Source organism: Microcoleus sp. MON1_C1 (assembly GCF_036701945.1).
Lineage (GTDB): Bacteria > Cyanobacteriota > Cyanobacteriia > Cyanobacteriales > Microcoleaceae > Microcoleus.
Map to the genome: position 1 here is coordinate 38,878 of NZ_JAUBRO010000012.1, position 57,671 is coordinate 96,548.

The window sequence follows — 57,671 nt, forward strand, 5'->3', positions numbered from 1 at the left end:
TGTTCCCCGGATTGCCTGCTGAGTCAACAGAGACGCGGGTGGTGGTGTTGGTTGACAAGTCGCGCACGAAGATGTCAGCACCGTTATTAGTGTCCCCCGGTACTAGGTTGGCAGCACTAGATGAAAACGCTACTCTCCGCCCGTCGGCTGAGATGGAGGAGGCAAAGGAGCGGTTGTTCCCCGGATTGCCTGCTGAGTCAACAGAGACGCGGGTGGTGGTGTTGGTTGACAAGTCGCGCACGAAGATGTCATCACCGTTATTAGTGTCCCCCGGTACGAGGTTGGCAGCACTAGATGAAAACGCCACAAACCTGCCGTCGGCTGAGATGGAGGGCGAGCTGGAATCGCCGAACCCCTGTTCGCCGCTGGAACTGACGGAGACACGGGTGGTGGTATTGGTTAACAAGTCTCGCACGAAGACATCGTAGTTATTGTTAGTGTCTCCTGGCACGAGGTTGGCTGCATTAGATGAAAACGCCACAAACCGCCCGTCGGCTGAGATCGAGAGATCGCCGGAGCCATTGTTCGCCTGATTGCCTGCTGAGTCAACAGAGACGCGGGTGGTGGTATTGGTTGACAAATCGCGCATGAAGATGTCGAGACTGTTGTTAGTGTCCCCCGGCACGAGGTTGGTGGCAACAGAAGTAAACGCCACAAACCGCCCATTGGCTGAGATGGAGGGGCTTAAGGAGCCACGGTTCCCCTGATTGCCTGCTGAGTCTACAGAAATGCGGGTGGTGGTATTGGTTGACAAATCGCGCACGAAAACATGGATATAGCCGTTAGTATCTCCCGGCACGAGGTTGGAGGCAACAGAAGTAAACGCCACAAACCTTCCGTCGGCTGAGATGGAGGGATTGCCGGAAAAGTTGTTCCCCGGATTGCCTGTTGAGTCAACAGAGACGCCGATGGTGGTGTTGGTTAGTATGTCGCGCACGAAGATGTCCTCGCTATTGTTAGTGTCCCCCGGCACGAGGTTGGACGCATCAGATGCAAAGGCAACAAACCTCCCGTCAGCGGAGATGGAGGGGCTTACGGAGTCACCGATCGCCCGATCGCCTGCTGAGTTAACTGAGACGAGATCAATAGTCATAAGTCCTCACATTAAAAGTGCAAATTTGGTAAATTGACGAGTGTTCGATCGCCCGTATTTTCTCACAAAACAGATTCGCGCGCTTGTATGGCGATCGACTAATGTTTCTGAATAGTTGCTGCCTATTTTTTCTAGGCTATTATCTCATTTGGGTTGGCTGTTGAAGTCAAAATTTGCTCAACCTGAGCCGGAGTTAGATTCGGATTTGCATTCAAAACTAAAGCCGCTACACCCGCCACGTGAGGGGCCGCCATCGATGTGCCTTCGTAGGTTTTGTAAGTGTTATTTGGAGTTGTAGAAAGGATATCTACTCCAGGTGCGACTACGTAATCCAAAGGTTTAGAACCTGCATCGTTAGAGAAGTAAGCCACTCTGCCATTTCGATCAATTCCTCCGACAGCAATTCCGAAGCGATCGGCATTTCTAGCTGGATAATCTGGTTGGCTGGAATAATCATTTCCTGCTGACATGACGACAACAGAGCCTTTGCTATTTGCATACTGAACTGCGTCCTCAATTACCTTGGAAGATAACCCATAATCGCTCACGCTGAGGTTAATTACATTGGCTCCATTATTAGCAGCATAGCGAATTCCTTCTGCAATATTATTGATGTTCCAGTTATACGAGTCCAACACCTTGACAGGCATAATCTTGGCATTGGGGGCAACTCCTGTGATGTGAAAACCATTGCTTTCGGCCGCGATCGCGCCTGCTACGTGAGTCCCGTGACCGTTCCAATCCATTGGGTTGTTGTCGTTCCACGCAAAATCCCAACCCCGGATATCATCTACATATCCATTGCGATCGTCGTCAATTTGGTTATTGGGAATCTCATCGGCATTCTGCCAAATATTGGCATCTAAATCGAGATGGTTGTAGTCAACACCGCTATCCACGACAGCTACAACAATCCCATTTCCGGTAATTCCTCCCTGCCAAACTTCCGGCGCATTTACCATGTCTCTTGCCCAATCATTCCCGCCCACATTGGGAACTTCGGGGAACTTAACTGGACTGTTAAAAGTGCGGGCTACTGCTGCATTTGCATCCACTAAACCGTATCCGTAATTGCTGCTAAAACCAGTAGCAGGCGTTGCAGCAAGATTCAGGTTGTAATTCTTATAGCCAGAGAAACTATAAACTGCGACATAGTAATCTCCAGGAGTCAGGTTGAAGAAATTTATCTCGCCGGATGCACCTGCTGAGGCATAATCGCGGCCAAGAAGTTCATCATAATCAGCCTCACCGTTGCGATTCTTATCTTGAATCAACTCGATACCGGCCCCATTCAAAACATCTATCCGCAAGCTTAAATCGCTATTGTTGTTAATAGTAAAGCGGTAATAATCATCGTTATCGTCAACTCCGACAAAATCATTGAATGTGAGGCGATTGTTATCAGCAACACCAATATTGCGTGCAGTGGCTAAGGAGTTGCCTGGATCTGATAAATCCAACTGAGAAGGCGTTCTCATTCCGGTTAGCGGCTCTGTGCCGGCAGTCATGGCTTCTGAATTCGATTTTTGTTGAACGGGAGATGTACTGCTAGTGGCTCGCTCGCTGCCTGAATAACTGAAAATCTCGCTATTTTGAGATACTATAAAATTTGCTATTTGTTGTTGTTCGTTGCTGCCGATCCCTGTCAAATTATCAGTGTCAAAGCCGTTGGTGGGGAGGCTGGCATTAAATTGATTGGATGCAGTGAAAAAATTAAGCTGACCGCTGTTACCAAAGGTTGTTAATGCTGCTGTGAGCTGCTGTTCGCGATCGCTTGCAAGTATACCCAGCGTACTTTCCATAAATTTGCTCCTGATAATTTGAGATTCACTTGGGTTTTGGGGAAAAAATACTTGATTTAAATGTATTACTTAACATCATGCCAGAGCCGAACTTCCAAGTCAAGTCATAAATTCCTTGCTTGAGTTCATAAAAGTCATAACCCTAAGTTCATAAAAGTCATAACCCTAAGTTCATAAAAGTCATCATGAGTAAGTTAAGTAGGTAATCGAAAAAAAAAAATTGTGGGAATTGTAGGGCGGGATTAGTTGAGGAGCTATACTATGAAATACTTTACTGTTGCACTCACGCGCCCTCCCCACTTTATGTTGATTTGTACCCACTTACTTATGCAGTTTCAAGCTGAAGCTGTTGTTTTTTCGTCAAGACCATTGCGATCCCTTTTTCGTAATAGGCTGCTTCGTTAATGAATACAGGGAAAACAGTAGATTCTCCTTTATAGGGGAGCGATTCTCCCGTAAAGGTGAGAAACATGGGCTCACCAGGATGTAAGGGTTCATAGTCTTTGAACTGAAGTTGGGGATGGATCGCGGCTTGCAGTTCACCTACTGAATTTCTGGGATAGTCTACTGAGCCGATCGCCTGATATACAGTTAAATGTGATTGTGCAGGAAGCCGTTTTCCCCGATTTTGTGCGTCGAGATAATCCAGAATGGCGTGAACCAGCATTTCGGTTTGCTGAAGCTGACGGGCGTTAATGACTCCCTGGGCGATGGGCCCAACTTCTATGGTGCAACCGAAAGCAGACAGCGATCGAAGCATTGGGGCATCCTGACCAGAATGCTCTCCCAAACAAACTCGCAGTGAGGGCTCGATCTCACTCAAATAAGCTAATAATTGCAAATTGAATGGATGTTTGCTAGATGGTAAAATAGTCAGCCCCATGTTGGCCGTTGTGCTGTGAAGGTCGATGATGACATCAGCTCCATGTTGGTCTTTAGGACATAGTTGGGCGGAGATTTCCTTAGCACGTCTGTCCTCGTAATCCCTCAAATCTGGGTTAGACAAATCTTCCTCGGTAAAGCAACGGTTCAAATCGCGATCGACATAACGCCGATTGAACTTTACCGCTTGAGGATTAGCTAATAGAGTAACCACCTCAAAGCTCGATCGTTTCAGTAAGTCTGGGAATTGTTGAAACTTCTTAATCAGATAAACCCCAGTCAACTCGTTTCCGTGGGTTCCTCCCACAACTGCAACTCGTCGAATTACTTGCGAAATCATGAATACTCCTCATTAAGCAATACTTAAATGGGTATTGCGTGCCGACATTTATAACTATTACTTTCAAGATAAAGAAGTTAGTGCTGTATGTCAAATACTATTTTTTATATAACAATATACTTAAAAAATATAGTATTTAATCCCCGTTACAAAAGAGAATGTAACTGTAGGCCCGTGCTCCAAACCAGGATAGTAATCATTCATTCCCAATCGTTCAATTCTCAAATCTAAAATCTAAAATCGTATAACCTATGGAACTTCGCCATCTTCGTTACTTCATTGCAGTGGCAGACGAACTGAGCTTTAGTCGCGCCGCAAAGCGATTGCACATTGCCCAACCCCCCCTAAGTCAACAAATTAAAGATTTAGAGGCTGAACTGGGTGTGAAGCTATTCGATCGCAAAAGTCACCCGATTCAGCTAACCCCAGCAGGACAGGCGTTTTTAGAAGAAGCTCGCGCAACTTTGGTACAGTTAGAACAAGCGGTACATAAAACCCAGCGCATCGATCAGGGTGAATTGGGTTATTTGACGGTGGGTTTTCCCAGTTCGATCGCGAATGGTGTCTTTCCAGAGATTCTGCGAACTTTTCGACAGCAATATCCAGAGGTACAACTGATTTTGCAGGAAGAACACAGTGCTTTCTTAATTCAGAGGTTGCGCGATCGCCAGACTGATATCATTTTTCTCTATCTCTACCACGATATTTCTGAAGCGAATGATTTAGAAACGATGTCTCTCACGCAAGAACCACTTGTCGTCGTTTTACCCAAAAACCATCCGCTTACAGCCCAATCCAAAATTTCGCTTTCCGACCTAAAGGATCAAGAATTTGTAATGCCCCTTCATCAGATTGTGGCTGGCTTATCTGAGGAAATTTACCATGTATGTTCGCAAGCAGGGTTTGTTCCTAAAGTTGCTCAAACAGCCGTGTTTATGGTCACAATTTTGGGATTAGTCGCAGGCGAAACAGGTATCAGCATTCTGCCATCTCACGTACAGAATATTCAACGCGAAGGAGTGGTCTATCGTCAGATTCAGGAACAAACGACAACCACTCAATTAACTGCTGTTTGGCGGCATAATCATTCGTCCACCATTTTGCAGCAATTCCTCAATATTATTAAACCCCTCTCAATTTATAGCAATCCTAAATGATTTGTGAGAAACAGGCATAGGTAAAAAGCTTTGAAAAGTCCAGCAAGTAAGCTGCGTTGCCATCAACAATCTGCAAGTTTTATCCAATATCTCGCAGATCCGCACCCTACAGATTAACACCACACAATATAGCTGCTACTCTAGTTCATGAACCTGGAATATGCGGTATTAACTGTTACTTGCCGCAATTGGCGAAAGTAGAAAACAGATTAATTTTTGTAACTCTCCACGCTTGTCATGTCTGCGCGCCAGCAAAAAGACTGTACCTAGTTATGCTTTTATCGCTGTCAACATAACTTTGCCAACTTCATGCAGCAACTGTTGGATACTAGCCTGGAAACTCCCTTGGTATAGGACTTACTTGCGAGCTCATGTTCCATCCTACTTGCTTGCTAAAATTTTGAATTTGACCTTGGCAAGTTCGACAACTATAACCGCCGACTTTCTGCCAAATTTCTAACTGCGAAGTCAATCCATATTTGCCATTGCTGGATTGCATCCACATCCCATCCGCGCGGAGGTTCGGACAAAACAGATTCGCGCGGTTGTATGGCGATCGACTAATGTTTCTGAATAGTTGCTGCCTATTTTTTCTAGGCTATTATCCCATTTGGGTTGGCTGTTGTGGTCAAGATATACTCAACTTGGGCCGAAGTAAGAGTCGGATTGGCATTCAAAACCAAAGCCGCTATACGCGCTACGTGAGGGGTTGCGATCGATGTGCCGGTGTAGGTTTCGTAGCTGTAATAGCGAGTTGTAGAAAAGATATCTAGTCCAGGTGCAACTACCTAATCCAGAGGTCTGGAACCTGCACGGTTAGAGAATTTATCTCTCCTGCCATTTATATCAATTCCTCCCACAGCAATTCAGCAGCGCTCGGTATTCATAGCTGGATAGTCTGGTGTACAATAGTCTGGACGATTGATCCAAAACGCTCTAATTTAATCACGACTCTCCGGGATTTGTGGTGGAAACAGTAGTGTTAGCGTGTCGCTAACGCAGGTAAGATGCCCCCACCACGGGAAGTTTTATTTTTATTTATTATCAACTCAAACTTAGGAGAGTCTTAATCGCTCGGTAAACTCAATTTTAATACCTGTCCAACTGATACCTCGTGCTTGTGCGTCGCTACTACCACGGCACCTTCTAATCGCGGATCGTAACATCCAACCCAAGCCGCAGGATGACATTCGTGTACTAAATACCCGTACAGCCAAATTGCTCCTCTACCTTCAATGACAATTCCTTGGCTGAATTGAACGTCTTGAGGAAGTTTCAAACCTTGTAAATCATTTGGCGTGATAATACCGTCTTGAGTTGTAATACGCAAGCGCAAATGTTGGTAAGCTAAACCGTCTTGAGTTTGATTGGGGATTATTTTTAATTCAATAGGATTCATTGGATGCACAAATGTTGAAGGCTGCGATAAAATCATATACCTTTTAGGGTAAATTGGGAATCCGATCGCCAACTTTGAGTCCCAATTGGGCCGCCCTTCCGCCTCTTAGTTCGATCACTCCGTCAACGGGAACATCCGGGCCGTAGTTGGGGCAGGTTTCGGTCAAACACGGCGGTACGTTAGGAATTATCGCCTGCACTACGCCTTCCCGCAGAAAAACCATATCGAGTTCAATCAATACGTTTTTCATCCAAAAACGCACGTTTCGCGCTGGTTCGATCGGGAAAAACATTCCTCTGTCCTCCGGTAATTCTGTCCGAAACATTAAACCTGTGGCTTGTTCTTGGGGAGTTTGCGCCACTTCCAGTCCGATCGCGCGATCGGCTATAGTCGTGTTAACCGAAATTGGCAAAAGCTGACCCCTATCTAGTTGGCCAAACAGCGAAATAAAGTTGGATTCAGTCAGATTAGAATTTCCCGAAACAACTCCTAAATATTTGCCCGAATTTTTATCTTTCATAATAGTTTGGTTGTCGGAAACAGAAAGCTCTAAATCGCTAAACTTCATGCCTTCTGTCAAGACAATTTTATCATTGCCGTTGCCAAAATCAGTTATTATATCGGCTTCAGTAATAGTAGATGCGGCGGCGGTTCTTTCAATCACAAATAAATCCTCCCCCGCGCCTCCTGTCAAGATATCCCCGCCTTCGCCGCCTATTAACAAATCGTTACCCCGATCGCCAAACATCCAATCGGAGTCTTGTCCTCCATAGATTGTATCGCTTCCCTGACCGCCAGACAGCGTATCAGCGCCTTCATTTCCTGCTAGCAAATCATTTTCCCGATCGCCAAAAATGCGGTCGTTTCCCCCCAAACCTTGAACAGTATCATTACCCGCAAATCCTCTAATCGTATCGTTGCTGAGAGCTCCCAGGAGAAAATCGAAGCCGAAACTACCGTCGATGTTAACCATTTTGCGTTTAATGATGCGTTTAATAGAATGAAGATTTGGCGATCGGCATCCGCCAACCGGTACCAAAAGCTCGATCGCTAATTTTCAAACCCGGGGCTGCTTGTCGCCGTTTAAACTCCGCTTGTCTGACTAATTTTACTACACGTTTAACCACCGCTTCATCGTGTCCTGCAGCGACAATTTGTTGGGCGGATTCGTGATTTTCTATCAACCGCTGCAAGATGTCATCCAAAACATCGTAATCCGGTAAAGAATCTTGGTCAATTTGTCCCGGTTTCAGTTCAGCACTCGGCGCTTTACTAATAATATTAACCGGAATAATTTCTTTTTCCAACTGGGTCTGATTTTTTACCTTCTCACTCCCAGAATTCAGCCACCGACAAAGCGAATAAACGCGAGTTTTGGGTACATCGGAAATCACCGCCAATCCCCCATTCATATCGCCGTAGAGAGTGCAGTAACCCACCGCCATTTCCGACTTATTCCCAGTCGAAAGCAGCAAATGTCCGAACTTATTAGAAATTGCCATCAACAGATTGCCTCGAATCCGCGATTGAATATTTTCCTCAGCAATCCCGAAAGTTGTGTTGACAAACAAATTGGCGAGAGTGCGATCGTAAGTTTTCATCAAATCGCCGATCGGCAATAGTTCGATCGCCATGCCCAGATTTCGGGCTAATTCTAAAGCATCATTAACCGAATGATCTGAACTATAAGGAGAAGGCATCAGCACCCCTAGAACATTTTCGGGCCCGATCGCGCAACTGGCGATCGCCGCCACCAAAGCCGAATCTATCCCGCCGCTCAAACCGAGTACAACCTTAGAAAAACCGCACTTGCGAACATAATCTCGCACTCCCAAAACCAAAGCCGCCCAAATTTCGGCATCTCCTTGTGCCGGGTGAAAACTTAAATCTGTTGTGGATCGGGCATCTTGCCCGATCCCGCCGCTGCCAACTAAATCTTGTTTAGCTGCGTCATATTCCAGCACCGCAAAATCAGTTTCAAAAGAAGCTAATACCTGAATTAAATCACCCTTTCGATTCACAGCAAAACTGCTGCCGTCAAAAATAATATCGTCATTTCCCCCTACCTGATTAGCGTAAATAATCGGTATCCCGCAGCGGATGACGCTGTGCTGCAACATCGCCGATCGCACTCCCCGCTTCCCCGCAGAATAAGGCGATGCCGACAAATTCAGCACTAAATCTACACCCAATTTTGCCAAATCGGAAACAGGATCGCCTGCGTAACTGCGTTTACCCCAAAATTCCTCATTGTTCCACAAATCTTCACAAATTGTCACGCCGATTTTTAATTCGCCAATATAAAAGTAATTGCTGTTTTCTCCCGGTTCAAAATATCTATCTTCATCAAATACATCATAAGTAGGCAACAAGCGTTTATAAAAAACTTGTTTGACGGCGCCATTCTGCAACAAAACAGCGCTATTAAACAATGATTTTCCGCCGAGTTTAACAGCATTAGCATTAGGTAAGGCAGTACCTGCTATGACTGCCAACTCCGGCGGCAAAGCTTGCGCCAGTTGCAGCAACTGTGCACCTGCATCTGCAATGAAACTCGGATTGATTAACAAATCGCGCGGCGGATAACCGATCAGGGAAAGTTCCGGTGTTAGCAATAAGTTTGCGCCCTCAACCTCAGCTTTTTTCGCAGCCTCCAGAATTAGGTTGGAGTTGCCAAAGATATCACCAATTGTAGGATTGAGTTGTGCGATCGCAATTTTCATATCACCAAATCACTTAATAAATATTGCTAACAATCCGCCCGCGCGGACTCACTTTCCTATAGTCCTAGATTTGAATCTAGCAAAAACTTACTTAGATTTGTAATGTTTCAACTCTTCCTCAATATAATAATTTACCAAATCCCGGTAAATATTTTCAACCACATCAGGATTCAAACCCGACTCTTTAGCCCACTCGCGCCGCTGCTGTAACATATCGTGAAAGCGATCGAACGCTTTAACGCTAGCTTCACTCGTTTTGAACCTTGCTGCAGCGATGACGTATTGAAATCTCTTGCTCAAAGCCTCGATCACTTCTCGATCGATAATATCAATTTCCTCCCGAACTTCGTGAATATTAGCGCATTCATCAGGGTCTTTCATAGCCTGCACTCCTTAATAGCTTCTATTCTAATGTTACTAAATTGCTCCCCGAATGTCATCCAAGGAACAGCTAAATAAACACCAGCGGCTTATTTTTGAAAGGAGCAAAAGCGGCCGCATCAAAGCGGTACAAACTAGCAGGGCGGCCAGCCCCGCGCGAAACCTTAACACCGGTATCGCACAAAAAACCCAATTTTAACAATCGAGATCTAAAATTAGAATAATCCGAAAAACTTTCCCCCAAAATAGTTGTATAAAGCTGATACAAATCGCTCAAAGTAAAAAGCTCCGGCAAAACTTCAAAAGCTACCGGACTGTATTCAAGTTTGTTACGCAGTCGCCGGTATCCGTATTCGAGAATTTGATTGTGATCGAAGGCAAGCTGTGGAACTTGTTGCACGGGATACCAAGCAATGCCGCCGACGCGGTGGCCCACACCCGCCACTACACTCCCAGCAATTAACTCAGCTTCCTCAAAGCGAACCAAAGCAAAATAACTCACCGAAAGATAGCGATCGCCCCTGGTAAGTTCCCGAGGATCGCGCCCCGGTTCTCCGAAAGTATACAATTGCTCCAGATACAAATTTTTTACCCGAATTTTCTCAGACAAAATTCGGTAAGCCGCATTTTCAAGAGACTCTCCGTCCCGCACCAAAGTACCAGGAAGACTCCAAGAATCGATAAACGGTTCGTCTTGCCGCATTACCAACAGCACCAACAAGCGGTTCTGCACGGCATCGACGGAGAAAATCACATTATCTACTCCTACTTTAAAGTCAGCTAATGAGCAACCTTCGCCCTTTTTCGTGCCTCGTGCCATGCGTACAAATGCTCCCTATTGATGTAATCTTCGATGGTCGGAGTCAGAGCTTCCCTGTCTCCTGTTTCCCGATAGGAAGTAGAAGAAACATTGGGAGCACTCAAAGATGCGATCGCCACGTCTGCACCCATCCGCCTCAACTGCCACAAATCTAATTGTTCGGAGGGATAACCGGGTCGCGGTACTATCAGCAAGTCCACTTGTTTTAACAATTGTTCAAATTTGTACCAGCGAGACAGTTGCCCCACCAAGTCCGAACCTATTACCAGCGTCAAATCTGCATTCGGCCACAGCAATCTTGCTTGTTCCACAGTTTCTAGCGTCCTCGGACTGCTGAGTTCTGGATGCAAGCAAAGATTGTGTCTGGGCGAATTAATTTCTTGAATCATTAACAGCAGCATTGCCGATCGGTGTTCTAGAGAAGTTTGGTGCGACTTAAAAGGATTGTCCGACGCCCAAACTGCTACCCAATCAAAATGTTGGGAAAGCCAACTCAGAATTGTTTTGTGTCCTGCTGTGGGTGGATCGGCACTGGTTCCAAAAAGAGCAATCTTCTGCATAGGGAATCGGTAATGAGTAATGGGTAATGGGTAATTGTTGACTGTTGACTGTTGACTGTTGACTGTTGACTACTGACTAATGACTCTTTTGGGTTTTTTGGGTGAGACTCTGCAAATCTGGAGAAATTTCCACCTGCGGCGAAATTGGGTTGTCAAGTTGGCGAGTTTCGGGTCGAAGACTGGCGACAGAAGCAGCCGTTCGTTTGGCGATATCGTCCAAACTTTCCTCGTTCTGGACTCGTTTGCCGTCCTTGACAACCAATTTCATTAATGGTATAGAATCGCAATTTTTAATATTTTCTCCTGACAATGCCAAACAATCTCCGAGAATTTGCCCATTTTCAATATGTCTAAAAATTTGCTTTCTTCCTGGATATGTTACCTTGCCGCTTGCCTCTTTCATCACCGGAATTCCGTCAATTTCCACCAACTTATAAACACCGTTGACAGGGGAACCGCTGACCAACTTGGTTCCCAAACCGTAACCGTCAATGCAAGCGCCGCTACTTTTTAATTTCGCAATTTCTCGATCGTCCAAATCGCCGCTAGCAAAAATTGGAACGCCCGGAAGGATCGATCGAACTTCCCGAGACAGCACCGCCAAATCGCCCGAATCCAGCCGCACGCCTTCCAACTGCATTTCACCGCTGTTTACTCGATCGGCCAACATCCGCGCCGCCGCCACAGTATCATAAGTATCGATCAGCAGCGGCGCCCCCGGAAAATAGCGGTGAAAAGCTGCAAACGCCTGATTCTCGCTGCCTTCGAGGGCAGCGACAGCCATTACCAAAGCATGGGCGATCGTACCGACAGGCTTGCGGCCCAACTTCAAAGCAGCCAAAACATTAGAAGTTCCGTCAAATCCCGCAGCCAGAGCAGCCCTAGCCGCCCAAACAGCAGCTTGAGGCCCAAAAGCCCTGCGCGTCCCGAATTCAAGCAACTTAGCCTCCGGGCCCGCCACATCGCGCAGCCGCGCTGCCCGCGTCGCAATCAAAGTTTGATAATTTATGGCATTCAATAAATAAGTTTCCACTAACTGAGCCTGCCACAGAGGAGCCTCAATTCGCAGCAGAGGCTCGTTGGCAAACACCGCCGTCCCCTCCGGCACCGCCCAAACATCGCCAGTAAAGCGGGCTGTGGCGAGTAAAGTCCAAAATCGCTCCGGGGCGCCGGCAAAAATCCCAGTGGACTGCAAAGCCTGAATTTGCGCCGGCGAAAACCGAAATTTCTCCAAATAATCGAGAACTTGGGCCAAACCCATCGCGATCGCGTAGCCAAAACCCTCTGGCAGCCTGCGCGCGAACAACTCAAAACTCGCGACCCGCCCGTCGAGCCCTTCCCCAACATAACAAGCGGCCATCGTTAGCTGGTAGAGATCGGTCAAAAGGCTGTAATCTGCTGAAGAAACCGTCAGTTCCCGGTCTTCTAAGATTTCTTCAAAACCTGTGAGCTGCAGGCTTTCTGTGGTAGTTTTCATAAGAAAAACCCCGGACAAACTTCTTTTTTTTAATTATAGTGACAAACACCATATCTTTTTGTAAATCTTTGATAAAGATTACATATATTTGTCGGAGAAATTCGCTTATTATGCCCTTTCATAGCGGATTTCGGTTAATTTGTACATTAATATTATGGTAAAACCAATATAAATATTTAATTTAACAAACTCAGGAATTAAGCACAAACACTCAAGCGTTCCCGGTTTTTTGCGAAAATATTTCCTTGCAGCCTTTGAATAGAGTTAGAAAACCCGGTTTCTGAGCGTCGGGAGGGCGATCGCGACAGCTTGAGTTGACCAAGGAAAAATCTACCAGCAAAAGGTCGATCGTCCAACAATGCGTAATTCCTAAAACCTTCAGCTTGCTTCAATGTTGCAGACCAATAAGTAATTCAAATAAATATTGCTAAAGTCATCCATAGCCCAAAAATCAGAGTAATCTAATAAGTATCAGAACCCAGATTAAGAGAGGCAGATTCTATGAATCTTTCTAAATCTTTGGCAAACGCGATGCGTTACGTTTCGGAAGCAGCGGTGCGGATTTTTAGCCCCAGCGATGACAACTATCCAAATAGTGGAGTTCAACCTTTTGAAGGTAAGCTCTCCAAAACTTCTAAATCGAGAGACTGAACAGCCATTCACGCAGTTTCTAGCGAGTTCGGCACAGGCATTCACTTTAACAGTCAACAGTTAACAATTAATTGTTGACTGTTAACTTTTGACTTTTGACTTTTGACTTTGACTGTTAATAGTAATTGTAGGTGGGGTTTCCCTTCCTTCTACCCAACCTACAATTACCAATCACCAATTACACTGAACTTCCCCAATTGACAAAAGGTATATTCAGTGTAGAGTAAGCTTTTGAAATAAAGATTTTGGCGTGGCTGATTTAGGGTATGAAAGGCTAAATATGCAAGTCATAGAAACCAGTATTCACAAAACTTCGGGATTTTCAAGTGATTTTTTTCATACCCTGATTAAGCAACGCCGACGTGAAGATTTCTGAGTTGAAAGCGAATTCTCAGGTTAAACAAGCTCAAGGCGAAGCTGAGTCGATTCGGGTGAAGGGAAATGCTCAAGCTGAAGCTTATCGCGCGGGTGTTGTGGCTTTGGGAGGTTCCGGTTATACGGCTTTGCAGTTAATGCAAATTATAGGCGATCGCAACGTGCGAGTTGTGCCAGATGTTGCGGTAACAGGGAACGGTAGCGGCGGCGGTTTGGTTGATGGTTTGCTGGGAATGATGATGTGGAATCAAACGAGCAAAAATGGAGAAAATGGCGGCGAGTTGCCGGTAGTTAACCTACAGAAATCGGAACCTGCGGCCAAGTTATCAGTAGCCCAGGTGAATTCTGTTAAGCCGCCGGCATCTCGCGCTAATTCCCCTGTTGCGAATTCTGAGGCTGATATTGATTCGCGGTTTGATGAATTGCCGTTTGACGATCGATCTTTTAGTTAGGCTGGGCAGTTTGTATTGAGGACTTCAGTCCTCTCTTATCGAAAGGGGGTATTACCAGTTTGTAGTTGGGCGCGATACCTAGCCCAAAGTTCAGGTAATCTCCTCAATCCAAGGTCAGCATTAGCTGACCTTGGTTAGAGTTAAAAACTCAACTTTTAACCATCTATTTTTGCGAAGACTTTTTATCCACTTAAAACTTAATTGACAGGGCGATTTTCCAATGCTAGCCTACGTAGAATTAAAGTTTAATTATTTAGCAATGAGAGTAATTTATGCAACTTTTAATGATGGATTTAGATACATTTTCTCAGGCGAGTTTTTGGGGGTTCGCTGCCTTAACAGCCTATATTCTCACACTGCTTCCCACCAATTTGATAATTGTTTTCCCTGTTACAAAAACAACGGGATTTCCCCAATGGCTGCTGAAATATCGTCGCCTCATTGGTCTGCTCTCTTTCTTTTTATCTGTACTTCACGGATTCATATTTTTCAAACAAAGAAACTTTGATATCTTTGATATCAAAACTTATTTTGTTTACTTCCAGGGAGTAGCAACATTCATTATTTTTACTCTTTTGGCTATCACCTCTAACGATTGGAGCGTGAAAAGACTTAAGAAAAATTGGAAAAATTTGCAGCGTCTCACTTACCTTGCTATGTTTTTATTAACCTGGCATATCTTGGATAAAATGGCCAATCACTGGACATATTTAACGCCTGTTGGAATTGCAGCTATAACCGCCATACTACTTTTATTCATCGCTCGAATATTGAATCAGCGCCATCTAAAAAAGAAAAAAATAAGTCAACCGAAGGCAAAGTAACAGTGCTAAACAAGAGTGTTGGAGAGGATTTGTAAAAGCTAGAATGCAGCAGAAACTTCCGCCATAAATTTCTTAAAGTGAAATCGGGAAGTTTATTTTATATAAACTGAGTGTGGGAGCTCGTGTTTATGAGATCAAAAGCAGTTAAAGGGAAAATTTTGGCCTTCACATTAACAGCAGTTGTAACTGCGGCGGGCATCGGCTGGTATAGGTCTTTTGCGGAATTGGAAACAACTGTATCGCAGTTTAAATCGGGGCTGTTAACTCAATATTCTACCAGTTTTAAAGATAATTCTGGGTGGATTTACGCGATCGCACTCAGTCCCGACGGCAAAACTTTAGCCAGCGGCAGTTATCGCGGCCTTATCAAAATCTGGAGCTTGCAAACCGGCGAATTGCTTTACACCTTAAAAGCACATACCGATGCAATTGAATCCCTAGCCATTAGTCCTGATGGCAATGTTTTGGCTAGCGGGAGTTGGGATAACCGGATTAAATTGTGGAATCTCAAAACTGGCATACTCATCAATACCTTGAAAGGTCATGCGGATGATGTCAAGGCAATAAGTATCAGTCCTGATGGAAGGTTACTCGCTTCTGGAAGTACCGACAAAACTGTAAGGTTGTGGAATTTTTCCGATGGGAAACTACTCAGCACACTTCCAGATACAGACTGGATTCAATCTGTCGCTTTTAGCCCGGACAGTAAAATTTTAGCAAGCGGCAGCGAGAATGGAACTATTAAGATTTGGTGGCTTGATGATGGCGGCAATTACACCCTCACTGGGCATTCTGGGTCGGCGAACTCAGTTGCATTCAGTCCTGACGGCAAAACTTTAGCGAGTGGCAGTGCGGATAAAACTGTTAAGCTGTGGCAGTTTACAAAGGGCAAAGTTTTGCATACATTAACAGGGCATTCCGGCCCGGTGCTGTCAGTTGCTTTTAGCCAGGATGGACAGGCTTTAGCTAGTGGCAGCTACGACAAAACTATCAAGCTGTGGAAGTTGACAACGGGCGAACTAATGACAACTTTTGCGGCTCATTCTAAGCCTGTTTGGTCTGTCGCTTTTAGCTCTCAAAATCCTGTTTTAGCCAGCGGTAGCGCAGATGAAACTATTAAGCTTTGGCCTGTACCTGTCCCGATTGCGACTCAGGTTAATTCTCCAGCACCAGAGGTAGAGGCAGCACCGTCGGAAATTCTCTCCCCCGGTGAAATTGCACAGTTGAACCGGAAAGTTTACGACCAAATTGACAAGAGTTGGCGCTCGACTCCCACCTTCAAAACTTCATTAGTTTATCGGGTTGCCGTGAATGAAGAAGGGGTAATTATAGATTGTCAGCCGCTGAACCAAGCAGCGGCTGATTTTATTGAAGAAGTTTCTCTTTCTTCCTTTCGCCAGGGTGGTAAACCTCAGCATTTTTATCAATTTAAGGTAGTGTTAAAACCCTCTGGGGTGCTTGAGGTCAGCCCGTGGTAAGGGTGGAATTACTCATACTAATTTTTTCACAAATTATGTGAAATTAAATTTTTTTAAAGTACTGACGCGCTCGATATTATTGTCTTCAGGTTCTTCCTTATTCATCCTTTTCTATCACTCATAACTCTTGATGCAATTCATCGCTCTTGAGAACTTTGTACCGATCGCAGTACAATCGATCGATATTGCATCTGAGGAATCTCCCATGTCAGAACCGTTTTCTACTGAGATTAGCGATCGCATCTGCACTCACATGAACGAAGACCACGCTAGTGCTGTCGTGCTATACGCTCAAGCATTTGGCGACCAACCAGAGGCAACAGAAGCTCAAATGCTGGCTATTGATGCCAACGGCATGGATTTAACCGCTAAAGTCAACGACGAAACAGTGCCTGTCAGAGTTAAGTTCGATCGCACTTTAAAAGACGCCGAAGATGCTCACCACACTCTCATTGAAATGGTGAAACAAGCTCGAAAAGTTGCTAAGTAGTCACTTGCGGACTATCCTGTTATAATTTTAACGTTCGCAGTACAGACTTTAGTCCGCTTAAATAGTTGTTAAGGACTCAAGTCCTTACTACAAACCTTGACTCCGGTTAAATCCTTTTTAAGGGCTAAAGTCCTGACTGCCAACAAAATATTTAATAAAGTTGAATATACATCTAAAATATCAAATAAAATGACCGAAAATTACCCTCAATCCCGAGAATTAGATACCGTCAAGGGCAGTAAAAATAACCACTTCGACGCCCTGGTAAAGCGAATAGATTTGATGATTCGCGCCCGCTATTCGCTGCTGTACATTGTCGGCGTCGAGGAGGAACCGATCGAGGCTGTAATTGCCCAAGTAGCGCTGCAAGTAACTCCCGCGCGCCGAGTATTGTTCTGGGATCTCGTCCGCGGCTGGGAAGATAATGCTTCTGGGAAAGGTTCGGTAATGGCGGCGCTCGATCGCGTCAGCAAAACTGCTGTTGAAGAATATACCATATTTGTTCTGCGGGATTTGCACCCTGTTTTGAAATATCCATACAGCGAAAAAAATGCGGCGGTAGTGCGGGAATTGCGGAATTTAACGCGGGAATTGAAGCGCAGCAAAAAAACTATAGTTCTTACTTCTCACACGCTGGAATTGCCGGAGGAATTGAAAGAAGAAATAACAGTAATTGATTTTCCTTTGCCCAACGTCCAAGAAATCGACAGTTTAATTTCCCACGTTGTGGAAAAGCCGCAACAGTTGCAAGTTAGCGGTTTAGCAAGGGAACAGTTGGTTAAAGCTTGTCAGGGTTTGAGCCGCGCTAGAATCGGGCGGGTTTTGGCTAAAGCTTTGGCCGCCAAACAGCAAATTAACGAGTCAGATATTGACGGAGTTTTGGAGGAAAAACAGCAAGCAATTCGCCAAACGGGCATTTTGGAGTTTTTCAACTCCCGAGAATCCCTAAAAAGTGTGGGCGGATTGGAGAATTTGAAGCAATGGGTAAAGATGCGGCAAGATGCTTTTACTGACGAAGCCCGTCGCTACGGCATACCGAATCCGAAAGGAGTTTTGTTAGTAGGAATTCAAGGAACGGGCAAATCTTTATCTGCGAAAACAATAGCCTCAGAATGGCGTTTGCCGCTGTTGCGGTTGGATACTGGGAGATTGTTTGGCGGCGTGGTCGGGGAAAGCGAAAGCCGCGTCAGGCAAATGATACAATTAGCAGAGGCGATCGCACCTTGCGTTTTGTGGATCGATGAAATAGATAAAGCCTTCGGCAACATTATCAGCGGTAGCGACGGCGATTCGGGAACTTCGCGCCGGGTATTCGGCAGTTTGATTACTTGGATGCAGGAAAAAACCAGTCCGGTGTTTATCGTCGCAACTGCAAATAACGTCAGGATTTTGCCTGCAGAGTTGCTTAGAAAAGGCAGGTTTGATGAAATTTTCTTTTTGAATTTGCCCTCTGAATCGGAACGGCAAGATATTTTTAAAGTGCATTTGCAGCGTTTGCGGCCAACTAGATTGCGCGAGTTTGATTTGGGAGTTTTGGCAAAACGCGCTGAGAATTTTAGCGGTGCAGAAATTGAGCAAGTGGTAATAGATGGGTTGTATCGGGCCTTTGGAACGTTTGTAAACGGACAGCGCCGGGATTTGATGACCGAGGATATTTTGAGGTCGATCGAGGATACTGTACCTTTAGCTGCGATCGCGCGATCGCAAATTGAAGATTTGAAGCGCTGGGCGGCGGAAGCGGGCGCGAGAACAGCATCTAACGATACTCACTTAATTGATGAATTGAAACGCTACAGCCAGCGGCGAAGGGATGCGATCGACAATTAACCCCACTTGTAGGGTGCGTCAGTTAAGGTCTAATTAATTCTCCCAAAAATCCCATCAGACGCACCTTCCTAATCGCATGGTGCGTCAGTTCATGGCAGATTAATTCTCCCAAGTATCTCCCCTTCTGACGCACCCTACTACTGCTAGTAGCCTACAAGAGTTTATGGACAGTTATCTTAAACCTTTTTAGCGAAGACAGCGCCACTACAAACCTAACCTAAAAATATCCGCAAGAATACCATTTTTCTCAACCATTCTCCCGGCATCCGGCGAATCATAAACCACTAACAGCGAATTCTGCTCCCCCAAATATGGAAACAGGCTCAACCCCTCAGCATTGTCCGTACCAACCTTAAAAGGCAAGTCAAACAATACCTCCAAATCTCCCCCATCTTGTCCAGTAATACTGTCGCCCGAGCGCCCTAAAATCCCCTTTAACCGAAAAACCCTCATCGCCCCCGATAAAGTCATCGTCGGCCCGGCTAAAACAATCAAATCTTCCCCCTTCCAGCACAATTCTCGCACCCCCAAACCGTTCAAATCAACAAAATGTTTCTTGTAAAACTTGCCGGATTCACCAATAGCCTTTAGCTTTAAAACCCCCTGTTTAGACTCTTGCACTTCTATTTCTAAAATTATCGCCCAACCCCGCAGTACAGGTCCGCGTAAACCAAGAAAAATCCGATTGCCGCGCACCGCCAATCCTTCAATATCAAAACCATTTTCTTTACTCGGAATCGGCACCGATAAAAATAGACCGAGATGGCTGTCATCTTTCAGCGCATCAGTCAGCAAATTCCCCGTTTTGGTCGGCTGAAGGTATCCCGCTTTCAGTTGGTTTTTGGGATTTTCAGGATGGGAAATTGACTTGCACAAACTCCCGTTTTTTACAGGAATTCGTGCCAGCAAATAACGGTTGACCTCCGTCTCTATTTTTGCTAAATTTTGAATGTCTTTATTCGGGTCTTGGCCTTTAGCTTTCTTGCGTTTGGTGCTGTGAGAAGCCACAAACCAAAGATAATCGCTGTTGAAATCAATTCCTTCAATATCGATTTCACCAGCTTGTTCGGAAAAATCGATAAAATCCGCGATCGCAAATCTTTGATGTTCTCCAAAAACATGAGGCCCGACAGGCGACAAACGCTCGATCGAAGTCGTTTCATCGGAACCCAGCCACAAATGACCATCGGGAGTTAAAGCAACAGCGGATAAGTCTGTAATAATATCAGCCGCTTCGCTGTTGAATTGCAGCAGCAGCCGGCCGAGCAAAAAAGATTCTGGCATAATTATTAGCACCAAAACTATTCTTAGGGTAAGTCATTATAGCTAAAGTTGCTTGAAACTGATATCTTGCCACAGTTGTAATACTCAGCCGGGGGATTAATTCCCCCTCTCAAAGCTTGCATTCGGTTAAAAGTGAGATGTTGCACGATTTTCAATAAGGCTTTTATGGGCGGGCTAGGAGCAACTGCCCACAAGAAAGAAAATTCATCTGTTGTGGAACAGGCATCTTGCCTGTTCATGACAGAGGTGCAAGATGTGAGTTAAAACCCATTGAAAATTAAAACAGAAAACTAAAACAAATATCCTCCTCAAGCCTCATAGCGAGAACTTCCGTTTTGAGATAGGGATTTTTAACCCTTGGCGGGGCCAAACCGCAGTCGGCGGTGATTATTCCGCAAACCGAACCTCCACAGACGGATAACACCCTAATTGAAGCATTAACATCGCCGTTACCTTTCGTTACGATAAGGAGACAGAGAGAAAAACCTCTCATTCGTAAAATTAGAGGTAGCCATTATGAACGGTACATTTCGCGTCGGCAACCTGTTTGGGATTCCCTTCTTTGTCAACGCATCTTGGTTTTTAGTTCTGGGTTTAGTAACCTGGCAGTACGGCGGCGCACTAGCTGCCCTGTTTCCCACATTGGGCCCCGTAGCGCCCTGGATGCTGGGATTATTCACAGCGTTACTGTTATTTGCTTCCGTCTTAGCCCACGAATTAGGACACAGTTGGGTAGCCATTAAACAGGGAATTGGCGTGAAATCGATTTCGCTATTTCTGTTTGGCGGACTGGCTAATTTAGAAAGAGAATCTAAAACCCCAGCCGAAGCATTTTGGGTAGCCATTGCAGGCCCGTTGGTCAGCTTATTGTTATCCGGTTTGTTAACAGCGATCGGCATCGGTGCTGGTCTCACAGGCCCCGCAGGCGCCATCGTCGGACTTTTAGCTTCGATCAACTTAGTTTTAGCCTTATTTAACTTAATTCCCGGTTTGCCCCTCGACGGTGGCAACATCCTCAAAGCGATCGTCTGGAAAATTACTGGCAACCCTTACAAAGGTGTAATTTTTGCTAGCCGCGTCGGTCAAATAATTGGTTGGATTGCCATTGCTACAGGCGTATTCGGCAATATTTGGAATCTAGTAATCGGTTGGTTCTTACTGCAAAATGCCGGTCAATCTGCCCAATATGCCACAGTCCAAAATAAACTGGCAGGGCTGACAGCTGCAGATGCTGTGACCCCCGAAAGTCCGATCGTCTCCCAAGACTTGTCCCTCAGAGAATTTGCCAACAACTACGTGATCGGTAGCACTCAAACCTGGCGCAGGTTCCTGGCAACAGATGATGCCGGACAATTGGTAGGGGCGATCGACCTAGACGACCTCAAAACCATTCCTACCGGAACTTGGCCCCAAATTTTAGTGAAAGAACTCCTGAAGCCGATCGAATTTTCCACAACCGTCAAACCCGAATTATCTCTCCTCGAAGTCGTCACCCTCCTGGAACAACTTAAAGTACAAGAACTCCCCGTCATTCGCGAAAATGGCGTCCTCGTAGGACTTGTAGAAAAAGCTGAAATTGCCCGCCTGCTACAAAGACGAGCCGAAGCGAACCCTGCTTGATATTCTCAGATACTTGACAAATAACAGTTAACCCCCTCGATTTCCGCTTACCAAAAAGGCGATCGGGGGGGTTAACTGTAGCTGGACAAAAGCCAAGTGAAACACTAAATTATTAGCTCCAAATCAAGGATGATAACTATAATAGTGTATTGATCATCTGAGCGAGGACGCTATGCCATCTCAGCACTTTTCCTCTCAATCCGAAACAACAGAGTCAAAAGTTCTGCCTGCTCTGACAAACAATGTATTACCAGAGGATCTCGCCCCTCAGCCAACAGCTCAATTACACAAATCAGCGCTGACGGTTTCCGCAGCTCAAGATATCATTTACAAATTTTTTATATATCACATCAAAAACTCGGCTTCAGAAGTAGTTTTGCAACAATTTCAAAACATATTTATCCAATTGATTCCTCCAGCTAACCCCACATTAATTCAAGCTTTAGACACAATAATTCAATTTGACTCTCAACTAGAATTTAACTACTTATTTAAACGCTGCATTTACATCTTATTAAATAACTGGGTCACTCAGAAACAATACCAACTGGCTCGCGACTTAATTAACATTATTAGAGATAGAACCCTTAGGGAACCCCACCCCGACAATTGTCTCAAAATACTGAGAGTGTGGCTGACCAACTTTCTCAGCAGCAAAGACTATGAAGAGCTAAAGTTATTTGTATTAAAGTACGACGACTACCAGCCACTACAAAATCACTGGACTTCTCGCTATCAGCCTTATTTGCTAGCCGCTCAATATCTAGATGCTAAAAACACCCCCGAAGAACGCCAAGCTGCCAGACTATTGTCGCAGCAGCTCAAAGAAAAATACAAGTTTGACCTAGCAATGTATACCTCTCGCTCTCAGTCTGCTACATCCCAATTAAATAATTATCATAATCCCACACTTTTAGGAGATGAAGCCCTGCGTTTAATCAAAATAATTTTGGTCAGCCGCGGCTCCTTAAACTATCGCAGCTTAGCAAATATTTTTCTTAGAGAAACTCAAAATATTACTTACAAGCAGTTTAAGGACTATCTAATTAAGTATTTATTTAATTACCAATCTAAACTTTTACGTACTGATATTTACCAAGTGAGAATAATTAATATTTTAGAGACTTTTCATCCAGAAAATGACGGAGACACTTTGAGCACTGGCCTGCAGCTCAGAACTTGCAATTATCTAATCAAATGTTTGACTGTGGAAAATTCCGGGAAACCAACATCCTTATTTCTACTGTTCGCCACTCAACTAAATCCTTTAACACTAGCAATTATAATTCTCAAATTTATTTTAATTTCACCCCATTCTAGAACCTACTTAGAACTTTGTTGTGCCAGATTAATTCAATACTATCAAGATGACTCGGCTACTGAATGTGAGTGGCTCATTAATTTTTTAGAATTGAGCCAGATTGCTATAACTATTTATGGAGACAATGTTCAGTATAATTTAGTGAATATGTCAGACAAGCATGAAGAAGAGCAGTTGTTGATTGATATCAATAACTGTAGAATTTTTTCTCAACATAAACAAATCATAAAATATCAAGATTAGTCATCAGTCATCATTCATCAGTCATTAGCTGCGCCTGGCGCGCCCGACAGCAAGTTTATAGGATAAAGTTTTCCGGGAACAGTGTTCGCTAATTTATATAAGTTTGATAAGCTTGTGGTAGCTCTTCGGCGCTAGTATCGGGCATTTCTCCCCTACCCAATATTTGCTCTGGCGCCGAATTGATGAAAATAACTGCGCCGCCCGGAGTTATCGTCGAGACTCCAACAGGCAGATTTTCTACCAGTTGGACAAATTTTTATTCACTTTGTGCCAAAGCTGGAAAAAACTTTTTCAGTTGAGCTGCCCTCTCGTTGAAAGACTGCGCTAATTCGCCGACTTCATCAAGCCTACTGACAGTAACAGCACGCACTTTCAGGCGGCGAGATCTTTAGCTGCTTCCTTGAGCAGCAGCAGCGGCAGCGTTACCCACCTAGCTGCCAGCACTCCACCAATTGTCGATAGCAGTAGCGCCGCCCAACAAAGTAAAATTGTAGTGCGCGTATTTTTGTTAATTTGCCCCATGAAATCGGATTCGGGAACTGCGATCGCAATCAGCCAGTTCAAACCGTAAACATCAGAAAACGGCAGCACTTCCACAAAATCTTCCTGCCCGTCTCCCCTAAATTTCAGTTGCTGCCGCTGCTTAATGTCGCCAAAGCCCTCGAAGTGTTCGTACAAATATTTAGCTGCGGTGCGAATGACAGGAGTTTGGCTGTCTAAAACATTCACCCGCTGCAGTTGCTGCTTTCTTGGCATCTTTCTAAAGGGTGATTCTTGACTCGAACTGGCAACCAGCAAGCCCGATCGTTCGATCGCGAAAATTTGTCCCGTTTTGCTAAGCTTGATGCGATGGAGATATTGCTAAAGCCCCGAGAGCGAAAAGTCTACGGCACTACCTCCCAGCAATTTACCGATTTCGCTCGCGAATCGGTTGGCTGGCAGCAATAAACACAGTCCCGCGAGTAAAACCAGGATAAATACTCGTCCAAATCGCTTTGTTTGTTCGCTGCGACAGCTTCTTTGTACCAGAGGCGCAGGCGGGCATCGTAGGTTGCCGGTTCTGCCTTTAATTTAGCGGTGCGCGTGCCTAGGCTGTCTGTAGCTTAGTATATGTTGTGAGAGTTGGTAGACTTGTTAGCTGCGACAATTTGCAAGCTGTTATCCGTGGGTTGCGCCAAATGCCGAGATATTCTCCTGATTTTTCAGCACCGAAGGATATCCATTGAATGCTTTTAAAACATCGCATTTGCTGCCAGAGGAACTTCTCTCCCCGAGGCTGGGACTTTTATAAGTGTAAGTTTAATTCAGCGCGGTCGATCGCTTCAGCGTTAAGTTTATTTACCCACTGGGTAGGTTCGAGAAAAGAAATCAGCTTTTCTTCAACTCTCTTCCCCGTCTCCGCAATCAATTTCTCGGCGAGCTCTTCGACTGCTTTGTCTCCGTTGCCAAAGGGCGAAAGGACAGATGCCCGACAATCCCGACTGCGGCGACGATTTGCAGCACAAAAGAGGCCACTAGAAGGCGACGCAGGGAGATTTTTGTTTGGTGTTGAGAAGTTTTACTCGCGAATCGGGGCAACGGCATAGGCTGGTGACTAATTGCTCCCTAACACTTTAACTGTTCCAGCCTGTAATTTCACTTAGGGGCGATCGAGGTGTTTCCTTTCCCTCAAAACCCCTCCCACACAGACACAAATCATGAGCAAGCACGAGACTTATACAATTTTAGATTTTAGATTTTAGATTTTAGGTTAAATAATTGGGAATGAATCATGAAGCTCGTGCTTTCGAGCTTCGCTACAGTTGCATTCTTTTTTTCAACTGGTATGACGCACTGTTAGCTGAGAATACCTCTGCCATTTTCTTGCTTTGGTGGGTTTCCTAGCTCAACCAAACCTAATTCTTCCTTCAAACCTCTTCGGTTCCTCAATTACATCCGTTAAATCCCGTACACAATTGGCTGCAGAACTTCTCTTTAACAGCTACGCGGAAAATCCCCCGCTTGTCCACACGGATATAGCGAGGGGCGAGAATAGGTATTCTCGGAAAATATAAAGTGGTGGCACTGGCTTTTGTCGAGCCATTGCCATCTATAGAAGCCATACTTTTTTAGGCTCACAGAAAGATTTCAGAGCCAACTCTCTGCTTGCAGTCAATGCTTGAAGTCAAACCCACCAGTTCAAGCAAGAAGTCAAAGCAAGTCGTAAAAGCCTAGGATTCTTCTTCTTCTTCTCGATCGATTTGGCGCAAGTGAATGTGCTTACGTCCCAGAGAGATTTCAAATTCATCTCCCGGCTGGAGTTCCATTTGTTTGGTGTAGGCGGCTCCAATCAGTAAGTTGCCGTTAGATTGAACGCTAATCCGATAGCTGGCCGAGCGTCCGCCGCGTCCGTTGCCGTTTTGCTTCCCGTCTAGCTGAATGCCTTCTGCATCAATCAGCGCATTCAGGAATTTCATCATGTTGACCCGTTCTACGCCGTTTTTGGTAACGGTGTAGTAGCCACAGGCTCTAGCTTTTTCTTCCTTGGTAAGGTTCTCTAGGTCTTTGACCTTTTTGATCAGACCTTCACCTTCAAGGGGTTCGATATTTTTCCTTTTAGCCATTTACTGAGTCCTGAAATATTCAACTGGTGTACGGATTTTTTCTCGGTTGGTTTTTTGTTTGGCCAAGAAACTTTAGCTTTATAGCTGGTCGTAAAACCATATTACACCGATCGGCTCAATTGTTAACCACTATTATCTAAATATTTTTAACAACCTGCAGTCTTTCTTGAGGAGTAGCTGCAGCCGGTGCGAGCAATCTCTAAAGTCGGTAGCATAAGCTATCAGCTATCAGCTAGCTGAATATTTGCCCCGCTCTTAAAATCCCATGAAGTTAACCACACGCGGACACTACAGTGTCAAAGCATTACTGGATCTAAGTTTGCAACCTCGCTTTGGCCCGACATCGGTGAAATCGATAGCGAAGCGACAGGAGTTACCTGCTCCGTATCTAGAAAAATTGCTGATTGAAATGCGACGAGCAGGTTTAGTCCAATCTGTTCGGGGTGCCCAAGGAGGATATCAATTAGCCCGCCAGCCAGCTCAAATCTCTTTAGGACAAATCTTAGAGGCTGTAGGTGAAACTATTGAACCTTTACCTCGACATTTTCCCGATGCGACGCAAGCAGAGGACTGGGTAACATTCAGTTTGTGGAACCGATTGCACAAAAAACTTGCCGAAGCGCTGTACAGTATTTCCCTCGAAGACTTATACTATGATGTCCGCAGTTGGCAAGCGGCTCTTGGGGAAGAAACTAGCTTTATCATTTAAATGGTAAGTTCATTCATTCGATCGCCAGCAATCACACATGGACGCAACACTTGTTACCTACTTTGGCGGCTGTCACTGCGGAGCTGTCCGCTTCCGTGTCGCCGTTGACAAACACGAAGCATCTGATTGCAACTGCTCTATCTGTAAAAAGAAGGGATTTTTGCACCTCATTGTGCCGCCGGAACGTTTTACCTTGCTCAGCGGCGAAGATGTTTTGACCACCTATACATTTAATACAGGAACTGCTCAACATACTTTCTGCCGAATTTGCGGCATTCACTCGTTCTATCGCCCCCGATCGCATCCCGATCATTTCGATGTCAACGTCCGCTGTCTTGACTCAGATGCCATCAAACACTTTCAGATCCTACCCTTTGACGGTGTTAATTGGGAGGAGAACGTACACTTGCTCCGCGACGAAAGTAATCTCAGCAGTTAAAATTGCAGCTCAAGAATCAAAGTCCGCAAGGGTAGGAGTAGTTAAAACCTGCGCTACCATTGCGAGCGCTCTTGCTCGGACGGACTATCAAGTTTGACACAATATATAATGATGCCGGATGAATTTCCTGTTTTGATTTTAGCTGCGGTGTTGGATTATTCGATCGGCGATCCTTGGGGTTGGCCGCATCCCGTGCAGGCGATGGGTTGGGCGATCGACCGCTATACTCGACTTGTCTTTAATATATGGAATAATCCCGCAGGCAAAATGCCTGAAGCAGCGGATCGTCCCCCTGGCGAGCAGCACAAACTGCTGCTACGATGTGCTGGTACAATACTAGCGATCGGGCTGATTGTAGGCAGTTATACTGTCAGTTGGTCGATCGTCCAAGCTGGTAGTTGGGTGCATCCTCTTTTAGGTATTGCCCTAGACACCATTTTGCTGGCAAGCTGTTTTGCAGGTCGCAGTTTGAGGGCGGCTGCAGAGGATGTGCTAGCACCTTTAAATGTTGGAGATTTAGTCAAGGCGCGAGAAAGGTTGAGCCTTTACGTGGGCCGGGATACCGAAAACTTATCCGAGCCAGAAATTCTGCGAGCATTGTTAGAAACTGTAACAGAGAATGCAGTCGATGGTGTGACAGCACCGCTATTTTATGCCTTACTTGGGTTCGCTCTGCCGCATCTATTATTAAGTGTTACCGCTGGGCCGATCGATCCTAACTCGATGTGGGCGAGTGCTATAGTCCCCTTGGCGATCGCTTACAAAGCAGCCAGCACATTAGATTCTACGATCGGCTACAAAGAAGCACCATACACAGATTTAGGATGGTTTAGCGCCAAACTAGAAGACGTGCTGACGTGGATTCCTTGCCGGCTAACAGTGATTACTTTAGCCCTTATATCTGGCAAACCGATTTACATTTGGCAAATTTGTCAGAGAGATGCTGTTAAAGATGCCAGCCCCAATTCCGGTTGGAGCGAGTGCGTTTACGCCGCCATCTTGGGAGTACAACTAGGAGGTACCAATTCCTATCGCGGAGTTCTCAAACACAAACCGCTGTTAGGCGAGCCGATTCACCCGATCGCAGCGCCGCTAATTTGCCAAGCATTGCAATTAACTCGGTATTGCTTTCTGATTTGGTTGGGACTATCATTGCTTTTTTATACCTTATTATGTTTGAGCTGCTAACTGATGACCTCACCCGAACAGTCCAGGAGGCATAAATAAGGTATTTCTGTCATTGTTCGCGCTCAGCCAAGCAATCGCAGCATCTCCTTTTCATCCGTTCGGGGTAAGTCCTGCAGAAGACACAGATCGACCACCGACAGAAGCAAAAAAAAGTTTTGACCTTTGTTCAAACCCCCAAATTCATCTGTAAAGTCAATCTAAAATCTAAAATCTAAAATCTAAAATTGTTCGATCCGTCAACAGCCAACAATTAGGTCGCAGCAACCAATGACTAAAATTATCGAAATTTTATCCCCTGATGAAGTGAGGCGTACTCTCACCCGCGTCGCTTCCCAGATTGTCGAAAAATCAGGGAACCCCTCGGAGTTAGTGCTGTTGGGCATTCATAGTAGAGGAGTGCCTTTAGCTCAAATTTTGGCAGATCAAATTGAAGTCCTCGAACAAGTCAAAGTACCCGTGGGCGCTTTAGATATTACCTTTTACCGAGATGACTTGGATCGAGTTGCGATGCGGACACCGGCTAAAACAGAAATTCCTTTCGATTTGACGGGCAAAACCGTGGTGTTGGTAGATGACGTTATATATAAAGGCAGAACGAGTCGAGCGGCTTTGAATGCGGTCAACGATTACGGCCGGCCGGAGAAAATTTGGTTGGCGGTATTAGTCGATCGCGGCCACCGAGAAGTACCGATTCAGCCGGATTTTACGGGTAAAAAGTTGCCGACTGCAAAGGAAGAACAAGTTAAGGTTTACGTTCAAGAACTCGACGGGCGCGACGGAGTGGAGTTAATTAAGGGTTGATATCGTTGACCTTGGCATCGGAATAATAATTTTTGGAGTGCTGTACGATCGTCGCCGCGCAGCGCCCGCCATCTCAGAAGCGAGCCGATATAATGTGGAATTGATTAAGGCTTGATCTCGTTGACCTTTGCATCAGAATAATAATTTTCCGAGTGCAGTGCGAAATCTTGAGATCGCCATCGATCTCACGAGCGAGTCTATCGACCAAATTTCTAGTTGGCGATCGCACTTGCGACCTCAGAAATGAGGTTTCTTGGTATATTTTTCGTTACTGATCGCAAAATTTTCGTAGAAACCCGGTGTCTAGCCGCCCATCCGTCCAGGACTGGTATCTGGGAAGAAACCTGGTTTTTAGCCAGAGCGCGAAGCGTCGTGATGGATTTTAAATCGGCAGTGCAGGAGTTGAACCTGCCTGGGGCGAATTATGAGTTCGCTGCCTAAACCGCTCGGCCAACTGCCGTTAAATCGATTTCTTTGATCTAACTCAAAATGAATTATAACATAATTTCTCAGTCCGTGCTAGAACTAGAGAACAAAAATCAAAATCTTTAGATCTGCTGAGTCCCGATCGCCTGTTAGCCAATGTGCTGGAGCCGATCGACCGGACAAAGCAGTTTCTAGGACTCGGCATAAACTTATAGGCAATGGCAGTGAATTCGACGGTAGTGCTGACTCTAATTCTGCTGGCTCTGATGTTTGGAGCAGGCGTGACGAGTTCTGTTTGGGGATTTACTATAGGTCGCGAAGCCTTGCAAGGAACGACTCAACCCGATGTTCGTCCCAGCAACAATGCTGGCAGCGGCAAGCCTGGAAAGACGGCTAGTAAAGACCAAGTGAGCATTTTGAAAGAAAAAGACATTCTCACAACCGTCCAAGCACGGGTAGAAGGTCGCGATCCAGAAAAAACAACGGCTCAAGCAAATACTAAAACAGACAAGGCAAGCTCTAAACCAGCCGCGGCAAAAAAACCGGCTGCACAAAATGCCAGCGCCAAGTTTCCCCTGAACAGTCGCGACGGGGGAATAACCCTGGAAGTGAGCGCGGCCAGTCAGCGCAACAATTCCATGCTGCTAGACGTGAGCATGAAAAATGAAGGCTCCCAACCTGTGAGGTTTCTCTACAGTTTCTTGAACGTTACTGACGATCGCGGTCGGGCTCTGAGCGCGACTGCCGAGGATTTGCCCTCGGAACTGCCCCCCAACGGGCAGGTGTTTTACGGTACGGTGAGTATTCCCACAGCTTTGCTGGAAAATGCTAAAGAAGTTTCGCTGACGCTGACAGATTATCCAGGTCAAAAACTTCAGTTGCAAATATCTGGCATTCCAGTGGCGAAGTAAAATAAAAGAAGACCAAACCTGCAGACAGATTCTCAGGTTTGATCGAGAAAGTTTTTTTAGGGAGCATTGTGTCACTTTTAGGGGCGAGAGTGCAGGAGATATCTGATTTACCCGCGATGAGTTCGACAGAGGTGCTGTCGCGGTTGCTGTCAGTGCTGTTGCTGATTGCGATTAATGCTTTTTTTGTGGCGGCTGAGTTTTCGATGGTGACGGTACGCCGATCGCGCATCAATCAGTTAGTGGAAGCTGGCGACGTGGCAGCTTTAACTGTGCAATCTTTGCAGCAAAGTATTGAGCGATTGCTTTCGACAATGCAGTTGGGAATCACTCTTTCTAGTTTAGCTCTGGGCTGGATTGGGGAAAGTACGATCGCCGTGCTAGTCCGAATGTCGATCGGCTATTTGCCACTGCCAATTTACATCAAGTCTGCGATCGCCCATTCTTTTAGCATACCAATAGTAACTTTTTTGTTGCTAGCTTACCTGCAAATCGTACTGGGCGAACTCTTTCCCAAATCTGTAGCGTTGCTGTATTCCGAACAGCTAGCCAGAACTTTAGGGCCTCCGAGTTTATTGATTGCCCGTTTGTTCAAGCCCTTTGTGTCGTTTCTCAATCAATCTACTCGATCGCTTTTGCGGTTTGCGGGCATCGAATACGATCTAAGGCATCGCCCGGTTACTCCCGAAGAACTGCAATTAATTATAGCTACTTCCAGCGAATCCAGCGGCTTGGAAGCAGAAAAGCGAGAATTGCTCAACAACGTGTTTGAATTTGGCGAAGTTTGGGTAGAAGAAGTAATGGTGCCGAGGCCTAGCATTGTCGCACTTCCCAAGACGGCCACCTTTCAAACTTTGCTCGACGAAATGGCGATTTCTAACCATTCCCGCTATCCCGTGACGGGAGATTCTTTAGACGACATTATCGGCATTATTGGCTTCAAACAACTTGCAAAACCCCTAGCTGAAGGTTTGCTATCTCCCGACACGCCAATTGTAACTTGGATGGGTTCGGTGAGGTTTGTGCCGGAGATGATGCTGCTGGGGGAACTGCTGCCTTTGATGCAGAGTTCGTCGGAAGAAATTGCGATCGTAGTCGATGAATTTGGTGGCATTTCCGGGTTAGTGACATTGCGGGATTTGATAGCCGAAATTATCGGTCGCAGCTCCGAGTCACCCGACAGCAAAGAAATTGCTTTGCAAGTATTGGACGATCGCACTTATTTAGTGCAAGCGCAGTTAAATTTAGATGATGTGAATCAAATATTGAATTTGGAGTTGCCAGTAACTGACGAATATCAGACAATCGGAGGTTTTCTGAGCTATCAGTTGCAAAGAATGCCGGCTGTGGGGGAAGTTTGGCGCTGCGAAAATGTGGAACTTACGGTTGTTTCTGTGTCCGGGCCGCGGTTAGAGCAACTTCAAATTCACTTGTTGGAAAGCGCTGCGGGCGATCAAGCTTTAGATGAAATTGCAGCAGCCGATGGGGAAATTATGGGAAAAGGGGGAAAGAATAGCGGGTTGAGTAGTGTGGCAAAATTGTCTCATTAAGATTTTGATGAAAAGGGCGAGCAAAATAGCGCAACTTTTTATACCAAATCTGAGTTAGCAACCCCGTTTATTCTCTAGTCTCTTAGAGAGGGACGAGAGTTTATGGAGGAGCGCTTTCAACCGCCGAGTCGGACTACTGTTTAAGCATAAGGCACCGGATCTTTCAGCCCCAATTCCTCAAAAGCCACCAGTCGCAACCGACAAGAATCGCAAACGCCGCAGGCATTTTCCCCGCCTGCGTAGCAAGACCAAGTTTGCTCCCAAGGTACTCCTAATTGGTTGCCTAATTGAATAATTTCTGTTTTTTTAAGTTCGATCAAAGGTGTTACAATTTTAATAAAATTTCCTTCTCTACCCTGCTTTGTTCCTAACCGAAATACTTCCTGCATGGCTTGGATGTAATCGAGGCGGCAGTCGGGATATCCAGAATAATCTAAAGCGTTGACACCGATGTAAATGCGATCGGCTTCTAGAGTTTCTGCGTAGGCGAGGGCAAAGCTGAGAAAGATCGTATTTCTAGCAGGAACGTAGGTAATTGGGATGTTTTGGGACATTTCTGCAAGATTGCGATCGATCGGTAATTCCATCTCATTATCCGTCAAAGCTGAACCGCCCCACAGTGTTAAGTCAAAGTTTACTATCTGATGTGCCTTAACCGCTGCCGAAAGTGCGATCGCCCTTGCTGATTCCAACTCCCGCCGATGTCTTTGCTTGTAGTCAAAGGAAATAGCGTAACACTCGCAGCCGTCGGCTTTGGCTTGATACAAAACTGTTGAGGAATCCAGCCCTCCCGACAATAAAATAACTGCTTTCACTTACAACATCCTCACTAAAATTAACTTTTATATTTATATCAAATTAGTGGCAAATTGACAAGATAGCAATGCGAAATGCTTGGTGAAAGATATTTTTTTAAACGAACCGCGAAGACGCGAAGGACGCGAAGGAAGAAAAGAGAAGGGACGTTTGTTGATAATTTATAGTGCCTGTTTAACTGGTTCCCAGGCAGAGCCTAGGAACCGAGATTTAGAGGGTCGGCCTCGCATTATGGCCAGGAAAACAGGAGGCAGAGCCTCCAGATATACGTTACCAGGCAGAGCCTAGTAACGAGTACAAAGAAAATTCATCTTTTGTGGAACAGGCATCTTGCCTGTTCTTGATATTGGTGCAAAATGTCAGATTTAAATTCGTAACAAGTCATCGAGTTCGCGGTAATCGGGCAAAGTTGTATCAATTTTAATGCCCTCCCGTAAAACTGTGCGATCGCCCTGCGCTCTAGATAACAATTCGCTGAAATTCCGCGCCTTAAACAAAATCAAATCAGCAGGTAAACCCACTGCAATTCGCCCTAAATTCGGCAATCCGATTAAATCGGCTGGAGTCTTTGTAACTGCACAGGGCCAGTCTCCATAAGGCCTATCTAAATGAGCGATGCGGACTGTCATATTAAAAACTTCCAAAACATCATGGTCGCCAAATCCGTAAAACGGATCGCGACAATTATCGCTAGCAACTGCAACGGGAATTCCGGCTGCTTTGAGTTCGTGCAGCAGTGTCACTCCCCGCCAGCGCGGTGTATGCTGAGAGTCTCGGTCTTGCAGGTAAAGGTTGCACATCGGCAAGCTGACAATGCCAATATTTGCTTCCTTGACTAATTCCAGAGTTTCTGTTACTAAATCTGACGGTTGTACGGCTAAACTACAGCAGTGTCCGCAGATTATTTGACCCTCAAATTCATGGCGGATGGCGGTTTTTGCGACTTCCCGCAATGTTACTGAATCTGGATCGTCGTTTTCGTCGGTGTGGAAGTCGAGGTTTAAATTTCGTTCTTTCGCTAAGGCAAAAACTCGATCGAGTTGTTTGTCTAAGTCGGGGTTCATATAGGCGACGCCGCCGAGAATGCCGCCAATTTGGGCCATGCGATCGGCTAATTTTTCGCCGGCGGGTGTCAGGAAATAGTCGAGGGAAACCAGGGAAACTGCTTGCAATATCAGCCGATCGCCCCATTCGGCTTGCAGCGCTTCAAATACTTCTAAACTAACGGTTCCCTGTTCCCCCGCGCTGTCGATGTGAGTGCGGATTGCCTTGGTTCCGTGGGCGTAGCTGCACTTGAGGCCGAACTGCATCCGCCGGTAAACATCCTCTGCATTCCAGTTTTTTTGGGCATCAGCGCCTACCGCTTCGATCGCGCTGGCAAAAGTTCCATCGGGATTGGGCGATCGTTCCCAAATGTGGCCTTTGTCTAAATGGGTGTGCATATCCACAAAACAAGGCCAAACTAAGCCGCCCTGCAAATCTATAACTGAGATATCTCCACAGGAGGATACAGGTTTTGTACCTGCTGGGATAATTTGGGCGATCGCCCCTGCTGCAATTTCCAAATCCACCAAACAAAAATTGTTCTCACTCCCCGCTGTCGCCACAGTAGAAGCTGACGGGGCGATCGATTTCATCTCTAGAAGAGACGCGGGCACGCGAGCATTTTTGAGCAAATAATTAGATGTACTTGGCAACATTAATTTTGTGAGTTAGTATTTTCCTAAGAATTTAGCGCTACCGCAAAAACGCTACCGAAAATCATTGTCGGTTGAGCGTCGGTTGTATTGTTGGTAACAAATGCTACCTTCTCAGTCTAACCATTTAGACATAAAATTGTACAGCGCCGATCGATCGGGGGTCGAGCGCCAACAAACCGAGCATCTACAAATACTGATTTGCAAATAAACCTAGTTTTCGATCTGTTTGCAGTGGTGCACTCTACCAGCCCAGCTAATGGTAATAAATTGTGGTCGTTCCACTGCCATTAGCAACTGTACAAATCGTGAAACTGAACCATGCAAAAATTTACAAATTGCCCAGTTTGCAGCTCCCAAAAAATCAGCTTCCTGTACACAGCGGGGACAGCCCGCCAACCAAAAGAGCCTCCTAAATGGTCAGTTTACGGATGCGAAGATTGTGGCTTAGTATTCGTAAATCCCCGCCCGACATGGGATGAACTGAGCGATTATTACCCAGAGGGCTGGCAGTGCTACAACACATACGTACCAGACGAAGAAGATGTAGTAAAACAAGCCAAAAAACTTAATGAATTCCGACACATTCCTATCCCTGTAGGCAAGCGGTTGTTAGACGTAGGATGCGGCGGAGGTTCCTTTCTTCAAGTCTTCAAAAAACTCGGAGTTGAGGTAGCGGGAGTTGAACCTAGCTCCTCAGCAGCAGCAGCGGCCCGCGAATGCGGTGTCGATGTTTTCACCGGCACTGTAGAAGAATACGTTGCAGAAAAAGGTACTGACGAAAAGTTTGATGTCATACTCTGTTCCCACGTTTTGGGAGCAACGCCTTTGCCTGCAGAAACACTCGATTGCATGAGGCAATTGCTGGCTCCAAACGGTTACATTTGGGTGGCTGTACCGAACGCAGACAGCCCATACGCGCGGCAACTGGGCTGGCGCTGGCACAGCACCGATTATCCTTACAATCTGATCGGTTACACTCCAAAAACATTAGCTCTAGCCGGCGAAAAGGCAGGTTTGGCAATTCAGCGCAATTACACTTACTCTTTGCCGGATGCCCTTCGTTACTCTATCTGTTTGTGGCAGCGCTATCGATGGTTTGTACCGCACAAAGTTAGCCGCTTATTCCTTTCGGACGAACGTGTTGAGCGCATGGCGAAGGAATTGGACTCGCGCGGCGAAGGCGAGGCAATTTTAATGGAATTCTGTCACCCTCAAAGCCGGGATTAAGAGGTTTGGAGCAAAAATATTCGATTGGATAATATTCGATTTGAGATGAGCTCAAACTTCAAAACTCCGGTTTTGTTGATATCAGTGCGTAATTTTTATCAGGACGGAAACCTTGACCACCAGGTTTTTGAGCAGAAAATTTGGTGACTTTTCACGCAATTTTTCGGAGAAACCGGGTTTCTGAGCCTAAGTCCTGCTTGTATGTGTCTGTCTGCATCTACTTCATGAGAGTGCCCAACAACTAGAAAGAGTTACCATGCAAGAACTGACAAATTGCCCTGTTTGCAATTCACAAAATATCCGTTTCCGCAACAAAGCTGGCACTTCCGATGCCCCTAAAGAACCACTGAAATGGTCGCTTTTTGGCTGTGACGATTGCGGGCTAGGATTTCTCAACCCCCAACCTACATGGGAGGAATTGATTCCATATTATCCCCCAGATTATCTGTGCTACAACACTCGCGTTGAGGATGAGGAACAAGTAGTTGAAGAAGCAAAGCTACGGGGCGAGTACCGGCACATTCCTATCCCTGTAGGCAAGCGGTTGTTGGACGTGGGATGCGGTGGCGGTTCTTTTCTTCAAGTCTTAAAAAAGCTGGGAGTTGAAGTTAAAGGCGTCGATCCTGGGGTATCGGCTACGGCGGCCGCCCGTGATAGCGGACTCGATGTTTTTACAGGCACTTTGGAAGAATATATCGCACAAAAGGGTACGGACGAAAAGTTTGATGTCATCACCTGTTCTCATGTTTTGATGGCAACACCTTCGCCCACGCAAACACTCAACTGCATGAGGCAGTTGCTGGCACCAAACGGTTATATTTGGGTGGCTGTACCGAATGCTGATTGCGAATCAGCGCGCCTGCTGGGCTGGCGATGGCACAGCGCTTATTTCCCTCGCAACATCATACAATTCACTCCCAAAACTCTGAGTAAAGCTGGAGAAGTTGCTGGTTTGGAAATTCGGCGGCAGTCCACTTATTCTTTCCCAGGAGCCGTGGGTTTTTCGCTGTGTTTGCGGTGGCGCCATCGCTGGTTTATACCGCACAAAATTTCCAGCCGCTTGCTGTCAGAAAACTATCTCAAGCGGGCAGCGCAGGAATTGGACTCGCGCGGCGAAGGCGAAGCAATTTTAATGGAATTCTGTCACCCACAAAGCCTAGATTAAGGCGTTGCGAGCAAAAATATTCGATTTGAGATTTGAGATTTGAGATTTGAGATTGACTGCACCTCGGCTGCTGAGAATCTCAAATCTTTTTTTTTCGCATCTGTTAAAACTTCAACATTGGCGTTTGACCGTTGTGCTGTCTTTGGTGTTGGCTATACTGGAAAAGATTAAACTTTGGACTTATATCAAATCCGAGTAAAACCTCCTGTTATCCTGAAACCCAAGCCGAGAAAGGGTTGTGTGTGGATAGCGCGATTGTTTCAACCAGGGAGGTGTGTACTGTCGGTATGATCGCTCACTGTTTCAGATGGCGATTCGGCTTACAACCAACAGCAGCATCTATAGCAAGAGAAAAAAAACTGTGTCAAAACCCAAGCATATAGTTTTAACATCCCATCCCGACAGATCCGGCACCAAACCTCATCCCATTTACTGGGGAGAAATCGATCCCTTGAAACGGGGGCCTGTGATTGGTAGCCTCACCAAATCGTCTCACCGGAATGCGATCGGCACTCATTCGGGTTCCTACTCTGTTTATCGCGCGCTAGCAGTGGCTTCCGGGGCACTCCAAGCAGATCACCGCCCCGATTTTACCAACACCTCTCCGGCCGCACACATCGGGCCGCACCCGAGTTGGGGCGATCGCAATTTAATTGTTTCTCTCGATCCCTTTGGGGGTTTGGTCAGCGAAGTTTATACTTCATTTCTCCAGCAGGGATACGATATTCGACCGACAATTGCGGTCACTAAAGCTCACATTAATATGCCGGAATTGCAAGATGCTATCGCTAAGGGGCGAGTGCAAATTGATGGCAAAATAGTCAAAGCAGGTGGCAATTTAGCAGTAACTAAAATTGCGATCGACCCGGTTTGGTATTTGCCGGGAATTGCTCGGCGGATTGGGGCTCAAGAAAGCGTTCTCCGCCGTGTCCTGTTCGAGCAAACAGGCGGAATGTTCTCGGATTTAGTGACGCGGCCGGACTTACACGTTTTCTTGCCACCAATTGGCGGAACTACGGTTTATATTATTGGCGATGTCGCGAATATTTCTGACCCGGATAAGGAGTTGGCGGTACGGGTACATGATGAATGCAACGGTTCTGATGTCTTCAGCTCCGATATCTGCACTTGTCGCCCTTATTTGGTACACGGGATGGAAATTTGCATCCAAACGGCACAATCAGGCGGTTCTGGGGTAATAGTTTACTTCCGCAAGGAAGGGAGAGCTTTGGGGGAAGTGACTAAGTTTTTGGTGTACAATGCCAGAAAACGGCAGGAAGGCGGCGATCGCGCTGATGCCTATTTTACGCGCACTGAATGTGTTGCGGGAGTTCAAGATATGCGGTTTCAAGAACTAATGCCAGACGTGCTGCACTGGTTGGGTATCTCTCGAATTGACAGTTTAGTTTCTATGAGCGATATGAAATACAATGCGATTATCAATTCTGGCATTCAGGTGGTCGATCGCATCCCCATTCCTGAAGATTGGATTCCCGCAGATGCACAAGTCGAAATTGTCGCCAAAAAAGCCGCGGGCTACTACACGCCAGACCCGGTGCCAGATGCTACAATTCTTGCAGAAGCGATCGGACGCGATTTAGGAGATTAAGAGGGCAAAGACGCGACCGATGGGACGCGAACAATCGCGTCTTTGCTAAATAAAATTTATTGCTGGTTTTTCATCAGTCAGGGTAGGTTATGGCTAATTTGCGTTCTAGTGTGATCGTAAAAACAGATATTTGCGGATATACCGCCAGAGTCAAAAAATTATCTCAGTCGGACTTGAGTAGTTTGTTAAACGAGCATAAAAATTTTGTTTCTGATATTAGCGCCAGAAATGAAGGCAGCGTGATTAAAGGGGAAGGTGATTCATTTTGGATAATTTTTCCCAGCGTCACAGCAGCGGCAGTAGCAGCCATAGAAATGCAGCAAGAATTGAGAGCGCAACAATCTAGCAAGGCGAACGACGAACGATTGGCTATTCGCGTGTCGATTACATTAGGAGATGTCTTGCATCAAGATAAAGATATCTTTGGCGATACTGTGAATTTAACAGCGCGCATAGAATCAGTAACTCCGCCGGATGAAATATATTTGTCCCAAGCAGCATGGCTGGCGCTCAACAAAGCAGAAGTGCAAACGTCTTTTGTCAACGAGTTTTCTTTGAAAGGGATGAGCGAACCTGAAAAAGTATACAAAGTTGACCAAAGTTATAAAACGCGAATCATCAAGAATCAAGCAATAATTAAAGCAGATTTGAGAGGTTTTATTGCTTATCAAGAATCTAATTCTATCAAAGACGTTGAATATTTGCTCACCAACTTTGATACTTTTGAAAAAACAATTTGCGAAGAATACGGTGGCACAATTCGCAGTATTGTTGGGGATTCGCATTTGTTGACTTTCCCGGAAGCTCACTCAGCCTTAGCGGCAATGGAAAGTTTGTGCGAGAATTGGAAACTTTTTATTGACGCCAATCAAATACCTTGTGGCTTGTCCGTGGGAGTTGCTAAGGGAAATTTATATATATTTAGGTCTTGCACTTACGGAAAAGATATTAACATAGCCGACCGACTGGAAGATTTAAGTAAAATAGTATCTCCGAGGACAGAAAAAAACTCGGTGATAGTTTCCGATCAAATAAAACGCGAAGTCAGCGGCTCGAAGTGGGAATATAAGCTGATCAAACTAGATAAAAATGTGATTTTAGATAATCTTTTAGATTACAGTCAGTTTGACTTTTTTCAAGAAAACGATGTTTACCGTTGTTTGGTGGTATGAAGTTGAAAAATATTGAACTTGAGACTGTAGAATATCTGAGAACACCGGTTGCTATTCGCCAAAAGTGCGATCGGCTTTTTGATTTAGCCCGCCTAGACAAACTCCGCTACTTCCGCGTCGATTTATCCCAACTCGACAAAGCAGCAAATTATGTAATTGACACAACGCGCCAACAGTATCCCGATTTTAACATTCCCTTTCACAGTCGCTGGCGACATTTTGAGGCCGGCAACTTGTCGCGACTCGCCGAATTGGATGCAGCTTTAGCGGAATTTGCACTCATAGAGCAAGCTAAGATCAAATTTGATTTAGCAATTATCAGCGTTTTGCTCGATGCCGGTGCTGGTGCAGATTGGCAGTATTGCGAACCTGAAACCGGACAGGTTTACCGCCGTTCTGAAGGGTTAGCAATAGCCAGCTTGCGGATGTTTTGTCAAGGTGTTTTTTCCAGCAATCCCGATTTTCCTTGGCAAGCGGATTATTGCGGACTTTCTCAATTAAAACTCGAAACCTTAGCTGCGGGATTTCAGGTAAGTCGAGACAATCCGCTAGTTGGTTTAACAGGCAGATTAGAATTATTGCAGCGTTTGGGAAATGCGATTTGTCAGCATCCATTATTATTTGGTAGCGCCAACCCCCGTCCCGGCAATTTGGCAAAATACTTGCTCTACAGTCGGGTTTCTGGAGTCAAAACTGTGAATGCTCCTGAAGTATTGAACGCTGTTTTGACAGGTTTTGGGGAAATTTGGCCGGGAAGATATGCAATTGGTGGCGTTAATTTAGGCGATGTTTGGAGGCATCAGGCATTAACAGGAGAAAATCTGGGAGATGAATTCGTGCCGTTTCACAAACTCTCGCAGTGGTTGACTTATTCGCTGTTGGAACCGCTGCAAGAACTTGGTTTAGAAGTCGCCGGATTGGATGAGTTAACGGGATTGCCTGAGTACCGCAACGGCGGTTTATGTTTGGATATCGGGCTGCTGCGGGCAAAAGATTCTGCTATTTTTGAGCAGAGTTACTTGCCTGGTTCGGAAGTTATAGTAGAATGGCGATCGCTGACTGTGAATCTTTTAGATAAAATTGCCGCAGCTATTCGAGAAAAGCTGCATTTGAGTGCGACAGAATTGCCGCTGGTGAAGATTTTGCAAGGAGGAACTTGGGCGGCGGGGCGGAAAATTGCGGGCGAATTGAGGGCTGGTGGAGTGCCACCAATTCAGATTGAAAGTGACGGTACTGTGTTTTAGAAGGAAGAAGGAAGAAGGAAGAAGGAAGAAGGAAGAGGGAAGAGGGAAGTTCGGCAACGGATTCTATAACGGATGTAACGGATGTCACGGATGCCAGGAAGAAGGAAAAGGGAAGAGGGAAGAGGGAAGAGGGAAGAAGGAAGAAGGAAGAGGGAAAATTCTCCCCTCTTCCAACTTAAAATTCAAAATTCAAACCTGAAAACTATACCTCACACTACACTCCCAACAAGCTGCTTAGCGACAAGTGCGATATTTGACGTGATAAACTAAACCGCGATGAGCCAAATCGAAGGAGTCAACGGTGGCCATGCCGGCACCGCGGGCTGTCATTGCAGCATTTACTCTCATATTTACACTGTCGCCGCAGCGAGACCAAACATTAGCTACAGTGGCTAAGCTATCTCGAACATTGTAGTTAGTTTCGCCGCTGAGATTCCGATTAAAAACTGGGCCGCGGGCTCCAGCGAAAAAGTATTCTGCTCGCAGGTTGGCTGTGGTTTTGGGAGCCACGTAGCCGCGATAATCAGCATCGTAGATAGAAATTTGGTAGCCTTGGGGTACTTTGATGGGAATGCTCAGATTGCAGCTTTTCCGGCTTTCTGTTGAAACATTTCCCTGGGCTGCAAACTTATCAAATAGGATGGTGAGTTCTTGACCGTCGGGGCTGACGCTGACGCTGGCGGAGCGATCGGGGCAACCGCTACCGCCATAGCTTGCACCTAAAATTTGAACGGCAGGATTAGCCAACGCGGGGCTGATAGAAGCAGTCATTAATGCCGTAGCTAGCAATAGTTTTACAAACTTCATGGATGTTCTCCTTAATAAGTTCAGTTGTGTGTTAGGAGCACCCTAAAAAAATGGAACTGAATTTCGGTAATGCGTTTTAAAGTTGGATATAACCGCCTTCATGTTGAAAGATGAAAAGCCAGTCACGCCAAGCTTATGACTTCATGTGCAGTTCCTATTCAGGTTTTTTCGATTAGTGAATTAATCGAAAAACTAGGTTTTCTGTTGATACTTCTTAAGATTCATATCTGTTGGTAAAAGTTCCGGAAGATTTCGGTGCGAAACTCCGGATCAGTGTTAATGGGCTTGGATGGAGCGCGAAACAGCGAAACCAGTGGGGAGGCTTTTGGGCCCGGATCTGCGTTCTTAGGAAGAGTGCGGGAAGGAGAGAAACGAGATAATGACATATTTGTCTATTTTCCCACCTCGCATACTTAGTGTCGCGCTGGGCGGATGAAAGGCAAGTGTAGAAGTAATTTTATTCGCGCGGTATTTGTGTTTTCAATAGGGGTTTGATATAAGTAGTTCAGGACGCCGGGGCGGCAGAAACCGGGTTTTTTTGCGTCAAGAATGCCTTGATGGCTGATAAGTTAGAATAAAGCAAATTAATTATTCAAAAAAATGAGTCCTAAAGTTACTGTCATTGACCATCCTTTGATACAGCACAAGTTAACTCTCATGCGGCAAACTCAAACGAGCACGGCGAAATTTCGCCAACTGCTGAAAGAGATTGGAATGCTGCTAGCCTATGAAGTGACGCGAGATTTGCCGCTAAAATACGAACTAATAGAAACGCCGATCGCCCAAATGAATGCACCTGTGCTGGCTGCAGAAAAGAAAATTGTTATTATTTCGATTATGCGCGCTGGTCAGGGACTGTTAGATAGTATTTTAGAGCTGATTCCGTCTGCGAGGGTAGGACATATTGGTTTGTACCGCGATCCGACAACTCGGATGGCGATCGAATATTATTTCAAAGTTCCCCAGGATATCGAACAGCGAGATGTTTTAATTGTCGATCCGATGCTGGCTACTGGTAATTCAGCAGTCGCGGCAGTGGATAGGCTTAAAGAAGTTAATCCGAAGTCTATTAAATTTTTGTGCTTGCTGGCGGCACCGGAGGGACTTAAGCACTTTCACGAACAACACCCTGACGTGCAGATTTATACGGCGGCAGTTGACGAGTGTTTGGACGAGCACGGCTATATTGTACCCGGACTCGGAGATGCGGGCGATCGGCTTTACGGCACTCTCTGAATTCAATAAAATGATTTTGGGCTGTATATGCCAATACATTCATTAAAAAATAATTTTACTAACATAAGTAGTGGTTTGATAGTGCCATACAATGTAAATTGTAAGATTTTAATGTCAGGAAAAGCCTATATAGAGCAAGGGTTGTAGGATTTTCTTACATTAAATTCGTAAATTGCATTATCTAGATGTATTTACTGCATCTTATGGGTAAAATCTCTGCCTTTAGTGTAATTAATCGGAGGAATTACTTCATAAGATAGATGTATGATGCTAACCGTTTGCGATCGACTACTAACATTTTTTGGACGAGGAAAAAAACAATGGAGACTACAGCACAGAAAGAAGCCCCAACTCAGCCTGTTGAGGAAGTGAAAATCAACAATATCAACAGTTTGGAGTTTGAGCTTTGGGCTAAAGCGGTGAAACGGCAGATGATTGCAGCACTCTCTAAAAAGGGCGCGATTTGACATCTCTGGGTTTTTTGTGTGCAACTTGTGTTAATTTAATTAACAAAATTTTTGTCTGCATGGTTGTCCAAGAGCGATAAGTGGCTAGGGGAAGAGTTTTGAGATTGCGCCTCTTTCGGAGTTGCGGGAGGGGGAGAAGAGAGCATTTTCCTTTTTCCTAGTTTTGGACGCATGGGTCGCAGGAAACCGGGTTTTTTTACGAAAATACTTCTGTTGCAATCGGCAGAAATGGTAAAAAAACCCGGTTTCTTTGTGTCAAGAGTGCCTCCGGGACTGTTCTATCTGCCGAATGCTTTCGGCCAGATTACGATCGCTTGTCAACCGCCGCCAGCAAGCGCAGACTTCCGTCTTGAACCTGCACTGCTTTCACCGTTCCCACAGCAACTCTTTGTTGACCGTTAGCCATCGCTACCTCAATCTTAATCTTGGGGTCAGCCAGTAATCCCAGCCGCCCCCAGAGCCACTTAACTTGAGTAGCAGGAAAAGAGCGCACTTCTACATCTGAAAAGGGTGAATTAACCCAGCGGCTACCGTCGTAAAAACTCGCTACTTGCACCTGATACCAAACTTGTTCTCCCGCCAATTTTAACTCGTTGTTCGGTTCGGGTTCCAGCCACTCAGCGGGATTGACACTGCTAATTAAAGTAGCAGAACCCATAATTTGACTTTTGTGGGCTTCTAAACTTTCAGCCTGAGAAACTGCTTCCTGAAGTTTGTTGACTAAATTCCGAATTCGACTTCTTGTTTCGCTGTCAGTATCTGATTGCTGGTCGAGCCAATTCATCGCCTCGCGAGCTCCGTCTTGAGAAGCTACAATCAGAGCACCCCAAGCCTTGACATCGGCGTCAGCGGCATTCACTCTCAAGGCGGCGTCTATGCGGTTCCAGATCCGCCCGCTGTCATTTTTGAGGGTTGTGGCTATTTCGTTACTGTTGCTCGGATCGGCTTCAAATACTTGCAAAGCTTCGGCCCAGCGGCCGTCGATCAATTCTGCGAGAACTTGTTGACCGGGACTGGCCCAAGATGCGATCGCCTGAGCCCGAGTAATTTTAGCGTGAAATTCGATCGTTTCTAGCTGAGCTTGCGCGACAGCAGGCCAATTTTTGCCAGCTTTCCCCTTCGCCACACGCATGACATTTAATGCTGGAGACCACAGCCCGCTTTTCGCCAGCCGCAGCCCATTTTTGTAAGTCTCGTCATTGAAAGCAATTTCTTCTAAAGAAATCGCCGTTAACTGAACGGGGTTCGGCAAAAATTTGCGCGGGCCAATTTGATACAGGGTAAATTGCGGCTCTAAACCAACTGTTTGGTCGATCGCCAACTGCGGGTTTTCGCCCTTAACAATTTGCTGCCAATTCGGCGGTTGTCCGGCCGCACTGGCCCACTCCAACAGTGGCATTAAATGATTTTGGCTGGGGTTGTAGCGAACGACTTGTCCGTAGGGAATTTTCTTGTCGCCCCGCTTTAGTTGACCGCTGACATTAAACCAAATGCCCGAGGCGGGGGGCTTTCCGTCAAAGCGGCGCAGTTGTGTTAGGGGTAGCGACTGATTCGAGGCTTGATTGTCAGATGTAGAGTCAGGTAAAGAAGCAATGACAAAAGATTCCGCCGGGCCTTCTACGTTCACAGAACTTGCTAACTGAAAATACTGCTCTTTATCGGAACTGCGATCGGGCAACTGTACTCGCTTGTACACCCGAAGTTCGAGAATTTGGCGGCAAGGATTTGTGCAAACCGTAGAAGCCTTAACCGTTCTTTCTACCATCACTGGCAATAGCAAATCGGAAATAGAATTATCGCGGGATTGATCGACGGGAAGCGGCAGGGGTTCTCCGGTTACAAATCCCAATTTGCGGACGCTGGCTTTGATTTGATCGAGAGTTTGGATCGAATTTCTGCTACCTGTAGGCAGGCGCGACCATTCCGGCACAAACTGAGAGATCAACTTGTTGCCATTGGGATCGACAATTAGCTGATAACTCAGCCAAGCGCCGCCTCCCATCAAAGCTGCACAGCCAGCCAAGACGCTGAGGGCTGTCAAATTAGCTACCAGTCTTTTCCAGGGATATCTCGCCCGAGTTCGGGGAGTAGGTATTAGAAGCTGGGACTCTTGAAGATTTTTGGGGCGTCGGGTTTGGCGCCGGCGTCTTGTCGGAGGAGGAGCAACTTTTCGATTTTCTGGGGGTAAGGCTCGATTTTTTGAGGGGTTAATTTTGTGTTCCATCATCCCATTTTAGAATTTAGATTTTAGAATTTAGGGTTTAAAATTGCAATAGCCGATCGTACTGCCGACCTATGATATCCCAAGTGTATTGGCTTTCCACGAGCGATCGCGCGCTGACAGAGAGATCCTGTCTTAGCTGCTGATTTTCAAACAAACTGGTAATCGCCTCAACATACTCGTGAACTTTGTTCGCCCGCAAGGCCATTCTCGGTTGTGGGCCGCCATCGACGGCTAAACCCTCCAAACCTCGATCGCTGGCAACGACGGGGGTTCCCGCAGCCATCGCCTCCAAAGTTTTATTTTTAATCCCAAACCCAATCCGCATCGGCACCACACAAACAGCAGCTTGATGCAAATATTCTGCCACCCTTTGCACCCGGCCTACTACTTGAATTCCCGGGAGTTTCCCCAAGGCGAGCACTTCCGGGACTGGGGAAGCCCCGACTAGGGTGAGGGTGACATCAGGATACCGCTGCTGCAAAGGCGGCAGTATTTGCAAACTGAGAAACCGCGCCGCGTCAATATTGGGCAAATTGTTCATTGCGCCTGCAAAAATTAAGGTGTGTCCTCCCGGATCGATCGACCGGTACGGAAATTGGGTTAAATCCACGCCGTTAGGAATTACATCTATGGAAGGTACAAAAAAATCTTGTTTTCCTCGCACCTGAACCGGAGGCAACAGTAATTCTAGGAGTTGCTCTCTGTCTGTGGATGTTGTCGCAACAATGCGAGAGAATTTGGAACAGTAGCGTTTTTCGTAGCGGGCGAGTAGCGGTAAATTTAGTCGATCGCGCAGGGGTTTTTCCGACGTGCCGGTTGCTAACATTTCCCTGCAAGTTCCCCAAACGGAACTGTGAATGTTTGCCACTGTCAGCAGTTTTTGCCGCCATTCTGGACGCACGTAAATCTCATTAACGCTGTGCTCGCAGGTAACAGCATCGCATTTGCCTGCTGTTACCAATTCGTCTGCCCAATTCTGCATTGCTTGGGAGTAGCTTGAGAGTACGTTGGGAGGTGTACCCGACTGCAAAAATCGACCAAATCTGTGGAATTTTCCTATTATTTTAGAGAACTCCCCCTCAGTTCCCCCCTTGTTAAGGGGGGGAGGAAAGAAGCCCTCCTCAAGCCCCTGGTGCAGAGTTAGCCCCCCCTTGGCAAGGGGGGGTTGGGGGGGTACTTGCGGGTTGGGAAAAACTGCTAATTCTGTGACTTGCTGGCGCAATGCGTCGATTTGTGCGTCGGTGACATCGGGCGATCGCACAGTGCCGAGAATTACCTCATGCCGCTGGCTCAAGTATTGTAATAAATTAAACGTCCTCACCTGAGTTCCTCCGCGGCTTGGCGGATAGGGAAAAGTCGAGGAAAGCATCAAAATCTTCATGGGATGTGGAATAAATAAAGTTGCCGCTTGCGCGATAAAATTGATTGATTAAATCTTTTTAACAATCTTCGCACCTATGGACGAATTATCTGTTAAGGCGCTGCTCGAAGACTTGAAAAAGTCCGACGAAAGCGTGCGCGATCGGGCAACTACAGAACTCTGGCGCACTTGGTTTAACCAGAAGGGTGAGTATGGGATGCAAATTCTCAGGCGATCGCAAGTTTCGCTGGATGCAGGCGATGTTCACCACGCTTTGGATTTGCTGACGAAACTGATTGCGGAAGCGCCGGATTTTGCTGAAGCTTGGAACCGGCGCGCCGTACTTCACTATACCCAAGGAAATTATAAAAAGTCGATCGACGACTGCGAAATCGTCCTCAAACTGAACCCGGTGCATTTTGGGGCGTTGCACGGTCTGGGTTTGTGCTACGCTGCGTTGGGAGAATACATAAATGCTATTCAAGCTTTTCGTCGCGCTTTGGAAATTCAACCGTTTGCTTTGGTGAATCAAAAGTTAATTCTCGAATGTACGGCTCGTTTGAGTTAAAATCAACTGTGGAGTGAAGAAATAAGGAAGAAGGAAGAAGGAAGAAGGAAGAAGGAAGAAAATCAATGGTTTCAGAATTTTTTCGCAATCTTAAATCTCAAATCTCAAATTGTCTAAGTTAGTGCCGAAAATTAGCGTTTGCATTCCTACTTGCAATCGAGTGCATCTACTGGCTTGTGCGATCGCCAGCGTGCTAGATCAAACTTATACAGATTTTGAATTAATTATCTGTGATGACGGTTCCACTGACAGCACTCCACTGTTGATGTCGGAATTTGTCGATCGCGGGATTCGCTACATTCGCCACCCGCAGAATATCGGCAAGAGTAATAATATGCGATCGGGCTTTGCGGCAGCAAGGGGTGAGTATTTTATCAAGTTTGACGATGACGATCGCCTGAGCGCGCAATTTCTAGAGCGGACATCTGCTATTTTAGATAAAGACCCCAGCATCGATTTTGTCAGTACAGATCACTGGGTGATCGACATTAACAATTATATTGACGAAAAGCAGACGAAACTCAATTCGCAGCGGTGGGGCCGCACCGAGTTGTCGGCTGGAATTATTGAAGATTTGCTTTCCACAGTTTTTCTGAGACAAAGTTTGCAAATAGGGGCAACTTTGTTTCGCCGCCGCGCCCTGGAAGAAGTGGGATTTCTGCGGCCGAATTTGCAAAATTGCGAAGATAACGATTTGTTTGTGAGACTTGCGATTGCGGGCAAAAAATGCTATTACTTGCCTGAGCTGTTGATGGAGTATCGAGTTCATACAGGACAGCAAGGAGTCGATCGGGCAATTCCGTATTTAAGCGATAAATTGCGCTATTTGATCGGCTACGAGTTTGATTCCGACAAGCTGGAAACAGTCAGGCTCCAAAGGATTGCAGAAACTCAATTAGCGCTAGGTTTGCGACTGATTGAGGTGGGTGAAACTGCAAAAGGGCGCCTGATGGTGCGGGCTGGAAAGTCTGTTTCTGAGGCGAAAATGTGGGTTGGTTTGGGATTGTCGCTGCTGCCCGTCGAGTGGCGGAGGAGGGCTTTTGCTGCGGTGCGGGAGTTGGTAAAAGGGGAGTTGTGAAGGCGTAGGATTTCTACAGAATACGCGGCGGTGGAAACCGCGTCTATACACACAAAACTCACAAGGCAAGGGTTGAAAAGTCGGGGGTTAAAATCACGTTTATACAGACAAAACCCATCGAAACAAGTTTAAATTCTTGATTTTCTTGAGTCCCCCTCTACTGGGACGAGAGGCAAGTGTAGACGAGGTTTTAACCGCCGAGTTTTCTGCCGTGTCGGTTTACAACCAGAAATTATCCGATTGATATAGCGGGTAGCCACGGAATATCTGTAACGCCTGGGTCGTAGCCAAGTTGTTTGAGTAGTGTGGTAATTTGCCCTCTATGGTGAGTTTGATGATTGAACATATGTGTCACCAGAACCCAAGTCGGTAGCACGCGGCATTTACCATCTACATTGCTTGTGTACTCAAACGGTTGACTCAACCAGTCAGAATTAAGGTGTCTAGACCATTCTATAATTTGCCGATCCGTTGTCTCCCGTTCTGCTCTCAAAACCTCAAAGTCAGCATACAGTTCTTGACCGATAACGGTACCAGAAAATGGGTGAAGAGTGAAACGACCCATCCATGCTTTGTCACCATACAGTAAGTGATTCAAAGTGCCATGAATCGACTTAAAAAAGGCACCCATATCCTGTTTGCGCTGTTCATCAGGAATTGCCGAGCAGACCGAATATAGATTTTGGTTCATCCAGCAATTGTACTCAGCCATTAGCTGGTAGTAGCTACCGTCGTACATACTCAAAACATAATCACATAGTTTGAACAACTTACATTATACAAATAGGTCTTTCACAATACTCCTGACTCTAATTGGTCTAGATAAATAAATTCAGGAGCTTTAACTCCGGCTTCTTCTCGAATTTTAACCAGTCTAGGCGACTCAAAAAACGCCCTAGCATCTGCGATTGATGTCCAGGCGGAGAAATGAACAATTTTGTTTGGTTCATTGTCATACTTCAAGACTTGATAGGAGCGCTCGCCCGCTTCTTTTCGGATGCTTTCAGCACGATCGAATACCTGTTTCCAAGCTTCATAATTTTCTACTTCATGAATAATTAAGACATACTGCATAGTAATCAGATTCTCTGAGCCTCTCAAAACTTCAAACGACTAATTTTATTAGACTAACTCACCTTGTCTCCAAAACCGACCACAGGAGAGCGAGTAAATTATACCGTAGCGACGGTTGAAAATCCTCCCAACACCGAACAGAGCGATCGCGCTTTCCACTAAAGTAGTAAAGAGTGCCTGATGTAAATAAGTTTTTCCTAAATATCGTGTCTATATTTTCTGAAATTCCGACTGTGTGGTTGCAAATTTCCCTCGTGGGAGTCTGGTTGGGTTTGATTTTACTGGTAGCTGAAGGGTTAAATCGCTTTACTTCTGTCGATCCTGAAGTATCGCGGAAGGTGGTGCACATCGGTACTGGAAATGTGATTTTGCTGGCGTGGTGGCTGGAAATACCCGGTTGGGTGGGGATTTCGGCGGGGGTTTTAGCAGGTGCGATCGCCCTAATTTCTTACCAAGTTCCGATTTTGCCCAGTCTTAACAGTATCAACCGGAAGAGTTTGGGGACTTTTTTCTATGCTGTTAGTATTAGCGTTCTCGTGGCTTGGTTTTGGCCGCTACAGCATCAGGAGTACGCTGCTTTGGGCATTTTAGTCATGACTTGGGGCGACGGATTGGCTGCTGTCATCGGCCAGAAATACGGCAAACATATTTATCGAGTTTGGGGAATACAGAAGAGTTGGGAAGGTTCTGCAACTATGTATTTGGTGAGTTTTGCTGTTAGCAGTTTGATTTTGCTGACGGTTCAAGGCAATATTTGGCAAACTTGGGCTGTGTCTGCTGTTGTAGCTTTGGCGGCTGCTACTTTGGAGTCGGTTTCCAAGCTGGGAATTGACAATCTGACTGTGCCCATCGCCAGTGGGGCGATCGCCTTTTTCCTAAATCAATTTTTGATAATTGGTAATGTGTAATCTGAACTTCCCCCCACGGGGGCGTTGCTGGATACAGGTATGAATTCAAGATTTCGCTGCTATAAACTGCCTTGCGGAATAGAGGTATGAATTAAAGATTTCCTAATTGCTATAAGCCCGCTTGAGGGTGAGTTTTGTAACTTCAAGCGAAAAGGTAATTCATACCGTGAATCAGCAAGGCCAATTATCAATGGTCTAAGTCTCGTTAAAGCAGCCGACGTGCTTGTAAAATTTGTTGTTGCCATTGCTCGAAAGCGGGGATTTTTGAGCGATCGTCTGTTGGAAACATCGCCCTGATTTGCTCCATAAGCTCGATCGCCAGCGGTACGCCAAGCTGCAATTGTTCCAAGACATCCCGCTGAGCAAAAACGGTTTCCGGTGTTCCTTCTAAAATCAGTTTTCCTCGATCCATTACAAACACCCAATCCGCCCAGCGGTAGATGAAATCGAGGTCGTGACTTGCTAAAAGGATGGTGGTTCCAGCGCTGTGAATTTGTTGAAGTAAACCGATCAGTTGTCGGGTGTGACGCGGATCGAGATAGGCGGTAGGTTCATCTAGCAGCAGCAGTTTGGGCTTGAGAACCATGATATCGGCGATGGAAACCCGCTTTTTCTGGCCCAAACTGAGATTGTGAATTGGTTCGCGGGCGAGTTCGCTTAGATCGAATTGCTCGATCGCCTGCTGCACCTGTTGAGCAATTTCGGATTCTCTTAAGCCTAAATTGTACAATCCGTAGGAGATATCTTCTTCTACCGTCGAAGCTACTAATTGATGTTCGGGATTTTGAAAGACGAGTCCGATTTGTTGGCGCAGTTGCATCAAAGATTTGCGATCGTAGCGAAAGGGTTCACCTCGCCAGCTAATGATTCCCTGTTGGGGTTGATATAAGCCATTTGCTAACAGAAAAAAGGTAGTTTTGCCACAGCCATTTTGACCGATGAGCCCGCAGCGTTTCCCGGCGGGGACTTTGAGGTTTAAATCATGAATTGCCGATCGCGAACCGCAGGGATAGGAGTAGGAAGTGCCAGCGAATTCGAGAATCCATTCAGACATATTCGTTATTTTTTATTTTTTATAGCCTTGTTCCCAGGCTCTGCCGGGGAATAAATACCCGGAGGCATAGCCTCCAATTACCCATTACCGATGAATGATTACCAATTACCGATTACCGATTTCCATTGTATAGCAATCCTTGCAGGAGTCGTAAACTTTTTACCCCACCCCAACCCTCCCCTTATCAAGGGGAGGGAGTAAGAAATTCACAAATGATTTAGGATTGCTATATTTGTGTCAGCCTTCATCTGATTTTGACAACTGCCAAAGTTGCATTTCATAACAGAGATGTTGCTCAAAAAGTTTGCCCGCTTCCAATCCTTCAACCACCAACTTCTTGAACCAGCGGCGAAATATCCAGCGCAGGAATTTGTGTACGGGGGGAACTGTGATCGCAATCAAATCGGCAACATAGATCATTGTATTTAGTCCATATCGGCGGAAAGTATCGACATACAAATCGATAGTCGGCAAAATATGGGCGGAAATATCCTCACTTTTTACTAAAGTGAATCCAGCCAGCTTTAATGCTGCATGAAGTTCCGTAACAACATGACAATTAGAGAACATTCCCTCTTTATAATTAGCATCAGAGCGCAGCATATCAGCCAGCAAAACGTAGCCGCCCTGATTGAGGATTTTGGCGGCACCGTTAGCAATATCAACAGCCGACATATACTGGCTACTTTCGCTAAAGAGAATAAGATCGTAGAAATGGGTTGCTTTGAAGTCTTCAAACCTCGTGAGGTGGAAGATTGCCCGATCGCCAGTACACTGGAGAAAGCGCTGCTGTTGAAACGGATCCGGTGCGAGCCCTTCGACTGCAAAACCTCGATCGAGCAAATAAGCCGCATTTCCGCCAATCCCACAGCCCACATCGAGTATCGTATGAGTGCCTTTGGGGATAGCATCCAACAGTTTTACAGTATAAGCTTGCTGAGCGAGGCGCAATCGTGCGATCGTTAGTTCGTCAGCGGGCACAGGTAGGGTTTCCCAATAGCCGTAGTGAAGGTAGGGCGAATCTGTCAGGCCCAAATAGTAATTAAGCGCTGCATTTTGGTAGCGAGTTACCTTGGAGATTTCGATGGATTTTGGCTGCGACATTCGGAAAATTTAGTAAGTTTTAGGATTTCGGGCAGAGTTGAAATTCTTCCCAGCGCTTGCATACTTGTTCATAGCACTCAACAGGAGAAATTGCCAATTTTTGCAACAAATTGATATCAATCTGACCGTTGGCGATGGACAAAAATATAATTGCTTCCTTGGGTTGGTAGCCAGCAATGATTTGGAGCAGATTTGAAACAGTGTTCTCCTCTATTTCTAGTTGTTGCAAATAAACGGTTGCCTCCAAGTCGGAAATAAATTGCAGATCGTACTTTATAGTATCTACGCTCCAATTCACAGAGCCGTTAATGGGAGTATTGATTTTGCAAGCAACCAAGCCCCGTCCTCGATGCAAAAAGCCATTCCAAGCAGTATGTCCGATCGGCAAAATATTCTGGTGAATAAACAAGTTTTGCCAGTAGCCAAAACTACCCTGCCAAACACTATCTTCAATTCGCATTTCTTTTCCCTTAAAATAATATACGCTTCCGAACACAGCTCGAATTACATCAGCGTTCATCTGTGTTTATCTGCTGATATCTGCGGTTAAAAAACCCCAATCCAATAATTAAAAAAATAATAAACTCACCATCATCCATACCTCGCAGATGAAAAACAACAGGTAAACAAATCGGCGGGCATCCTGACTCAGAGATCCAATGATCTCATTACAGTTGCGGGACAGCGCCGGATTCGCACCGAACTTTCCCCCTTGCGTCTGATGGCTGTTCTCCATCAGAGCCGATCGATATACGGGGATATTACCACTATTTGGGATATTTGACAAAAAAGCGATCGGACATCTGCAACAATTCTTGTGGGGAGTAGGGGTTAGGCATCCTGCCGGCCCAAGACTTCCTTTTCAAGTCTATATTGTGATTCGGTGTGTCGCCAGTCATCGGAACAATTTTTACCTGGATAAATTCATGCCGATCCTGAGAATTTACTTCAGCTTATAGATATTTTTCAGCCGTGTAGGTTGGGGTTTCAACGGGCGCGATTATATACAACGCTCTCCTTTAAATTTCCCCCTTTTATTTTCTCTTAACAATCATGTTAATTAAACATAAAATTCGAGTTTAATCATGCTAAAAAAAAGGCAATATACCTGTTCCACAAAGAGTTAATTTGATTGGGAAGTGGGCATCCTGCCCGATCGCACTTAACAAACTTACCGCAGCGGGACAAAGTTATAGCCAGTGCTTCCTCCTTGTTTAACTTCCACTAAAATCGGCTTACCAGCCCGATCGCCCGTGGGCAAAAACTTCACATCCTCGCTCGATCCTGCTGCCGAGAAATTCGGATTTCTGAGTGCTTGTTGCAACCCTTCCCGCGTATTGCTTTGCCCCAAGCCAGCGATGACAGCTTGAGTCGCGTCAAAACTCGTTGCGGTTCGCCAATTTACTACTCCTCCCCAACGCTGGCGGGCATTTTTAGGAAATGGATTGTTGGGATTAGTTCCAGGATGCCACGGAACAGGCAAAACAAGCCCGTCAACGTCTTTTTGCCCGTCTTTTAGCGTTTGAAAGGTGTAAAGAGTGGAATTGCTGTAAAGCGCTAATTTGCCTTGATTTGCACGCGCTAGATCGATCGCGCGATCGATGCGATCGACGTGGGATGCTACCATCAATCCTTGTGCACCTTGGCTAACAGCATCCGCGATCGCAGTGTTAGGATTAAATGTCGGCGCTGACAAGTCGCAGACAATAGGAACTAATCTGCCACCTGATGCTGAAAGAGAGGCAATAAATTCATCCTTAAACGAAGCTTTGCCAGCAGCTTGAGAGTCGTAGCAGAAGGCAATATTGCTTTTGCCGACTTGTTTGACGATATACTCTGCTAAAGGAGCAGTCATCGATCGACTATTGGGGACTGTCCGAAAAATATAGCTGCCCAAACCTGACAAATTATTCGTACTGCTGGTAGGTGTGATCATCACCAGTTTCTTTTCCTGATAAATTGGAGCGGCAGCTAAAGACGCAGTGCTGTCATTGTGTCCGATTACCGCTAGAATTTTCGGGTCATTTGCTAATGCTGCTGCAACTTCTCGTGCAACTTCTGGACGGTTGTTGTCATTGACAATTTCAACTTGCAAACCGGCACCGTTAATTCCTCCCCTAGTGTTGATTTCATCTTGAGCTTGGGCGACACCTCGGAGGATTTCTTGGGCGATGTTGGGGTTGCTGCCGCTCGGCACGCTGACGGCAATTTTCAGAGAAGTGCGATCGCTTACTCTCGCATTATTCAAATAGATTACCGTTTCCGGATCGTTGCGATTTTGTTGCAGCGAAGCCTGAAATTTTTGAACAGCTTCTTTGTAATCTCCTTTGGCAAAAGCTGTAACGCCTGCTTGCTTTTCGGCTGTTGTTTGCGATGTCAGCAATATCTGATTTCCTAAACTCATGCGAGTTGCGATCGCACCCGATGGACTCGTTCCCGATGGACTCGTTCCCGATGTAGGTGTATCTGAACTTTTGGATGCGAATAAACCGGGAAGGAACTTGTATGCGCCAAACCCAATTAAGCCGAAAATGATTATAAAAACAATGGGTGGCGGACTTTTTCTTTTGTTAGTATCTTGATACATGATTTGTTCTCCTTATTTTGATATTGTTTGGAGGCTCTTCCTCCGGGTACGCATTCCCTGGCAGAGGCTGGGAACAAGAATAATTAGTTTGATCGCACGAAAGCAAACTTACCGCAGCGGGACAAAGTTATAGCCAGTGCTTCCTCCTTGTTTAACTTGTACTAAAATCGGCTTACCAGCCCGATCGCCCGTGGGCAAAAACTTCACCTCCTCGCTCGATCCTGGTGTCGAAAAACTCGCATTTCTGAGTGCTTGTTGCAATCCTTCCCGCGTATTGCTTTGCCGCAAGCCAGCGATCACAGCTTGAGTCGCATCAAAACTCGTTGCTGTTCGCCAATTCACAATTCCTCCCCACCGCCGACGGGCATTTTCGGGGAAAGGGCTGCCGGGATTAGTTTCTGGATGCCAGGGAACGGGCAATACTAAGCCGTTAACGTCTTGTTGTCCGTCTTTTAAAGTTTGAAAGGTGTAGAGCGTAGTGCTGCCGTAGAGTGGCAATTTGCCTCGATTGCTGCGAGCCAGAGAGATGGCACGGTCAATGCGATCGATGTGGGGTGCTAGCATCAATCCTTGTGCACCTTTGCTGACAGCATCGGCGAGGGCATTGTCGGGATTAAAAGAGGGTAACGAAAAGTCGCAAACAGTGGGAACTAATCTGCCTCCAGCAGCAGTAAGAGAGGCAACAAATTCATCTTTAAATGATATGTTATCGGGTGCTTGGGAGTCATAACAAACCGCAATATTAGTTTGGCGTTCTGTTTTAACTACATATTCTGCTAAGGGAGCTGCCATTACGCTAATATTGGGGACTGTCCGAAAGATGTAGCTGCCAAATCCTGAGAGATTATTGGCAAAGCTCGTCGGTGTCACCATTACCAGTTTTTCTTGCTGATATATCGGAGCCGCTTCGAGAGACGCATTGCTAGCATTGTGTCCAATTACTGCTAGTATATTCTGATCTTTTGTCAATGTCTTTGCAACTTCTCTGACCACTTCTGGACTATTGTCATCGTTGACAATTTCTACTTGCAGTTTGGCGCCGTTGATGCCACCGCTAGTATTGATTTCATCCTGAGCTTGGGCGACACCTCGGAGGATTTCTTGGGCGACATTGGGGTTACTACCAATGGGGACGCTGACAGCAATTTTTAAGGAAGAACCATTGCTGGCTGTAGCCTTATTCAAATAAATAATGGCATTATTCAAATAAATAATGGTTTCGGGATCGTTGCGATTTTGTTGCAGCGAATCCTGAAAATTTTTGACGGCTGCTTGGTAATCTCCCTTGACAAAAGCTTCAACGCCGGCTTTTTTTTCTGCTGTTGTTTGGGATGCCAGCAATATCTGATTTCCTAAACTGATGCGATTTGCGATCGCCCCCGATGTCTCTGAACTTTTGCCCGGAAATAAACCGGGAATAAACTTGTATCCGCCAAACGCAATTAAGCCGAGGATAATAAAAACAATGGGCGGCGGACTTTTTCTTTGGTTAGTATCTGGATACATGATTTGTTCTCGTTATTTTGATATTGTTTGGAGGAGCTTCCTCCGGGTACGCATTTTCAGCTCTGCCTGGAATGAGAAAATCTAAACAGTTCAATGAATTTCCAATATATTCGGATATTGGGAAAACAAAGGGATGCGGGTACCAACAGTTTTTATCCGCACTTTTTTACCAGATTGTTTTGCTTGAATGAGCTTGCTTTGAACGTCGGAACTGTTGAATTTGAACCACCAAAACGTGTCTGAATTCATAAACACGCCGGAGTTGGTGTGAATTAGCCGGAGTTCGCTGGACTCGCCGGATCGCCGACTTTCCAAATCAATCACTTGAACCTCTTGTTCTTGCACGTTGGTGTAGTTTAACACTGCCACAGGAAGGTTGCAGACAACAACCCACATTAAAAATGAGTTTTGAAAAAACCAATTAGACAGAAAATTGGCTCTAGGGTTACTGCGTTGAAAAGAAGTGTTTCGGTTCATAAAATGCCCTCATAAATTCAAAATATGATTTGATTGCATGACAAGCTTTAATTTGTGCTGTGAGTCGATAATATTCTCCAGAACGCCCCTTCAAAATTTGGCAATTAGTGTTCTAATTTCAACAAGTTTTTAATTCGCGCCTGTGTGGAAGGGTGAGTAGAAAATAGACTTGTATACCAATCTCCACCCGAAAAATTGACAATTAACAGCGGTGCAAAAGCGGGATTGCTTTGAATTGGTATTTGTCGTGCGCTGGTTTCTAAGCGTTGCAAAGCATTAGCTAAAGCCCGCGGGTTTCCAGTTAATTTTGCTGCACTTGTATCGGCAGAAAATTCCCGCGTGCGCGAAATTGCTAACTGAATTGCTGTAGCAGCAATGGGAGCCAAGATGACAGTTAAAATCAACCCGAAAGGATTGCGATCGCTGCGATCGCCTCCTCCCACTCCAAACCACATAGCATTGCTA

Annotated in this window: 55 protein-coding genes, 1 tRNA gene, 1 pseudogene and 1 riboswitch (1 of these 58 running past the window's edge); of the genes and pseudogenes, 27 read left to right on the forward strand and 30 right to left on the reverse strand. The window is 45.8% G+C overall.

The genetic code is table 11. From position 1 onward, the window contains the following. The 3 genes from QUA62_RS09010 to QUA62_RS09020 all read right to left on the reverse strand — a co-directional run. A partial coding sequence (locus tag QUA62_RS09010) for a TolB family protein (protein WP_445301647.1) occupies positions 1–1,093 on the reverse strand: 1,093 nt, incomplete at its 3' end. A gap of 131 nt (positions 1,094–1,224) precedes the next feature. Next, positions 1,225–2,895 carry a S8 family peptidase gene (locus tag QUA62_RS09015; RefSeq protein ID WP_333403501.1) on the reverse strand — a complete coding sequence of 557 codons (1,671 nt, stop codon included), beginning with the start codon at positions 2,893–2,895 and terminating at the stop codon, positions 1,225–1,227. Positions 2,896–3,220: 325 nt separating this feature from the next. After that, the gene (locus QUA62_RS09020) at positions 3,221–4,117 is read right to left on the reverse strand and encodes an aspartoacylase (RefSeq protein ID WP_333403502.1); all 897 of its coding nucleotides are present in this window, start codon (positions 4,115–4,117) and stop codon (positions 3,221–3,223) included. A gap of 251 nt (positions 4,118–4,368) precedes the next feature. Between QUA62_RS09020 and QUA62_RS09025 the strand changes: the two genes are divergently transcribed. Then, positions 4,369–5,274, forward strand: coding sequence for a LysR substrate-binding domain-containing protein (locus QUA62_RS09025; RefSeq protein ID WP_190658967.1), 906 nt, complete (start codon positions 4,369–4,371; stop codon positions 5,272–5,274). Between the two features lie 328 nt (positions 5,275–5,602). Here the strand turns inward: QUA62_RS09025 and QUA62_RS09030 are convergent, their stop codons facing one another. The 9 genes and pseudogenes from QUA62_RS09030 to QUA62_RS09070 all read right to left on the reverse strand — a co-directional run bounded on the left by QUA62_RS09030 (position 5,603) and on the right by QUA62_RS09070 (position 12,634). Continuing rightward, on the reverse strand, positions 5,603–5,779 hold the full coding sequence (locus QUA62_RS09030; RefSeq protein ID WP_333403503.1) for a GUN4 domain-containing protein: 177 nt from the start codon (positions 5,777–5,779) through the stop codon (positions 5,603–5,605). A gap of 88 nt (positions 5,780–5,867) precedes the next feature. Beyond that, positions 5,868–6,050, reverse strand: a pseudogene (locus QUA62_RS09035) (S8 family serine peptidase); the annotation flags it as partial. Positions 6,051–6,340: 290 nt separating this feature from the next. Continuing rightward, positions 6,341–6,673 (reverse strand): CRISPR-associated ring nuclease Crn3/Csx3, encoded by a 333-nt coding sequence (gene crn3, locus QUA62_RS09040; protein ID WP_006635328.1) that lies wholly within the window; start codon positions 6,671–6,673, stop codon positions 6,341–6,343. A 43-nt stretch (positions 6,674–6,716) separates the two neighbouring features. Then, positions 6,717–7,646, reverse strand: coding sequence for a DUF192 domain-containing protein (locus QUA62_RS09045; RefSeq protein ID WP_333403504.1), 930 nt, complete (start codon positions 7,644–7,646; stop codon positions 6,717–6,719). Between the two features lie 19 nt (positions 7,647–7,665). Further along, positions 7,666–9,396 (reverse strand): NAD+ synthase, encoded by a 1,731-nt coding sequence (locus QUA62_RS09050; RefSeq protein ID WP_333403505.1) that lies wholly within the window; start codon positions 9,394–9,396, stop codon positions 7,666–7,668. 87 nt (positions 9,397–9,483) lie between these two features. Next, positions 9,484–9,777 carry an isochorismate lyase gene (locus tag QUA62_RS09055; RefSeq protein WP_190658973.1) on the reverse strand — a complete coding sequence of 98 codons (294 nt, stop codon included), beginning with the start codon at positions 9,775–9,777 and terminating at the stop codon, positions 9,484–9,486. A gap of 70 nt (positions 9,778–9,847) precedes the next feature. Next, entirely contained in the window at positions 9,848–10,597 is a 750-nt protein-coding gene (locus tag QUA62_RS09060; RefSeq protein ID WP_333283248.1) for an NrtR DNA-binding winged helix domain-containing protein, read from the reverse strand. Next, complete coding sequence (locus tag QUA62_RS09065; protein WP_333217882.1) at positions 10,558–11,157, reverse strand: nicotinate-nucleotide adenylyltransferase; 600 nt, start codon at positions 11,155–11,157, stop codon at positions 10,558–10,560. The genes QUA62_RS09060 and QUA62_RS09065 overlap by 40 nt, the downstream gene beginning before the upstream one ends. Before the next feature lie 76 nt (positions 11,158–11,233). Then, positions 11,234–12,634 carry a nicotinate phosphoribosyltransferase gene (locus QUA62_RS09070; protein WP_333403506.1) on the reverse strand — a complete coding sequence of 467 codons (1,401 nt, stop codon included), beginning with the start codon at positions 12,632–12,634 and terminating at the stop codon, positions 11,234–11,236. A gap of 501 nt (positions 12,635–13,135) precedes the next feature. Here QUA62_RS09070 and QUA62_RS09075 point away from each other — a divergent pair. The 6 genes from QUA62_RS09075 to QUA62_RS09100 all read left to right on the forward strand — a co-directional run bounded on the left by QUA62_RS09075 (position 13,136) and on the right by QUA62_RS09100 (position 18,731). Beyond that, a complete protein-coding gene (locus QUA62_RS09075; RefSeq protein ID WP_006635335.1) occupies positions 13,136–13,285 on the forward strand; it encodes a hypothetical protein in 150 nt (49 codons plus the stop codon). A 362-nt stretch (positions 13,286–13,647) separates the two neighbouring features. Then, the gene (locus QUA62_RS09080) at positions 13,648–14,112 is read left to right on the forward strand and encodes a hypothetical protein (protein WP_039887846.1); all 465 of its coding nucleotides are present in this window, start codon (positions 13,648–13,650) and stop codon (positions 14,110–14,112) included. Between the two features lie 284 nt (positions 14,113–14,396). Then, positions 14,397–14,936 carry a ferric reductase-like transmembrane domain-containing protein gene (locus QUA62_RS09085; protein WP_333403507.1) on the forward strand — a complete coding sequence of 180 codons (540 nt, stop codon included), beginning with the start codon at positions 14,397–14,399 and terminating at the stop codon, positions 14,934–14,936. 128 nt (positions 14,937–15,064) lie between these two features. Further along, positions 15,065–16,414, forward strand: coding sequence for a WD40 repeat domain-containing protein (locus QUA62_RS09090; RefSeq protein WP_333403508.1), 1,350 nt, complete (start codon positions 15,065–15,067; stop codon positions 16,412–16,414). A gap of 130 nt (positions 16,415–16,544) precedes the next feature. Beyond that, entirely contained in the window at positions 16,545–16,904 is a 360-nt protein-coding gene (locus QUA62_RS09095) for a DUF2470 domain-containing protein (protein WP_333218195.1), read from the forward strand. Positions 16,905–17,093: 189 nt separating this feature from the next. Continuing rightward, positions 17,094–18,731 (forward strand): AAA family ATPase, encoded by a 1,638-nt coding sequence (locus QUA62_RS09100; protein ID WP_333403509.1) that lies wholly within the window; start codon positions 17,094–17,096, stop codon positions 18,729–18,731. Positions 18,732–18,935: 204 nt separating this feature from the next. Here QUA62_RS09100 and QUA62_RS09105 read toward each other — a convergent pair whose 3' ends face one another. Further along, positions 18,936–20,015: a DUF3616 domain-containing protein gene (locus QUA62_RS09105; RefSeq protein ID WP_333403510.1), complete on the reverse strand. Its 1,080-nt coding sequence runs from the start codon at positions 20,013–20,015 to the stop codon at positions 18,936–18,938. A 516-nt stretch (positions 20,016–20,531) separates the two neighbouring features. Here QUA62_RS09105 and QUA62_RS09110 point away from each other — a divergent pair. Then, on the forward strand, positions 20,532–21,635 hold the full coding sequence (locus tag QUA62_RS09110) for a site-2 protease family protein (RefSeq protein ID WP_333403511.1): 1,104 nt from the start codon (positions 20,532–20,534) through the stop codon (positions 21,633–21,635). Between the two features lie 172 nt (positions 21,636–21,807). Then, positions 21,808–23,199: a hypothetical protein gene (locus QUA62_RS09115; RefSeq protein WP_333403512.1), complete on the forward strand. Its 1,392-nt coding sequence runs from the start codon at positions 21,808–21,810 to the stop codon at positions 23,197–23,199. 372 nt (positions 23,200–23,571) lie between these two features. On the opposite strand, the gene QUA62_RS09120 is transcribed toward QUA62_RS09115, so the two are convergent. Next, a complete protein-coding gene (locus tag QUA62_RS09120; protein WP_333403513.1) occupies positions 23,572–23,955 on the reverse strand; it encodes a hypothetical protein in 384 nt (127 codons plus the stop codon). A gap of 18 nt (positions 23,956–23,973) precedes the next feature. Here QUA62_RS09120 and QUA62_RS09125 point away from each other — a divergent pair, with 18 nt between their 5' ends. Continuing rightward, positions 23,974–24,147: a hypothetical protein gene (locus QUA62_RS09125; protein WP_333403514.1), complete on the forward strand. Its 174-nt coding sequence runs from the start codon at positions 23,974–23,976 to the stop codon at positions 24,145–24,147. Between the two features lie 1,262 nt (positions 24,148–25,409). On the opposite strand, the gene QUA62_RS09130 is transcribed toward QUA62_RS09125, so the two are convergent. After that, a complete protein-coding gene (locus tag QUA62_RS09130; RefSeq protein WP_333283270.1) occupies positions 25,410–25,802 on the reverse strand; it encodes an AbrB family transcriptional regulator in 393 nt (130 codons plus the stop codon). Positions 25,803–26,067: 265 nt separating this feature from the next. Here QUA62_RS09130 and QUA62_RS09135 point away from each other — a divergent pair, with 265 nt between their 5' ends. The 4 genes from QUA62_RS09135 to pyrR all read left to right on the forward strand — a co-directional run bounded on the left by QUA62_RS09135 (position 26,068) and on the right by pyrR (position 28,939). After that, positions 26,068–26,511 carry an Rrf2 family transcriptional regulator gene (locus tag QUA62_RS09135; RefSeq protein ID WP_190656033.1) on the forward strand — a complete coding sequence of 148 codons (444 nt, stop codon included), beginning with the start codon at positions 26,068–26,070 and terminating at the stop codon, positions 26,509–26,511. Positions 26,512–26,548: 37 nt separating this feature from the next. Continuing rightward, positions 26,549–26,950 (forward strand): GFA family protein, encoded by a 402-nt coding sequence (locus tag QUA62_RS09140; protein ID WP_190656036.1) that lies wholly within the window; start codon positions 26,549–26,551, stop codon positions 26,948–26,950. 108 nt (positions 26,951–27,058) lie between these two features. Further along, the gene (gene cbiB / locus QUA62_RS09145; protein ID WP_333403572.1) at positions 27,059–28,138 is read left to right on the forward strand and encodes an adenosylcobinamide-phosphate synthase CbiB; all 1,080 of its coding nucleotides are present in this window, start codon (positions 27,059–27,061) and stop codon (positions 28,136–28,138) included. 267 nt (positions 28,139–28,405) lie between these two features. Next, positions 28,406–28,939 (forward strand): bifunctional pyr operon transcriptional regulator/uracil phosphoribosyltransferase PyrR, encoded by a 534-nt coding sequence (gene pyrR, locus QUA62_RS09150; RefSeq protein ID WP_190738316.1) that lies wholly within the window; start codon positions 28,406–28,408, stop codon positions 28,937–28,939. 387 nt (positions 28,940–29,326) lie between these two features. On the opposite strand, the gene QUA62_RS09155 is transcribed toward pyrR, so the two are convergent. After that, positions 29,327–29,399, reverse strand: a tRNA-Ile gene (locus QUA62_RS09155). A 184-nt stretch (positions 29,400–29,583) separates the two neighbouring features. On the opposite strand from QUA62_RS09155, the gene QUA62_RS09160 reads away from it, so the two are divergent. Together QUA62_RS09160 and QUA62_RS09165 are read left to right on the forward strand one after the other, a co-directional pair. Beyond that, a complete protein-coding gene (locus QUA62_RS09160; protein ID WP_333403515.1) occupies positions 29,584–30,276 on the forward strand; it encodes a hypothetical protein in 693 nt (230 codons plus the stop codon). Between the two features lie 68 nt (positions 30,277–30,344). After that, positions 30,345–31,823, forward strand: coding sequence for a hemolysin family protein (locus QUA62_RS09165; protein ID WP_333403516.1), 1,479 nt, complete (start codon positions 30,345–30,347; stop codon positions 31,821–31,823). A 140-nt stretch (positions 31,824–31,963) separates the two neighbouring features. On the opposite strand, the gene queC is transcribed toward QUA62_RS09165, so the two are convergent. Continuing rightward, positions 31,964–32,638, reverse strand: a complete 675-nt coding sequence (gene queC / locus QUA62_RS09170) for a 7-cyano-7-deazaguanine synthase QueC (RefSeq protein ID WP_333403517.1) — start codon at positions 32,636–32,638, stop codon at positions 31,964–31,966. A gap of 366 nt (positions 32,639–33,004) precedes the next feature. After that, complete coding sequence (locus tag QUA62_RS09175; RefSeq protein WP_333403518.1) at positions 33,005–34,339, reverse strand: cytosine deaminase; 1,335 nt, start codon at positions 34,337–34,339, stop codon at positions 33,005–33,007. A gap of 318 nt (positions 34,340–34,657) precedes the next feature. Here QUA62_RS09175 and QUA62_RS09180 point away from each other — a divergent pair, with 318 nt between their 5' ends. From QUA62_RS09180 to QUA62_RS09205, 6 genes are all read left to right on the forward strand, one after another. After that, complete coding sequence (locus tag QUA62_RS09180; protein WP_333403519.1) at positions 34,658–35,566, forward strand: class I SAM-dependent methyltransferase; 909 nt, start codon at positions 34,658–34,660, stop codon at positions 35,564–35,566. A 256-nt stretch (positions 35,567–35,822) separates the two neighbouring features. Then, a complete protein-coding gene (locus tag QUA62_RS09185) occupies positions 35,823–36,731 on the forward strand; it encodes a class I SAM-dependent methyltransferase (protein ID WP_333403520.1) in 909 nt (302 codons plus the stop codon). A gap of 361 nt (positions 36,732–37,092) precedes the next feature. After that, the gene (locus tag QUA62_RS09190) at positions 37,093–38,340 is read left to right on the forward strand and encodes a GTP cyclohydrolase II (protein WP_333403521.1); all 1,248 of its coding nucleotides are present in this window, start codon (positions 37,093–37,095) and stop codon (positions 38,338–38,340) included. Between the two features lie 89 nt (positions 38,341–38,429). Next, the gene (locus QUA62_RS09195) at positions 38,430–39,512 is read left to right on the forward strand and encodes an adenylate/guanylate cyclase domain-containing protein (protein ID WP_333048585.1); all 1,083 of its coding nucleotides are present in this window, start codon (positions 38,430–38,432) and stop codon (positions 39,510–39,512) included. Next, positions 39,509–40,756, forward strand: a complete 1,248-nt coding sequence (locus tag QUA62_RS09200) for a URC4/urg3 family protein (RefSeq protein ID WP_333403522.1) — start codon at positions 39,509–39,511, stop codon at positions 40,754–40,756. Before QUA62_RS09195 ends, QUA62_RS09200 begins: the two co-directional genes overlap by 4 nt. After that, a complete protein-coding gene (locus QUA62_RS09205; RefSeq protein WP_333403523.1) occupies positions 40,737–40,955 on the forward strand; it encodes a hypothetical protein in 219 nt (72 codons plus the stop codon). Before QUA62_RS09200 ends, QUA62_RS09205 begins: the two co-directional genes overlap by 20 nt. A 35-nt stretch (positions 40,956–40,990) precedes the next feature. Here QUA62_RS09205 and QUA62_RS09210 read toward each other — a convergent pair whose 3' ends face one another. After that, the gene (locus tag QUA62_RS09210) at positions 40,991–41,563 is read right to left on the reverse strand and encodes a DUF4360 domain-containing protein (RefSeq protein ID WP_333403524.1); all 573 of its coding nucleotides are present in this window, start codon (positions 41,561–41,563) and stop codon (positions 40,991–40,993) included. Between the two features lie 600 nt (positions 41,564–42,163). On the opposite strand from QUA62_RS09210, the gene upp reads away from it, so the two are divergent. Both upp and QUA62_RS09220 read left to right on the forward strand, forming a co-directional pair. Then, entirely contained in the window at positions 42,164–42,799 is a 636-nt protein-coding gene (gene upp, locus QUA62_RS09215) for a uracil phosphoribosyltransferase (protein WP_333403525.1), read from the forward strand. Between the two features lie 320 nt (positions 42,800–43,119). Beyond that, positions 43,120–43,266, forward strand: a complete 147-nt coding sequence (locus QUA62_RS09220) for a hypothetical protein (RefSeq protein ID WP_006635359.1) — start codon at positions 43,120–43,122, stop codon at positions 43,264–43,266. Between the two features lie 304 nt (positions 43,267–43,570). Here the strand turns inward: QUA62_RS09220 and QUA62_RS09225 are convergent, their stop codons facing one another. Further along, positions 43,571–45,493: a hypothetical protein gene (locus QUA62_RS09225; protein ID WP_333403526.1), complete on the reverse strand. Its 1,923-nt coding sequence runs from the start codon at positions 45,491–45,493 to the stop codon at positions 43,571–43,573. Positions 45,494–45,527: 34 nt separating this feature from the next. Beyond that, positions 45,528–46,871 carry a glycosyltransferase family 4 protein gene (locus QUA62_RS09230; RefSeq protein WP_333403527.1) on the reverse strand — a complete coding sequence of 448 codons (1,344 nt, stop codon included), beginning with the start codon at positions 46,869–46,871 and terminating at the stop codon, positions 45,528–45,530. Between the two features lie 76 nt (positions 46,872–46,947). On the opposite strand from QUA62_RS09230, the gene QUA62_RS09235 reads away from it, so the two are divergent. Beyond that, positions 46,948–47,418: a tetratricopeptide repeat protein gene (locus tag QUA62_RS09235; protein WP_190656060.1), complete on the forward strand. Its 471-nt coding sequence runs from the start codon at positions 46,948–46,950 to the stop codon at positions 47,416–47,418. A 121-nt stretch (positions 47,419–47,539) separates the two neighbouring features. After that, positions 47,540–48,496, forward strand: coding sequence for a glycosyltransferase (locus tag QUA62_RS09240; RefSeq protein WP_333403573.1), 957 nt, complete (start codon positions 47,540–47,542; stop codon positions 48,494–48,496). Between the two features lie 232 nt (positions 48,497–48,728). Here QUA62_RS09240 and QUA62_RS09245 read toward each other — a convergent pair whose 3' ends face one another. Next, entirely contained in the window at positions 48,729–49,235 is a 507-nt protein-coding gene (locus QUA62_RS09245) for a DinB family protein (protein WP_190656062.1), read from the reverse strand. A gap of 53 nt (positions 49,236–49,288) precedes the next feature. Then, positions 49,289–49,570, reverse strand: a complete 282-nt coding sequence (locus QUA62_RS09250; protein ID WP_190733824.1) for an antibiotic biosynthesis monooxygenase — start codon at positions 49,568–49,570, stop codon at positions 49,289–49,291. Positions 49,571–49,776: 206 nt separating this feature from the next. Here QUA62_RS09250 and QUA62_RS09255 point away from each other — a divergent pair, with 206 nt between their 5' ends. Next, a complete protein-coding gene (locus QUA62_RS09255; protein ID WP_445301648.1) occupies positions 49,777–50,478 on the forward strand; it encodes a diacylglycerol/polyprenol kinase family protein in 702 nt (233 codons plus the stop codon). 205 nt (positions 50,479–50,683) lie between these two features. On the opposite strand, the gene QUA62_RS09260 is transcribed toward QUA62_RS09255, so the two are convergent. The 7 genes from QUA62_RS09260 to QUA62_RS09290 form a co-directional block, all read right to left on the reverse strand. Next, on the reverse strand, positions 50,684–51,532 hold the full coding sequence (locus tag QUA62_RS09260; protein WP_333403528.1) for an ABC transporter ATP-binding protein: 849 nt from the start codon (positions 51,530–51,532) through the stop codon (positions 50,684–50,686). 237 nt (positions 51,533–51,769) lie between these two features. Beyond that, positions 51,770–52,636, reverse strand: a complete 867-nt coding sequence (locus QUA62_RS09265; RefSeq protein ID WP_333403529.1) for a methyltransferase domain-containing protein — start codon at positions 52,634–52,636, stop codon at positions 51,770–51,772. Positions 52,637–52,655: 19 nt separating this feature from the next. Then, the gene (locus QUA62_RS09270) at positions 52,656–53,156 is read right to left on the reverse strand and encodes a hypothetical protein (protein ID WP_333403530.1); all 501 of its coding nucleotides are present in this window, start codon (positions 53,154–53,156) and stop codon (positions 52,656–52,658) included. Positions 53,157–53,252: 96 nt separating this feature from the next. Next, a riboswitch (cobalamin riboswitch) is annotated at positions 53,253–53,397 on the reverse strand. Between the two features lie 410 nt (positions 53,398–53,807). Continuing rightward, positions 53,808–55,223: an ABC transporter substrate-binding protein gene (locus QUA62_RS09275; protein ID WP_333403531.1), complete on the reverse strand. Its 1,416-nt coding sequence runs from the start codon at positions 55,221–55,223 to the stop codon at positions 53,808–53,810. 108 nt (positions 55,224–55,331) lie between these two features. Beyond that, entirely contained in the window at positions 55,332–56,729 is a 1,398-nt protein-coding gene (locus tag QUA62_RS09280) for an ABC transporter substrate-binding protein (RefSeq protein WP_333403532.1), read from the reverse strand. Between the two features lie 90 nt (positions 56,730–56,819). Next, positions 56,820–57,125: a DUF1523 family protein gene (locus QUA62_RS09285; protein WP_333403533.1), complete on the reverse strand. Its 306-nt coding sequence runs from the start codon at positions 57,123–57,125 to the stop codon at positions 56,820–56,822. Between the two features lie 185 nt (positions 57,126–57,310). Then, positions 57,311–57,671, reverse strand: partial view of a M48 family metalloprotease gene (locus tag QUA62_RS09290; RefSeq protein WP_333403534.1) — the end only. 485 nt of this gene lie beyond the right edge of the window; only the last 361 of its 846 coding nucleotides appear in the window; its start codon lies off the right edge, out of view; the stop codon is at positions 57,311–57,313.

Bases quoted from the DNA above. Each gene is read 5' to 3' on its own strand.
- QUA62_RS09015 (WP_333403501.1), bottom strand. From the start codon at position 2,895: ATGGAAAGTACGCTGGGTATACTTGCAAGCGATCGCGAACAGCAGCTC.
- QUA62_RS09020 (WP_333403502.1), bottom strand. From the start codon at position 4,117: ATGATTTCGCAAGTAATTCGACGAGTTGCAGTTGTGGGAGGAACCCAC.
- QUA62_RS09025 (WP_190658967.1), top strand. From the start codon at position 4,369: ATGGAACTTCGCCATCTTCGTTACTTCATTGCAGTGGCAGACGAACTG.
- QUA62_RS09030 (WP_333403503.1), bottom strand. From the start codon at position 5,779: ATGTGGATGCAATCCAGCAATGGCAAATATGGATTGACTTCGCAGTTA.
- crn3 (WP_006635328.1), bottom strand. From the start codon at position 6,673: ATGAATCCTATTGAATTAAAAATAATCCCCAATCAAACTCAAGACGGT.
- QUA62_RS09045 (WP_333403504.1), bottom strand. From the start codon at position 7,646: ATGGTTAACATCGACGGTAGTTTCGGCTTCGATTTTCTCCTGGGAGCT.
- QUA62_RS09050 (WP_333403505.1), bottom strand. From the start codon at position 9,396: ATGAAAATTGCGATCGCACAACTCAATCCTACAATTGGTGATATCTTT.
- QUA62_RS09055 (WP_190658973.1), bottom strand. From the start codon at position 9,777: ATGAAAGACCCTGATGAATGCGCTAATATTCACGAAGTTCGGGAGGAA.
- QUA62_RS09060 (WP_333283248.1), bottom strand. From the start codon at position 10,597: ATGGCACGAGGCACGAAAAAGGGCGAAGGTTGCTCATTAGCTGACTTT.
- QUA62_RS09065 (WP_333217882.1), bottom strand. From the start codon at position 11,157: ATGCAGAAGATTGCTCTTTTTGGAACCAGTGCCGATCCACCCACAGCA.
- QUA62_RS09070 (WP_333403506.1), bottom strand. From the start codon at position 12,634: ATGAAAACTACCACAGAAAGCCTGCAGCTCACAGGTTTTGAAGAAATC.
- QUA62_RS09075 (WP_006635335.1), top strand. From the start codon at position 13,136: ATGAATCTTTCTAAATCTTTGGCAAACGCGATGCGTTACGTTTCGGAA.
- QUA62_RS09085 (WP_333403507.1), top strand. From the start codon at position 14,397: ATGATGGATTTAGATACATTTTCTCAGGCGAGTTTTTGGGGGTTCGCT.
- QUA62_RS09090 (WP_333403508.1), top strand. From the start codon at position 15,065: ATGAGATCAAAAGCAGTTAAAGGGAAAATTTTGGCCTTCACATTAACA.
- QUA62_RS09095 (WP_333218195.1), top strand. From the start codon at position 16,545: ATGCAATTCATCGCTCTTGAGAACTTTGTACCGATCGCAGTACAATCG.
- QUA62_RS09100 (WP_333403509.1), top strand. From the start codon at position 17,094: ATGACCGAAAATTACCCTCAATCCCGAGAATTAGATACCGTCAAGGGC.
- QUA62_RS09105 (WP_333403510.1), bottom strand. From the start codon at position 20,015: ATGCCAGAATCTTTTTTGCTCGGCCGGCTGCTGCTGCAATTCAACAGC.
- QUA62_RS09110 (WP_333403511.1), top strand. From the start codon at position 20,532: ATGAACGGTACATTTCGCGTCGGCAACCTGTTTGGGATTCCCTTCTTT.
- QUA62_RS09115 (WP_333403512.1), top strand. From the start codon at position 21,808: ATGCCATCTCAGCACTTTTCCTCTCAATCCGAAACAACAGAGTCAAAA.
- QUA62_RS09120 (WP_333403513.1), bottom strand. From the start codon at position 23,955: ATGCCAAGAAAGCAGCAACTGCAGCGGGTGAATGTTTTAGACAGCCAA.
- QUA62_RS09130 (WP_333283270.1), bottom strand. From the start codon at position 25,802: ATGGCTAAAAGGAAAAATATCGAACCCCTTGAAGGTGAAGGTCTGATC.
- QUA62_RS09135 (WP_190656033.1), top strand. From the start codon at position 26,068: ATGAAGTTAACCACACGCGGACACTACAGTGTCAAAGCATTACTGGAT.
- QUA62_RS09140 (WP_190656036.1), top strand. From the start codon at position 26,549: ATGGACGCAACACTTGTTACCTACTTTGGCGGCTGTCACTGCGGAGCT.
- cbiB (WP_333403572.1), top strand. From the start codon at position 27,059: ATGATGCCGGATGAATTTCCTGTTTTGATTTTAGCTGCGGTGTTGGAT.
- pyrR (WP_190738316.1), top strand. From the start codon at position 28,406: ATGACTAAAATTATCGAAATTTTATCCCCTGATGAAGTGAGGCGTACT.
- QUA62_RS09160 (WP_333403515.1), top strand. From the start codon at position 29,584: ATGGCAGTGAATTCGACGGTAGTGCTGACTCTAATTCTGCTGGCTCTG.
- QUA62_RS09175 (WP_333403518.1), bottom strand. From the start codon at position 34,339: ATGTTGCCAAGTACATCTAATTATTTGCTCAAAAATGCTCGCGTGCCC.
- QUA62_RS09180 (WP_333403519.1), top strand. From the start codon at position 34,658: ATGCAAAAATTTACAAATTGCCCAGTTTGCAGCTCCCAAAAAATCAGC.
- QUA62_RS09185 (WP_333403520.1), top strand. From the start codon at position 35,823: ATGCAAGAACTGACAAATTGCCCTGTTTGCAATTCACAAAATATCCGT.
- QUA62_RS09195 (WP_333048585.1), top strand. From the start codon at position 38,430: ATGGCTAATTTGCGTTCTAGTGTGATCGTAAAAACAGATATTTGCGGA.
- QUA62_RS09200 (WP_333403522.1), top strand. From the start codon at position 39,509: ATGAAGTTGAAAAATATTGAACTTGAGACTGTAGAATATCTGAGAACA.
- QUA62_RS09210 (WP_333403524.1), bottom strand. From the start codon at position 41,563: ATGAAGTTTGTAAAACTATTGCTAGCTACGGCATTAATGACTGCTTCT.
- upp (WP_333403525.1), top strand. From the start codon at position 42,164: ATGAGTCCTAAAGTTACTGTCATTGACCATCCTTTGATACAGCACAAG.
- QUA62_RS09220 (WP_006635359.1), top strand. From the start codon at position 43,120: ATGGAGACTACAGCACAGAAAGAAGCCCCAACTCAGCCTGTTGAGGAA.
- QUA62_RS09225 (WP_333403526.1), bottom strand. From the start codon at position 45,493: ATGATGGAACACAAAATTAACCCCTCAAAAAATCGAGCCTTACCCCCA.
- QUA62_RS09230 (WP_333403527.1), bottom strand. From the start codon at position 46,871: ATGAAGATTTTGATGCTTTCCTCGACTTTTCCCTATCCGCCAAGCCGC.
- QUA62_RS09235 (WP_190656060.1), top strand. From the start codon at position 46,948: ATGGACGAATTATCTGTTAAGGCGCTGCTCGAAGACTTGAAAAAGTCC.
- QUA62_RS09245 (WP_190656062.1), bottom strand. From the start codon at position 49,235: ATGTACGACGGTAGCTACTACCAGCTAATGGCTGAGTACAATTGCTGG.
- QUA62_RS09250 (WP_190733824.1), bottom strand. From the start codon at position 49,570: ATGCAGTATGTCTTAATTATTCATGAAGTAGAAAATTATGAAGCTTGG.
- QUA62_RS09260 (WP_333403528.1), bottom strand. From the start codon at position 51,532: ATGTCTGAATGGATTCTCGAATTCGCTGGCACTTCCTACTCCTATCCC.
- QUA62_RS09265 (WP_333403529.1), bottom strand. From the start codon at position 52,636: ATGTCGCAGCCAAAATCCATCGAAATCTCCAAGGTAACTCGCTACCAA.
- QUA62_RS09270 (WP_333403530.1), bottom strand. From the start codon at position 53,156: ATGAACGCTGATGTAATTCGAGCTGTGTTCGGAAGCGTATATTATTTT.
- QUA62_RS09275 (WP_333403531.1), bottom strand. From the start codon at position 55,223: ATGTATCAAGATACTAACAAAAGAAAAAGTCCGCCACCCATTGTTTTT.
- QUA62_RS09280 (WP_333403532.1), bottom strand. From the start codon at position 56,729: ATGTATCCAGATACTAACCAAAGAAAAAGTCCGCCGCCCATTGTTTTT.
- QUA62_RS09285 (WP_333403533.1), bottom strand. From the start codon at position 57,125: ATGTGGGTTGTTGTCTGCAACCTTCCTGTGGCAGTGTTAAACTACACC.